Below are 57,671 nucleotides of genomic sequence, written 5' to 3'. Positions count from 1 at the left end.
TATATATTTTAACTTTAGGATAATGGAAGCAAACTTTATCATAAAGATTTGCTCTCAATGACGCATAATCGTCAAAATTAGCAGGGGCGGGAATGTTCCTATCTTTAAAATATACAAGGCGATAATCTTTAGGGTGCTTTTTTTGTAATTTTAATATTTGTTTTAAAACTGTTAAGGAATGAGAAGTTAGAATTATTTGTAAATTTAATTTATTTTTATCGCTCAATATTTTTAGAAGGGTAAATAATTTTATTACAGCACTTGCATGTAGTGAAGCATCTATTTCATCAATACATAAAATTCCACCAATATAATTTTTGCCGTTTTGAAGTTTCAGATTATAAAAGTCTATGAGACTAGAAATTATAGCGCTAAGGTTGTCTTCACCTACAGATATAGTTTCATTCGTTGTATTATTAAGATGCATTTTAAGATAAGATTTTTTTGTAACCCCTTTTGTTACGAATACCATTCCATTATTTTCGGAATCTATTGATCCTGGAAGAACGGCATTATAGAATTTAAAATACATTTTATTAAGTTTATTTTTAATTATTTTTGAATTTCTGTTTATTCTGCTATACTTATTTTTTAATGTTGCACCGTGTTCGCCTATCGGATAAAGTCTAGATAAACTTAAATATATTGTAGGTATTGGTACGCGTTGATCTTTTCCAATATCTAGCTTTTCTTTTAGTTCCCTACCAGCTTCTTCTACTTTAACTTTACTGCCTCTTGGTACGCCAGTACGAGGAATTGGTCTGATACCACGTCCAGATTCCGTATCATCTTTAAATCCTATTCTTTTAGTGAATGTTTGACCTTTATAATCAAAATCAACTAACATCCTATAGTTTTTAAAATCTTCTTTCGGTGATATTTTAAAAAACTCATTAAATTCAGGATGAAAATTTGTGCCATTTAATCGTTTTTCTTTTGTCCCAGTTGTTGAAGCAATTAGAGATAGTAGGCTTGATTTTCCAACTCCATTAACACCAGATATAACGGTTATTCTAGAACCAAGTTTGAAATCACAATCATATTTATTTTCTGATTTTTTAAATTTTCTAAAATAATCAATACAAAATTTATTTATAAATCCCATGTCTTTTCCCCTTTATTACAAATCTTCATCAAAAATGATTACCTAACTTTACTGATATTTTAATACCTATTTGTTTAAAAAGTGGTGCATGTCTCTGATTAAAGGACACAAATAATATGTCTTTTAATCATTATCTAAGAAGCATAACTCAGATGTTAATCTTAACACTTGAACTATTTAAATATTAGTTAAGAAACATTAAAAAAGAAAAATATTTATCAAACTTAGTAGAAATAAAATAATTTATATCATTATCATTTATATAGGGTTATCACCAATGACATACATAATGATATTTTGATTACTCATATAATTACCTCATTATTTAAAATAATGAAACTAAAAATTTGAATAAAAATAAATTTTAAATGCAGTTATCGTTAAAAAACCATATTAAGCTAATTTTTTACATAGAGAATTATTAAAGCTCATTTTACATAATATTTATATATTAAGTTATTGAATCAAAAAAACACTTTTTATAAAAAGCATATTTTTAGATTTTGGTTAATCGAATATTATTTTATTAATATTAAATTTGCTTTTTCTTTGTTCGAAAATAGGATTCTATCATCTATCCAAAATTAATTTTATCACATTTTTTTCAACTTAAAAGTATACATATTATTAATTAATACATAACTATCCTAATATATCTATAAAATGTAAGCAAATATTACTTCATTTTTGTTCATTCAAATTTAAAATATTTATTAATATTAAAAATTATTCATTTTATAGCTATATTATCTTATATAAATAGTTGAATTGCTTTAACCGATTAATAAGGTCGTTAGAAAATAAGTTTTGTAGTTGCTAATCAAAAAAGTATTTATTTATACTGATTCCATTCACTAACATTTAAAAAGTAACTACTAAGCTATTAAATGGAATAAATCTACTACTTCCAATTTTTTTAGAGAGAAAGTGTCCTGAATGGAGTTATGATCCTTCAAATAACACATTAAAAGTGGGTGCCGGTAAAATTAAGGATGCAGACAATGGTGCGGGCGCATTTGCAGACCCAGATATTTTAAAAAACGTAAAGAAGATTCAATTTGACCAACATTTAAAACTAGTAGGAGACTTTGGCTATTGGTTTCGATTTGTAAAGGATGAGCGTTTAATAAATCTCACAGAGATTAGTGGTCTGAGTAACATTGATACTTCAGAAGTAACTAGTATGAAAGGGATGTTTTATGCCAGTAAAATTAAGTCTCTGGATTTATCAAGCTGGGACACTTCTGCAGTTACTGATATGAGTTACATGTTTAATGGCTGTGCAAATCTTACTAAAATTGATGGAGTCAAAAATCTTAATACCAGTTCTGTAACGTCAATGAAAAATATGTTTCATGGTGATTATAGTTTAACTGAACTTGATTTAAGTCATTTCAATACTGAAAAAGTGACAGACATGGGAGATATGCTTAGTTATTTGATCAGCCTCAACTACTTGGATTTGAGTTCGTTTGATACTACCCAAAATCCCAATATAAAAAATATGCTGGCAAATGATTTGACTCTACCAGTGGGGACTATAGTGAACGGTAAGGTTGTATACCAATACGCACCAGGTATAACTACTTTAGTTTTAGGATCAAAAACAAAATTAAGTACCGATGTGGCTTTGGGGCAACCAAATCCTGAAAAAACACCGAATAAAGAGAGCTTTATCAACAAATGGCGATTAATCAATAATAATAACGAACCTCAACTAACTACTGCTGAATTAATTCAAAAAAGTCAAGATGGATCTCTCAAGCCGGGCACTTATACTTGGAAAAAACTAGTAACACCACCAGATGATGCCGACAATAATTATCTTGCTCCTAATCCCGTTCTGGTTGAGCCGACAAATCCAGTGGAAAATAATGATGAAAATAAGGACAAAGACGAAAACAATAATAACGGTTCAAGCACTGAAAAAACTGTAGTGTTGATGCACAATGCTTATCTTTATGACAATACTGGTAATCGTGCAAACCAAATTATTTTAAAAATTGGTTCGAAACTAATGACCTGTGGTAAAACGACTATCAGCGGACGCAATTTTTACGTTCTAAATGATAAGGACAATAGCAACATAAAATATACATTGCTGCCGGTAATGTTGATCCTTTAGTCCGTAAATTAAAACATAGTGCCTATATTTATAATCAGTATGGTGATCGCAAGAATAAGAAAGTTTTGAAAAAAGGATCAACTGTAAAAACATATGGTGATCCCGTCAAAATTAAGAATAAAAAATATTACATTGTAGATAAAAATAGATTTGTTAAGAAAGCAAACTTTTAAGATAATCAAAAAGCATAATTCACTTCTAAGAATTATGCTTTTTCTGTGTTCGTTAAATTACATTTTAATTGATTTTGAAAATTTCATTGTCAATTGTGACATTATCTTTAGAAAAGAAGGTTAATTGGTCATTCTTTTTGTCTAAAGCAATGACCATTACTGTTGGATCATAGCCCTCTTTTTTGATAGCTTCAAAATCAACTTGAACTAGAGGATCACCTTTTTTGACTTCTTGTCCCTCTTTAGTAAGAACTTTGAAGTGCTTTCCTTTAAGGTTAACAGTATTTATGCCAATGTGAATTAGATATTCATTACCAAGAGGGGTGGTAATTCCAATGGCATGACCTGTTTTATATGCAACTGTGATCTTTCCATTTACTGGTGAAACTATCAAATCACTGATTGGAATAATTCCAACTCCTGAACCCAAAGATTCAGAAGAAAAGACTTCATCATTCACTTGATCTAGAGCAACGACTTTACCATCAACAGGTGCACTGACAACTTCTTCAGAATTATCAATATTGTTACTAGTTATTGTATTTCCTGTGCTATTTTCTAAATTGCTTTTGGTCACAGGCTGATCGATTTTGACAAATAGGTAAGTAAAAACAAAAGCTAATACAAAGCCTAAAACCCCAGTTATAATCGCATTAACGAAATTGCCCGGCTTACCAATAAAGTTTACGATAGTGAAAATACCAGGAGAGCCAAAAGAATAGCGAACAACTTTGGTAATTCCAGCATAAAAACCGGCAATTCCACCCGCCGCCATGACAGCATATAGAGCACGCTTGTATTTTAAGGTGACACCATAAAGTGCAGGTTCGGTAATACCAGAAAGGGCAGTAATTCCTGCAGACGTTGCAATTTGTCTGTTTCTAGGAGTTTTGTCTTTTACCGCAATTGCAAAAGAACAGCCAGCTTGAGCTATATTTGAAGCAAGCATACCGGGTCCTTGCACGTTTTCACTTCTTGCTGCACTGGCAAATCCCAGAGAGGCTAGAGGTGTCAGAGCCACATGCATACCTACCATAACCAGAAGTGGGGTGAAGGTGCCCATAAGAGTTGGCACTAGCCAAGGTACATATTTGTTAAGTGAGTTAACTAAAAGTGCTAATAAATCACCTAACCAAGATCCTATAGGTCCAATTAGAATTAAAGCAAGTGGCGCCATAATTAAGAATATAAGTAATGGCTTTAGCATGGTTTTGATAACATTTGGTGAAACTTTTTCTGCAAATTTTTCAACGTATGACTGAATCCAAATGCAGAGAATTATTGGAATTACAGTGCTGCTATATGAAGCCAAAGTAACAGGAATGCCGAAAAGTGCAACAGGCTTGCCTGCAGCTACCATAGCCGCCCAGTTTGGATGCAATAAAACACCAGCAATTGCAATGGACAAGAACTTATTGGTTTTAAAATATTCAGCAGCACTTACTGCCAGCATCACAGGTAAAAAGTAAAATACTGCATCGGCCATAAAACTCAAAATGGCGTAGCTTTGAGATTTTAGTGAGATTAAATTAAAAGTAGTTAAGATAGAAATAATAACTTTAAACATACCACCAGCTATTAAAGCAGTGATGATTGGAGCCATTATTCCCACTAGAACATTAATTAATCGCCTAAACCAGCCGACTTTATTTTTTTCGATTTTGTTAGACTCATCATTTTCACTTGAAATATGGTAATCTTTTTGAATTTGCCTAAAATATTCACCAACTTTTGCACCAATTATAACTTGTGACTCTTCTCCAGACTGGACCGCGCCTAAAATTTCTGGTTGTTCTCTTAAAAACTGATAGTTGAATTTCGTTTTATCTTTTAGATTAAAGCGAATGCGGGTGGCACAATGATACATACTTGAAATATTATTTGCCCCTCCAATATTTTCAACTATTAAATCAGTCACTTCTTTATTGCTTCTCATATACATTCTCCTTTAATACATCATTACTCTGTGAATATGAATAATAAGATAAGCTAATTCTTCCTTTGAAATTCTTTTGGTATATATCACTTCTAAAGTTTGCTTCAGTTTAAAAGCAATTTTACTTGCTTCGGGATATAAATCAGACACCTTTTCGAGTAAAGTAGGGTCATCCGCAAACATTTGATCATTTATATATCTTTCTGCAAAAAACTTTATGTGTGTCACAAAGCGATCGTAATTTATTCCCTCATACTTTAACTTTCCGTGACTAATAACTCGTAAAGTTTGTAAAATGTTATCAATCATTCTGGAAATTTCTAAGACATTACTGCTTTCATCTTTGCTTGATGCATTTATAATATGAAAAGCTATGTTTGCCGCTTCTTCTTGTGGCATCTTGATGCCTAAATTTTTTTCAATAATATTTAGTGAGAATATACCTATTTTAAACTCATCTTTAAAATAGGTTTTCATTTCTAAGTATATTCTATTTCCCAGAGTTAAATTTTGCTCTAATCTTTGAGTGGCAAAATATAAGTGATCTGAAAGTGAATAGAAAATACTTGCATCCAGCTTCTCATTTAAAAACTTCTCCGCAAATTCAACAATTTCTTCTGTTGTTTTAATAATATTTGCAGGTATTTTTTTCAAAGATTGAATTAGCTCATTTTGCTTACTATTGTCTACTGAAGTATAAATACGGCTTATTTTTTCATCGGGTATAACTTGATTGATTTTTGCATGATATCCTATTCCTTTCCCAAAAGCAATATACTCTGTACCATCTTGTTCAATAACAACAACATTAACGTTAAGTATTTTCTTTATCTTATTCATTTTTGTTTGCCACTAAAAAAGCAGACAAAAACAACAATAATAACTAAGATTTAAAACTAAATTTTAGTCATCAATGTAGTCTTGCCTGCATTACCAGTTACATACGCTATCATTAACAAGATAAATATAGCAGAAGTTTTTCAATTATGCAAGCGCTTTTATAAATTGTAAATTTTTAAAAACTAAGTTGCAAAAAGTAGGTCAATAAACTCTTTTTTTCGCCACTTGCTTTTGACTAGTTGCTTGATTTACCAATAGCAAAAACTTGCTTGCCGAGTACTTTGTTTAAAAACATCTGCATTTAGCAATTACGTTCATACTACATTCACTTATTTTTTAAACCACTTAGCTGAAAAAATCGACCTCTTACTCACATCTGATAGTCATTTGTTTTTAATTTTGCTATAATTACAAACTAAATAACTAAAGCTAAAGATGGGGTAAAAATATGAACAAAAAAGAGGTAAATGTCACACTAAAATGGGTTTTGAGCAATCTTAATCCCTGGATGATACTTTGTTTATTTATCTTTGGCGTTACCAGTTCTTTTGAAGGAGTACTAAATGGTTATATTTTAGGTTATATTCCCAGACTTAACGTCAAAGATGGTCACAGTTTGATCGTATTTGGCATAGCCGCAGTTTTATCATATTTAACCGTTTATGTTTCTCTTTTCTTATTTAGCCTGTTAATGCAAAAAGCAATTCAGACTTTAAATGAAAAGATAAAAGGCATTTATTTTAGGGCAAATTTTGCCAGTTCATTTAACAATCCTAACTTGGATTCATCTGAAGTTTTGAACAACATGACTAGTATTTCCAAACAGATAGAAGAAAAGTATTTTGAACCGCTTCTATTTCTTTTTCAAAGTTTGATGACAGTGATATCTTCTACAGTTGTAGTATTAATGACTAATCCGGTTTTAGGTCTGATTTATTTGGCTCTTTCCTTCATGTCGCTTCTTCCCAGTTATTTAGGAAAAGAAAAGATGAAAATTAAGACAGACATGTGGAGTCATTCTAATTCCAATTTTTTAGCGATTACGCGTGACTTATTTGCAGGGCGTTTTGAAATTACGAATTTTGGCGTTAAAAAACTATTTATGCAGAGATTTGATCATTCTTTGTACGATGAGGAACAAAGATATTACCAATTGAATGCTTTCCAATATGTTCTGCAATTTATTTCCTGGTTATTTGCCATATTAATAACTTTAACTCCGATTTTCATAGGTCTTTGGATGGCCAAAAACAACATTTTAGGGGTCACAGTAAGTACGATTCTTACCTTGACTCTTACTGCGGATCACGTGGTTGGTGGCTTTCGGCAACTGACTAATTTTGAAACTCAAATTCAAAGTACAGAAGGAATTAGAAAGATTTCTTGGACTGAAACAAAAACGGATCAAGAAATTGCCCAGCCAGTCGCTGGCAATAAACTGGTTGTTGAAAACCTGTCGGTTAAACGTGGTGACCGAGAAATTTTTAAAAACCTGTCTTTAAGCCTAAATGAAAACGAAAAAATGATTATTACTGGACCCTCGGGTGTTGGCAAATCGACTTTGCTAAATGCAATAGCAGGATACATTCCAATTGAAATGGGTGATGTGAAATTTGGCGGACACAAATTGAAATATTCAGATTTTGTGTTTATTTCACAGAATATCTGGTTATTTGCAGGAACGATTCGGGAAAATCTTTCTCTTTTGCAAAATTTCACAGACGAAGAATTAGTTGCTTCTTTGAAAAAGGTAGGTTTATACAAAGAGCTAGGCAGCAAGGCACTGGATTTTGAAATTAAGGAACAAGGCAAAAACCTTTCCGGTGGACAAGCGCAGAGACTGGCTGTTGCCAGAGGACTGCTGCGTCATAAGAAGATCTTTTTACTAGATGAAATTACCTCTAGCCTGGATCATCAAAATGCTGATGAAGTACACCGCTTAATTTACCAACTGCCTTCAATTGTTATTGAAGTGGCTCACAATTTTAACGAAAAAATAGCGCAAGAAAACAACGTCAAGATCTTTAACTTAGCACAAAATACAAAATAAAAATAACCCGCAAAATGCTTCATTTAAACACTTTACGGGTTTTCAATTTATATTATTGCTACTTTTTACATCCCAGCCTTAATCATTTTTTTCTCAGCCATAGTCTTGCGTAAAGAGAGCATAGCAGTATAGGTAGACAAAATGTAAACCTTTTTCGTTGGTAAGTTAGCAATATTGGCAATTACTTCCTCATTGTCGGTGCAGGTAACCATTTTACCCGGGTCAAAACCGGCAACTTCCAGACGAAAGCCCATGTCGTGCCAGCGTTCTCCACCTACCAGAATTCTTTTAATTTGCTTATGGTTGAGGTCTTCAAACTGACCATCCCAAATCCAGGAAGTGTCGATTCCGTCAGCGTGGTTGGCATTAAGCAAGGCTACTAATGAATAATCATCTTTTTCAGTGTTAAGCATGTGCAGCACTTCATCTAGACCAACCGGATTTTTAACTAAGATAAGGTCAATCTCTTTTCCTTCATATTTAATTAATTCTTGTCTGCCAAAAATCCGCTTGTTTTTTGCAAAAGCCTGAGCAATTTCTTCTTCGCTCAGGTCAAAATAGCGTGCCACAGAATAGGCAGCTAGAGCATTATAAATATTGTAAGTTCCGCCAATGTTAATGCTGTAGTCTTTTTTGCCCATTTGAAATTTGAGTTTATTTGGTGACTGCTCAATAATTTTGTTAACAGAATATGTTAATTCGGGTCTTTGATAGTTGCAGTTAGGACAGAAAAAATCTCCCAAGTTGGCATAAATTCGTTCATGATAATGTAAGATATGATCACACTTAGGGCATAAGATGCCATCGGTATTGACAGGAGCCTTGCCGTCATTTTGCGGCTCATCACTAAGCAGTTTAAAGCCATAAAAAATTTTAGGATTAGGTAAGTCGACTGAAGAAAAGATACTGGCATCACCATTGGCAATAATAGTCGCCTCAGGTGCCAGTTTGATTCCTTCAACAATTTTATCGTATGTAGTGTAGATTTCACCATAGCGATCCATTTGGTCGCGAAAAATATTGGTTAAAACAAAAACGCTGGGATGAAGCAGTTCCGTCACCATTTTGACATTTGCTTCGTCAACTTCTAACACTGCAATTGGTCTTGAAGATTTTTTCTTTTTGTGTGCTAAAAAGGCCGTCACAATTCCTTGTTGCATGTTGGAACCCGATGGATTGGTCAAAACGTCGCCATATTTTTCTCTTAGTGCAGCCACGATCAAAGCTGTAGTCATGGTCTTGCCATTTGTACCGGTAACAACTACAGTTTCATATCCTTCAGCTAGTGTTTTTAAAATTTCAGGATCCAGGTCCATTGCCAACTTGCCGGGAAAACTGGTACCGCCTTTTAAAACATTATGTAAAAACCAGTAACTTGATTTACCCGCGCTTTTTGCTATTACAGACTTAAAACTCATATTCTTCCCTCGCTTTAAAATCACTATCAACTATAGCATAGCCACAAATTGAAAACGAGTTTTTAACCATTTAACTACACATATTTTATTTTTACATTATACTAGATTAGTTAGGTGAATTTAAATGAAACAAAGGAGCAAAAATGGCACAATTATTTTTTGAGTATGGCACGATGAGCAGTGGCAAAACTTTAGAGATACTAAAGGATGCTCATAACTATGAAGCTCAAGGTCGTAAAATCGCTTTGTTAACCAGTAAGATCGATGATCGTAGCGGAGTTGGAACTGTGGCCTCAAGAATTGGACTTCACAGAAAGGCAGTTCCGATTGACCATGATTTTGATATTTTTGCTTATATAAAAAAGTTGAATGAGCAGGAAAAAGCACGTGGAGATGGTGCGATTGCCTGCGTGTTTGTTGATGAAGCTCAGTTTTTGGAACGTCATCATGTCGTAGAATGCGCACAAATAGTGGACGATTTGGGTATTCCGGTAATGACATTTGGCTTAAAAAACGACTTCCAAAATAATTTATTTGAAGGAACCAAGAATTTATTAATTTTTGCTGATAAAATAAAAGAGATCAAAACGATTTGCCACTACTGCGGTAGAAAGGCTACAATGAATCAGCGGATACACAATGGTAAACCGGTTTATGAAGGCGAACAGGTTCAAATTGGCGGGGATGAAAGTTATTACCCGGTTTGTCGGTTTCATTATTTTCACCCGGAGCAAGAAAGATAGGAAGGGATTAGAACAACATGGATAAGATTATGGCACAGCTTGAAAGTCTTGTTGCTCATTATGATGAATTACAAGAAATGATGGCTGACCCAGAAGTTATCAATGATACTAAAAGGTACATGGAGGTTTCTAAAGAAGAGGCAGATTTGCGAGATGTAGTTGAAAAATATCGTAAATACAAGGCTGATAAAAAAGAAATCTCCGATAATAAGGATATTATTGCTAATGAAAATGATTCTGATTTGGTAGAAATGGCTAAAGAAGAAAATGAAGATTTAGAGCAGGATATTGACAAACTGGAAGATGAAATCAAGATTTTAATGCTGCCAAAGGATCCTAATGATGACAAAGATATCATTATGGAAATCAGGGGAGCAGCTGGTGGGGATGAAGCTTCCTTATTTGCCGGTGATTTGCTCAGAATGTATGAAAAATATGCAGAAAGACAAAACTGGCAGGTTTCTATTGTCGACAGTGAACCAACCGAAGTTGGCGGTTACAAACGGGTTGCCATTATGATTACTGGCAATAAGGTTTATTCAAAACTTAAATATGAAAACGGAGCGCACCGCGTACAACGTGTTCCTGTAACTGAATCTCAAGGTCGTGTTCATACTTCAACGGCAACTGTTGCCGTAATGCCCGAATATGAGCAGGTTGACCTTGATTTAGATCCCAAAGATATTAGAGTTGATGTCTACCGTTCTAGTGGTGCCGGCGGTCAGCATATTAACAAAACATCGAGTGCTGTGCGTATGACGCACTTGCCGACAGGAATCGTTGTCGCAATGCAGGATCAACGTAGTCAGCAGCAAAACCGGGAAAAAGCGATGCAGATTTTAAAATCTCGTGTCTATGATTATTATGAAAGTCAAAATCGGGATCAATATGATGCTAAACGCAAAAATGCTGTCGGGACCGGTGATAGATCAGAGCGCATCAGAACTTATAACTACCCGCAAAACCGTGTGACTGATCATCGTATCGGCTTGACGCTTAATAAACTTGACAGGGTAATGAATGGTGAACTTGACGAAATAATTGATGCTTTGATTTTGTATAACCAAACTAAGCAATTAGAGGAGCTGGCTGAACAAAATGTCTAAGATTGACACTTTAAAGAGTCTGAGAATCTGGGCTGCGGAAACGGCACCAGAAGAAAGGCCGGAAGACATCGCTTTTTTGTTGGCTGAAAGATTGCAGCTGAGTCCAAGTGAGTTCCAGTTAAAACAAGATATGGAACTAACGCCGCAGCAGGTTAAACAGGCACAAAATGATGTGCGCAAGCTGGCTAAAGGAATATCACCTCAGTATATTTTGGGTTATTCCTGGTTTTTTGGCTACAAGATTTTAGTAAAACGCGGCGTCTTAATACCCCGCTTTGAAACAGAAGAATTGGTTGAATGGACTCTGCAGGATCTAGATAATGGTGACAAGGTGCTTGATTTAGGTACTGGTTCTGGATGCATTACTGTAGCCCTAGCTAAAGAAGCTGCCAAAAAGCAAATTACGAATCTTGATTTATACGCTTCTGATGTCACCGATGCTGCCTTAAGAACAAGTGAAGAAAACTTTTTGATTCATAAAGTGGATGTAACAGTCCGCAAAGCCAATATCTTAATCGGACTGGAAAAATTCGATAAAATAATTTCTAATCCACCCTATATTAAGGAAACAGAAAAAGACGTGATGGACCAAAATGTTCTGCAAAATGAACCAAAAGAAGCGCTTTTTGGTGGTAAAAACGGCATTGAATTTTATCAGAAATTTGTTAAACAGGTGCGCGATCACTTAAATAGTGGCGGAGAATTTTTCCTGGAGTTTGGCTTTAGCGAAAAAGACCAGCTGGCTGAATTATTTGCTCAAGAATTGCCTGATTTTAACATTGAATTTAAAAAAGATTTAGCCGGGAAACCGCGTATGGTTAAGGGAAAGTGGAATAAATGATGGAAACAAAAATTTTTTCACAGGATCAAATAGATGATGCAGTAAAGTTGCTTGCTGAAGGGGAGTTAGTTGCTTTTCCCACTGAAACCGTTTATGGCTTAGGTGCGATTGCTACAAATGAGCAAGCCGTTAAAAATGTATACGCAGCTAAAGGTCGTCCCAGTGACAATCCCTTAATTGTGACAGTCTCTGATGCTCAAATGATGTCTAAATATGCCAAAGAAGTTACGGAACGTGCTCAAAAATTAATTAAAAAATTTTGGCCTGGTCCGCTAACTCTCTTGCTATATGTTAAACCTGACAGTTTGCCTAAAGCTGTCACCGGTGGTCTTGACACCGTGGCTTTTCGTTGCCCTCATGATGCTCTGACTCATGAATTGATCAGTAAATTGGGTTATCCAATTGTCGGGCCTTCTGCAAACACATCAACTAAGCCCAGCCCAACTACTGCCCAGCATGTTTATCATGACTTAAAAGGTAAAATTGCAGGGATTATTGATGGCGGACCTACAGAAGTGGGGTTGGAATCAACAATTATTGACCTCTCTGTTCCAACTCCAGTCGTTTTACGTCCGGGTGCAATAACACCGGAAGAGTTGAGCAATGCCTTGGGAGAAAAAGTTTTAATTAACAGCGGCAAGGTTTCTGATAAGGATGTTCCAAAAGCTCCGGGAATGAAATATCGCCATTATGCTCCTAGTGCTCCTGTAGTCGTTGTAGATGATCCGCAGGATTTTGCAAATATTGAATTGACGAGTGCAACAGGCGTAATGGCTTTAAACGATGTGCTTAACAAAATCAACTTACCGGCAGTTAATAAATTTAATCTAGGCAAAAATTTAGCTGATGCCGATCATAACTTGTTCGGGGGTTTGCGTTACTTCGATGATAAGCCCGAAATTAAACAAATTTTTGTGCAGGGATTTAACGGCAGCGAAGATACCTTAGCCTACATGAATCGGCTTAATAAGGCTGCTGCAGGTCATCATTATATGGCAAAATAAAAATTTACTAGCAAAGGACTTTAAACCCTTTGTTTTTTTTATTAAAATACTCGTAAACGTAATTATGTTTATAGGAGGAAAAAGATGGGCAAATTTACGGTTTTGAATCATCCGTTAATTCAACACAAGTTAACAATTATTAGGCGTAAGGAGACAAGTTCCAACGAATTTCGGCGGATAGTCGGTGAAATCGGGGGACTGATGACTTATGAAATTACCAGAGATTTGCCGCTAAAAGATGTTGAAATTGAAACACCAATTGGCAAGACCACACAAAAAGAAATTGCCGGCAAAAAATTGACTATTGTGCCAATTTTACGTGCCGGTATTGGTATGCTTAATGGTGTTATGGAAATGATTCCTTCGGCTAAAGTTGGAGTAATTGGCATGTATCGGGATGAAGAAACACTTACGCCACATGAATATTTCTGTAAAATGCCAAAAGATGTTGCCGAACGCGAATGTTTGGTAGTTGATCCAATGCTTGCTACTGGTGGTTCTGCTAATATGGCGATTGGTGCGCTTAAAAAGCGTGGCGTCAAAGATATCAAACTGGCTGTACTGGTAGCTGCTCCTGAAGGTGTAAAGGCTATTCAAAAAGAAAATCCGGACGTTGATATCTATGCTGCCGCAGAAGACGAAAAATTGCTGCCAAATGGCTATATTACGCCAGGTTTGGGAGATGCAGGCGACAGATTATTTGGTACTAAATAACTGTTTTTAGGTAAATTAATTGCAAAATACGCTTACATTTTTCACAAAATTATTGAATGGTGTTAATATTGTATGAGTGTTCGATAATTTGGGCACGAGAAGGGAGGTCACGAAGAATTGGAGCAATCATTTGTTTTTAAATTTCTGGGTTTGACATTTGATCTTTCTGGGATCATCGGCTCAACTTTAATGGCAGCTGTAGTATTGTTTGTCTGCATTTGGTTATCACGAAAAGTTGAGATGAAACCGAATAAAAAGCAAAATATCATGGAATATTTGATAGACTTCACTGATGGTATTGTTAAAGACAATGTCAGTGATGTTGATGCGCGAAAGCACCTTTCGCTTTATGCTTTTGTTCTGTTCATCTACATTTGGTTCATGAACCAGTTGGGCCTCTTCCTAGAGGTTAAAGCGGGGGACAATATTTTTGTTAAATCTCCCACAGCAGATCCGGTGACGACAATGTCGTTTGCAATGATGACCTTGCTTCTTTCATTTACATTCGGAATGCAAAAATTCGGTACTGGTGGCTACTGGCGTAATTATGCTGAACCTGTTAGTTTCCTGTTTCCCATTAATATGATTGAAGAGGTCACTAACTTCTTGACATTATCTTTGCGTTTATATGGTAATATCTACGCAGGTGAAGTGTTATTAACTTTAATAGGTAATAGCTTTGCTCCTAGCTTTGGTGTTATCACTTTGGTTTTAGCAGCACCGTTAGCTATGATCTGGCAAGGATTCTCTGTCTTCATTGGCTCTATCCAGGCATATGTTTTCGTAACTTTATCCATGGTCTATGTCGGAAAAAAGGTTACAAAAGAATAATTTTTTGGAGGTTTAAACATGTCACAAGCTTTTAAATATATCTCAGCAGCTATCGTAGCTGGTATCGCTGCTTTAGCAGCTTCCTGGGGTAACGGTAAAGTTATTACTAAGACAGTTGAGAGCATGGCTCGTCAACCAGAAAGCGCTGGTAACTTAAGATCAACAATGTTCATTGGTGTTGGTCTGATTGAAGCCGTTCCTATTTTGGCGATTGTTGTTGCTTTCCTGATTCTCTTCGTTTAATTTTATTTAAAATAATTTAGGTAAAAGAGAGAAGGGCAGTAAATGACATTTCAAATTTTATTTGCAGCCTCAGCAGGTCACATTTACCTTGGAAATACTCTTTGGTATTTAATTGTTTTCGCAATTTTGCTTATTTTGGTTAAACATTATGCCTGGGGACCTGTTTCCGACATGATGGAAAAAAGACGACAAAAGGTAATTAGTGATCTTGATTCAGCTGCAGACAATCGCAAAAAGGCCGAGGTTTTGGCTAATGAGCGTGAAGCTGCCTTGAAGAACTCAAGACAAGAAGCAACGCAAATTCTGACTGACGCAAAGGCAAGTGCTGAGAAAACCAGTACGCAAATTGTGGCAGAAGCAAATGATAATGCGGCTTCTATTCATGAAAAAGCAAAAGCTGATGCTGCTCAGGCAAAGGCTGATGCCTTAGATGAAGCTCGTGCACAAGTTGCAGATATTTCTGTAACGATTGCGGAAAAAGTGATTTCTAAGAATTTATCTGCTGATGACCAAAAAGATTTGGTTGATCAATTTATTAAGGGGCTGAATAAATAATGGCCTTAAGTAAAGCAGAAATTGCTGCACGCTATGGTACTGCACTATTTGATTATGCAGAAGATATGGATGCCTTGGCTTCAGTTCATGCAGATTTGCAGGAACTGGCACAAGCCATCTCAGAATATCCGCAAATTTTGAAAGTTTTTAGCGATCCAATTTTTAACAGTGCTGAAAAAGCAAAGTCGCTTTCTGCGATTGAGCAGGGTCTGACTAAAGAAGTTCAGAATTTTTTGAATTTATTGTTAGACTATGATCATTTTTTGGAATTGCCTGATATTATAAATTGTTTCAATGATTTATATAATAAAAGTCAAAAAATTGAAACCGGCGTTGCTGTTTCAGCAGTGCCACTGGATCAGGAGCAATTACAAAAATTAGGTGCTGGTTACGCCCAAAAATATAATTTGCAAAAAGTCATTCTCACTAATGTGGTTGACCAAAATATTATTGGCGGTGTAATTTTAAAAGTTGGCGATTGCGTAATCGATGGGTCAGTCAAAAACAAACTGAAAAAGATTCGTGCGCAGTTAGTTAATAAAAATTAAAAGAGGTGAAACCATTGAGCATAAAAGCAGAAGAGATTAGCTCTTTAATCAAGCAGCAGCTTGAACACTATGATGACAAACTCGACATTAATGAAGTCGGCGTTGTTACTTACATAGGTGATGGTATCGCCCGGGCTCACGGATTGAACAATGTTTTGGCCAACGAGCTATTGGAATTTGACAATGGTTCTTATGGTATTGCACAAAACCTTGAATCAAATGATGTTGGTATCATTATTTTGGGCAATTTTGATGATATTCGTGAAGGTGACCAAGTCAAAAGAACCGGTGAAATTATGCGTGTGCCGGTTGGAGATGCACTAATTGGTCGCGTTGTAAACCCATTAGGTCAGCCAGTTGATGGACTTGGCGAAATTAAAACGTCAAAGACTCGTCCAATCGAGTCTTCGGCACCGGGTGTTATGGAACGCCAGTCAGTTAATCAGCCGCTGCAAACAGGTATCAAAGCCATTGATGCTTTGGTGCCAATCGGTCGAGGTCAACGTGAGTTAATTATTGGTGACCGTAAGACTGGTAAAACAAGTTTGGCAATTGATACAATTTTGAGTCAAAAAGGACAAGATGTTATTTGTATTTATGTCTTTATTGGTCAAAAGGAATCAACTGTCAGATCACAAGTAGAAACGTTAAAGCGCTTTGGCGCAATGGATTATACAATTGTAGTTGAAGCTGGTCCAAGTGAACCGGCACCAATGCTGTATATAGCACCATATGCCGGAACGGCTATGGGCGAAGAATTCATGTACAATGGCAAGGATGTTTTGGTAGTCTTCGATGACCTGTCAAAACAAGCCGTTGCTTACCGTGAACTTTCTTTGCTTCTCCGTCGTCCGCCTGGTCGTGAAGCTTATCCTGGTGATGTCTTCTATCTGCACTCTCGTTTACTAGAACGTAGTGCAAAATTGAGTGATAAACTTGGTGGCGGCTCAATGACTGCTATTCCGTTTATTCAAACTGAAGCAGGAGATATTTCGGCATATATTCCAACTAACGTAATTTCAATTACTGACGGACAAATTTTCCTGCAAAGTGATTTGTTCTTTGCTGGTACTCGTCCAGCTATTGATGCTGGTAACTCAGTTTCTCGTGTTGGTGGTAGTGCTCAAATTAAGGCTATGAAGAAAGTTGCTGGTACGCTTCGTACGGACTTGGCAGCTTACCATGAACTTGAAAGCTTTGCTCAATTTGGCAGCGATTTGGATCAGGCAACTCAAGCCAAACTGAATCGTGGACGAAGAGTCGTTGAAGTTTTGAAACAGCCTTTACATACGCCAATTGCGGTTGAAAAGCAAGTTGTCATTCTTTACGCTTTAACTCATGGCTATCTTGATTCTGTTCCAGTTGATGATATTGCCAAGTTTGAAAAAGAGTTATACGACAACTTCGATACTAATCACGCAGATTTACTAGAACATATTCGTAAGACTGGTGACCTGCCAGATGAAAAGAAATTGCAGGAAGCAATTTCTAAATTTGCGGATAGTTTTTCACCAAGTAATAAATAGGAGGTAGTTATATGCCTGCATCTTTACTTGCGTTGAAGAAAAAAATAGCTTCAGTTAAGCAAACTGGTAAAATTACCGAAGCCATGAGAATGGTTTCGGCATCGAAATTAAACCAAACAGAAAAACGGGATAAAGGTTACACGATTTATAATGATCATGTGCGACAAACTTTATCACGTTTGATGAGTGCCGAGGTAGTCAATCACTTGCGTAAAGAGCATGTAGCAATTGACGAAGACAGCATTGGCAAAATTGATTATGAAAACGTCTTTGGTTTAGGGATCGTTTCTGATATGGTTCAGGCACGTAAAAAGATCAATTCTACCGGTTATTTGGTTATTACCGGTGACCGTGGTCTAGTCGGATCATATAACAGTGCCGTCATTAAAAACATGATGGGTCTGTTTGAGGATTCAAAAGTTGAACATAAAGATGTTAAAGTCTTAGCCGTTGGTTCGGTTGGTGCAGATTTTTTCAAGAAAAACAATCTCAATGTTGTGTATGAAAATGACAGCATTAGTGATGTACCAACTTTCGATGAGGTTTTGCCTATTGTTTCAACTGCGATCAAAATGTATTTGAACGGAGTTTATGATGAGCTGTATGTTTGTTACACTCACCACATTAACTCATTATCATCTGCATTTCGGGTTGAAAAAATGTTGCCGATCGTTGACATTGATATTGGTGTCAAAGAAGCTGAAGCTCATAAAGACTTAGAATACGATATCGAACCTGATGTTAATGCCGTTTTAACGACACTAATTCCTCAATATGCCCGTTCTACAATTTACGGAGCTATTCTGGATGCAAAAACTGCAGAACATGCCAGTTCAATGACTGCAATGCAGAGTGCTACGGACAACGTTGATGATTTGGTTTCGAGTTTAACTACTAAATTAAACCGTGCAAGACAAGCAGAAATCACTACTGAAATTACTGAAATTGTCAGTGGTGCTAATGCTTTGAAATAATTAAGAAAAGGAGGTAGATGTTTTGAGTGAAGGTGAAGTTGTTCAAGTAATCGGCCCAGTTGTCGATGTCAGATTTCCGCTTGACAAAAATCTGCCTGATATTGACAATGCTTTGCGCGTCGTTAAGTCGGACGATGAATCTGTTGTTCTTGAAGTTACCTTGGAACTTGGCGATGGCGTTTTAAGAACGATAGCCATGGAATCTACCAATGGTCTTAGGCGCGGCATGAAAGTCGAAGACACAGGTGGACCTATTTCTGTACCTGTTGGTAATGATACTTTAGGTCGTGTCTTCAATGTTTTAGGTCAGCCTATTGATAATGGTCCTAAATTTGACAAAGATCATGCTCGTGACAGCATTCATAAGAATGCTCCTAAATATGATGAGTTAACTACAAGTCAAGAGATTCTTGAAACTGGTATTAAAGTTATTGATTTGCTTGAACCTTATGTTCGAGGCGGAAAAGTTGGATTGTTCGGTGGTGCCGGTGTTGGTAAGACCACGATCATTCAGGAACTAATCCACAACATTGCCCAAGAACATGGTGGTATTTCTGTCTTTACCGGTGTCGGTGAAAGAACACGTGAAGGTAATGACCTTTACTTTGAAATGAAAGCATCTGGCGTTTTAAGCAAGACAGCCATGGTCTTTGGTCAAATGAACGAGCCGCCTGGTGCCAGAATGCGAGTAGCATTGACTGGACTTACTTTAGCTGAATACTTCAGAGACGTTGAAGGTCAAGACGTGTTGCTCTTTATTGATAACATTTTCCGGTTTACTCAGGCTGGTTCCGAGGTTTCCGCTCTGTTAGGACGTATGCCTAGTGCCGTTGGTTATCAGCCAACTTTAGCTACTGAAATGGGACAGCTGCAGGAAAGAATTACTTCAACTAAGAAGGGTTCTATTACTTCGATTCAGGCGGTTTATGTGCCGGCCGATGACTATACTGACCCGGCTCCAGCTACTACTTTTGCTCACCTTGACGCTACCACCAACTTGGAACGTAGCTTAGTTGAGCAAGGTATTTACCCGGCCGTTGACCCGTTGCAGTCAACCTCCAGTGCTTTGGACCCTGAAATTGTTGGTCAAGAACATTATGAAGTGGCAACAAGGGTACAGCATATTTTGCAACGTTACCATGAATTGCAAGATATCATTTCAGTTTTGGGAATGGATGAATTGTCTGACGAGGAAAAGGTCATTGTTAGCCGTGCTCGTAAAGTACAGTTTTTCTTATCACAAAACTTCTTTGTGGCAGAGCAATTTACAGGTGTGCCTGGTTCTTATGTTCCAATTAAGGAAACAATTAAAGGCTTTAAGATGATTTTGGATGGTCACTTAGATGATCTTCCTGAAGACGCATTCCGTAGTGTAGGCCGAATTGAAGATGTTTTAAAGAAGGCTGAGCAAATGGGTGTAACTCCTAGTGATCCAGAAGCTAAAGCATTATTAGAAAAGTAAGGTGATGTCAAATGGCAGATCCAGAAAAACTTTTTATGGTAAATGTTGTAACTCCAGATGGACTGATTTTTTCTCACCACTCTAGTATTGTGGAAATGAGAGCAATTGACGGTCAACGTTCAGTGATGTACAATCACTTGCCAATATTGACTCCACTGGCAATTGGTGAGATTAAGGTCAAAAGAAGCCGCGAAATGAACAATATTGTCAATCACATTGCTGTTAGCGGTGGCTACTTTGAATTTTCTAATAATGTAGCTACGATTATTGCTGACAGTGCTGAACGAGCAGGCAATATTGATGTATCTCGGGCTAAAGCAGCTAGAGAACGTGCACAAAATGCACTGAAAAAAGCTCAAGCTGCTCACGACCAGCGATCACTTGAGAGGGCACAGGTTGCATTAAGAAGAGCCGTCAATCGAATAAGTGTTTACAATTCAGACAAATAGAACTAAAGTTTTAAGCGGATGCACTGCTTTGTGCGTCCGCTTTTATTGTGACTTAAGAAAAAGCGAGAAAGAATATGTTTCAACTTGGCGTTCACGCCCTAATTAGTATAGTAATTTATTTAATTACAATCGGTTTGTCCTTTCAAATTATGAAAAGCGTCCGTATTGAAAAAATAATTCGTAAAAACAGGATCTTCGAAGCACAGCTATTGTTGATTTTTGCTGCGATTGCTCTAGGTTTTCTTGTTGGTAATTTTTTCATCACATTAATTGATACTTCTTTGCAATTAAGTAATTTCTTTTAAGACTTGGTAAAGCGGATAAAGTCGCAAACAAACTTGAAATCTTTATGGTAAAATATACATTGAATATGATGGAGGATTATCGTGGCAAGAGATATAGGAATAGATTTAGGGACAGCAAATGTGCTCATCAATGTTTCCGGCAAGGGAATTGTCTTAAATGAGCCATCAGTTGTTGCCGTTAATACAAGTACAAATAAAGTAGTAGCTGTCGGAACAGAAGCATACAAGATGGTAGGGAGAACTCCGGGCAATATCCGCGTAATTCGTCCATTAAAAAATGGTGTTATTGCTGATTTTGATATTACCGAAGCAATGCTGTCATACTTTATTGAAAAGCTAAACGTCAAGGGCTTTATGTCCAAGCCAAATATTTTGATTTGTGCTCCTACAGGAGTAACATCAATTGAACAGAAAGCGATTATTCAGGCTGCTGAAAAATCTGGTGGTGGGAAAGTCTACCTTGATTTTGAGCCTAAAGTTGCTGCTGTTGGTGCCGGTCTTGATATTTTTAAACCTCAAGGCAACATCGTAATCGATATTGGCGGTGGTACTACTGATATTGCTGTTCTGTCAATGGGTGAAATTGTTACCAGTCAATCACTGCGCTATGCTGGTGATCATATGAACCAGGCTGTTGTTTCTTATATTAAAAATAAGCATAACTTGCTGATTGGTTCTCGTACCGCTGAACAAATTAAAATTGAAATTGGTAGTGCTTTTGAACCAGATAAGGATGAAACAATCACTGTTCGCGGACGTGATGTGGTTGATGGTCTGCCAAAACAGGCTACTGTGACTGCACCTGAAATTCAGGAAGCACTGCATGATGGTTTGATGACGATTATTGCGGCTACTAAAGAAGTTTTAGAAAAAACACCGCCTGAGCTTTCCGCGGATATTATTGATCGCGGCATCATGCTGACTGGTGGCGGGGCACTTTTGAGAAATATTGACAAGCTGATTTCATATTACCTTAAAGTGCCGGTACTTACAGCTGACCATCCACTTGAAGCGGTAGCACTTGGTACTGGAATTTTGCTTAAGAACATTGAGAAGCATCAGCGCCACTAATTTTTGGAGGCTCGATTTGCGTAAAATACTGATTTATTTAGTTAAAATCTACCAGAGATTTATTTCTCCGGCTTTACCAAAATCTTGCCGTTATTATCCAACTTGCTCAACTTACATGGTTGATGCATTAACCAAATTTGGGCCATTTTTAGGACTAATAATGGGGATTTGCCGGATATTGCGTTGCAATCCTTTTGTGCGCGGTGGAGTTGATCCCGTACCAGATAAATTTACTATTTTTCGAAATCCTCATCCAGAACGATATGAAGATGAAATTATAGCGAAAAAGTTTCATCCAAATATAAAGTAGGAGAATTTATGTCAAAAAAACCAGAAAATATTAACGTTGAAATAAATGAAATCAAGGGTAAAGAAAACCCTACCTGGGAAGTTGTAATTCCTCAGAAAAAATCTATTGGTGTAATTGAAAAAATTGCAGGTCGTTATCGGGCTACAACTGGCAAAACCAATAGCATCTTGTATGCAAAAAGCTTAGAAAGCAGCATTAATGATTTGCTTTCATACTTTGCTTTACATGAAAAGTAATAGGTTGTGATAATTAATGGTCAAAGTACAAAATAAAACCAATCTTTTTGATCGAATTGCTTGGAATATTGTTGTCCCTGTGCTGCTTTTAGCAGCAGTGGGCCTTTATTCCATTTATTTTGCGGCAGTTGATGATCCCAGTCACATGGGTAGCCCGGTAAAAGCTGTGGCAATGCAGGGACTTTGGTATATTATTTCAGTGGCCATCGTTGTTTTTGTGATTCAGTTTGATGCTGAGCAATTATATAGGATTGCGCCATATGTTTATGGGCTGGGTATCTTGCTCTTAATTGCGGTTTTGTTCTTTTACAATCGCAGCATTGCCGCAGATGCCGGTGCCAAAAGCTGGTTTAAGCTGGGGCCAATTTCTTTTCAGCCATCTGAGGTCATGAAACCCGCTTTTATACTGATGCTGGCACGGGTCGTGCGTGAGCATAATGACAAGTTTGCTCATACTATCAAAAATGATTGGGTTTTAATTGGCAAAATGCTGGCTTGGCTTTTACCGATTGCCATTCTGCTAAAACTGCAAAATGACTTCGGTACGATGCTGGTCTTTATTGCAATCGTAGGAGGCGTTGTATTAGTTTCCGGTATTTCTTGGAAAATAATTGCACCGATGTTTGCGGCAGTCTTTGTTCTGGGAGTCGTAGTCATTTACATGGTTACAACGCCTGGAGGACAATCAATTTTAAGTCACTTTTTCCAGCCATACCAGTTCAGACGTATAATGTCATGGCTGAATCCATCTACTGATACTTCTAAAGCCGCCTATCAATTGTGGCAAAGTATGCAGTCAATCGGTTCTGGACAAATTTTTGGCAATGGCTTTGGCAAACTGAGTGTTTACGTACCAGTACGAGGTTCTGACATGGTTTATTCAGTAATTGGTGAATCATTTGGCTTTGTTGGTAGTGTAGTCGTCATTCTGCTTTACTTGTACTTGATAGTGCAGATGGTACGCATCACATTCGATACAAAAAACGCATTTTATTCTTACGTCTCAACCGGTGTAATTATGATGATACTTTTCCATGTTTTTGAAAACATAGGCATGAGTATTGATCTTTTGCCGCTTACAGGTATTCCATTGCCTTTTATTTCCCAAGGTGGTTCAGCCCTGATTGGAAATATGATTGGTATTGGAATGATCTTGTCCATGAAGTTTCATAATAAAGACTACATGTTCAGCCAAGCGGGCGATTTCTAAAAATTTAATAGACACAAAAAAAGCATTTCAGAGATGAAATGCTTTTTTTCTACTTGGTTATGTTTTCGTTTGAACGACAGACTAAGACGTCACAATCAGCAGTTCTGGTAACATATTCTGTTACGCTTCCGATTAGTATGCGCTCAACAGCGTTCAGACCTGTAGCTCCTAATACGATTAAATCAATTTGGTGCTTTTTAGGAAACTGGTGGGCAATGATTGCCTTGGGAGCTCCAAATTCAATCGAATAGTGAACCTCCTTTACGCCAGCTTCCGTAGCTTGCTTGTAGTAATTCTGCAATTTTTCCTTAGCATCATTTGATACTTGCTCAACCATCTCTGAATCAAAGCTGGAGACATTTTGGAAAGATCTGGTATCAATGACATGCAGAATTTCCAACGCAGCATCATTCCGCTTAGCTGCGGCGATAGCTTTTTTAAAAGCTAAGTCGGCTTCCTTTGAGCCATCAACTGCGACTTGAATACGGTGATATTGTTTCATCATTTAAAACACCTCTCTTACCACTATTTTACCAAATTTCTGGTCAATTAATCACCCTTTTGATTAAGTATAAGACTAAAAATTAAAATAGTGATGCTGCTGAGAGCTAAGGTAATTAAATTCAGATACTTATTTGCCTGAAATACTAAAAATAAGCCTAGCAAAGTTTCTAAAACCAAGATGACTGCAGTCCAGGACATTATAGAGCTGAAATTAGAAATGTTTTTACTATTATAAATCAGAAAATGACTGTGGCGGTTATGCCATAAATAAAAGGCAGTCAAAAGTAATATTGCTAGATATATCGTGATAACAACTTTTATAGCCATAAAATCTCCAAACAAAAAACGGTCCGCAGACCGTTTCCTAATATTCTCAAGAAATCCGAGTCATCGAAACATAGCAAAACAATGCTTGTTGAACCCGCAGTGTTCAAAAAATGAGACGTATCGCAACGAATATGGATCCTATCGCAATAGATAGTCTTCCGATTCGAAAGTTATTTACTATCTCGCATGTCTTATGTTTGACCGGTCAACCTTATACAATTAAGCTATTCGATCGACTCAGATCAATTATTATAGTACTAAGCATCCTAAGTTTTGTCAAGATAGAAAACTAAATATCTGTTTTAGCAAAACTAAAATTTTTGTTTGTCTAAAATTTTAGGTATTTATTTAATGCTATTTTTTTACTAATTATTTTTTATAATCTATAAAATTATACAAATATATTACAAAAAGCTGTTTTTTTATTTCAGAGCTTTCAAAACAAAAATTAAATTTGTTATCAAACTTCAATGGTTAAATCAAGTTCGAATAATTTGTATGTTTTTAAATTGACAAACGAAAAAAATTTTATTTTTTTAAAAAACCTTTTTAAATAACATAATGACTGTCGCCGGAAAGTACTTTTATCTGTTTTTGGTCATTAAAAAAAACACAGTTATTGCTTTAAATATATTTTTTATACTAAAAATATGATTCATAAAAATAAATAAAAGTCAATTTTTTTTGCTCACATAATGTTATTTTTTTGTATATAAAGCCCTAAATTAATAAAATATTTAGCAATTATAACGTTTTTTAATTTTTAAAATTTACTAATTTTTAAGGTACAGTTATTTATAAATACCATATTTTTTTTAGATATTATATTGACAACCCGAATTTTCAAACCTAGAATAGTATTCGAACATACTAATCATACATACTTTTTAGGAAGGATAAATATGCTAGGAAAGAATAATTATAATGAAAGACTAAGAAAAATGGAGATGCAGGACAAGCAGGACCATTTCTCAATACGCAAATTGAGTATTGGTGCTGCTTCAGTTTTGTTAGGTTTTACCTTCTTTGGCTTAAATAGTCAAAGCGTAAAAGCTGATACTATAGATCCATCGCAAAATGTCACAGAGGAGTCGAATAGGGATAACTCCAATACTGAAACCAAAGAAAAAAGTACTAAAGATACAACCAAGGTTGATACCACTGTTTCTAAAAAGAAGACAGAGACTGACTTGTCAACTTTTTCAGGTTTGAGTTCATTCTTAAAAGACTCAAAGACTAGTGAGGTAAAAGATACTACAGCTAAGGACAAGGCTGATACTACCAAAGATAAAGCTGGTAAGGAAACTGCAGATAAAGATAAGCAGGAAACCACTACAGCTGATTCAACTGGAAATAGTGCGACAACACCTGCAACTGGCTCAGATGAAGGCAATCAAGATACCACTACTGATAAAACTCCAATTGACATAACTAGTTCAGATGATCAGAATTCTGACAACAGTAAGTTGCCAACTGATGTAACTGGTGACACTCCTAATTCAGATAAGGGTACTACTACTTCCGGTGAAGACACCACAACTGCTGATAAAACAGGATTAGATGGAAAAGCAATTCAGACAAAAGTTGACGATTATACACCTTTAATTGTTGGAAATGTTGCTCTAGTAACAACATGGCACCAATTTAAAACTGCGTTGACATTAAATAAAAAATATTTGCCTGAAGGCACTGTTATTAATGAAATTGATATTATGAATAATATTGTGTCTGATACTACAGGTACTGAAGATTATACTGACTTTACTTTCCAAGGTCGAAAATTATTAATTACTTCAGGCGGCACTGGAAGGCACATTATCGATTTTAAGGGGTCTCATCCTTATTTAACTGGAAATCAAAAGTTAGACCTGACCTATAAAAATTTAACCATTTGGAGTTCCGATTTTTATGGAGTTGCAAAGACTGATGGCTATAGTTTTACTACTTATCCAGATAACACAGATAATACTGCTAAAGTAACACTTGATGATATTGATTTCCATGGCTCTCAGGTTTTATATGTTGGTAGCCATAATGAAATTCATATTAAAAACACTGTTACTGTTGACCAGGTAAGAAATGCATACAAGAGCCCTGTAGATGGTTCACAAGCTAGGGGCGGCGGAGATAATCAGCAAATATTTGAATTCACTAGTGATTATAATTCGCTTTATTTTGATGAAGGTTGCAAGTTTGTCGGCAACACTCTAGACGGTACTGCTATTGAAATGAATGGTAGTAATGATAATGTTTACATTGCTAAAGGTGCAGATGTAACTTTAAACCCTCTTAAAAATAATGATGGCAATTTTGGTGCTAATAGCGGTGAACATGGTACTATATATGCTATTTGGATCAATGGTAAAGGTTCAGTAAATGTTAAAGGCCATTTAACAATTAATCTAGGACAAGCAGATTATGCTGGGAAGCTTGACAAAAAACAAGCTCAGGCTATTATCTTAAACAATGGTGATAGTCAATTTGTAATTGATAGCAATAATGATGGCACTGGTGGAACAGTAGACATTACAACTAATGGTGATATCTCAGGTAATAATAGTGGCTATTTAATAAAAGATCAGGGTAATTTTACTGTTAAACCAAATGGTGCCTTAAATATTACTGGTCAAGATATGGGTGATTATAAGGGTACGTTAGTTAATATCGGTAATAAGGCTGATATTGAAAATGGTGCTTTCAATATTCGATTGAATGGTGATAAATCTATCGGAGCCGGAACCGGAGCAGGTACAAACGATATAATTTTAGTTAATGTTGCAGGTAGTGGTAAATTAATTGTTAATAACCCTACTTCATTAGTACTAAACTGTTCTGCTAACAACTCTTCTGGCACTAGTATTATTGGCAATAATGCTATCACGATTACTAATGTGCGCCAGAAATTAAACTTTTTAGGTGATAAAGGTCTAACTTTACCCCCATTCCATATTTTAAAAGTTCATAAAGAGAAATCTATTAAGGTTGATGACCTTGTACTGCTCAATGGACAAGGTAGTGAAGATGGCAAATATATGTTTACAAACCAAACTTGGGAACAAATTAAAAAATTGCCTTACTTTAAAGATAAGCGTTTACAAAAAATATATGACTCTTTAGATGCAATTGCTAGATCCGGCATACCAGTAAACTATGATACAATTTTCAAAAATATTATTGAACAAGCTTTCGCCGATCCAACGAACATTGGGTATAATGACATTGCCTTTGGCCCGGCTAATACTTCTGGATTTTTAGATATCAAGCCTGAAAATGTAACTGCCACAGCAAATGTCGATGCTTCCGGCAAAAAAGATGGTTCTTGGACAATTTCTGGAATTGTAGATGGTTATAAGAATGAATATGATGGACCTGATTCAGACCCCAAAAACCCATTTAGACTGATTTTACCTCTTGGTACTAAAGCATATATCATGGCAGAGATAGATAATGGGAAAGGTACTATACCTTTAAGCTTAAATAATAATATCGCTGATCCTCCATATCAATATACGAAGAATGGGGATAATGATAAGGATAAAGATTTGCCAACGGAGTTTGCAGGTGAAGTTACTAAAGCTGAAAATGGAAATTATATATTTAAGGTTAATGTACCTGTAGATGTTGTTAAAAAGATTAATTCCAACACTAGAATTAAACTAACACCTACTGCTAACTTTATTGACTACAATCCATTGGATGTAGAGAGTAAAGAACGGCCAGTAATCGTAAGTATTTTAAAAATAGCACAGGATACTGCAGCTAAAAATATTAAATCGAAAATTGATGAAGCCACTGCTTTAGATAGTAAATTTCCTAAGTCAGATCCTAAATCAAAAGAACAAGTTGCTCTAGAAAATGCAATTAATAGCGCTAAAGAAGTAGCACAAACTGCATTGGAATCTGGTTACGATTCAGGGAAGTCAGTGTATGGTGCAGTAAACGTAGATGAAGTATCTAAACGTGAAGAAAATGCATTAAAAGCTTTAAACGATGCTATGGATCCAGCTCAGAAAGTAATTGATCAACTTCAAGCTGCTGAAGAAGCTAAAGATAAAGCACAACAGGCTATTAATACCGCTGCACAAGAGGCAATTACTCGCGTAAAGACTTCAGGCTTAAGTGATGCGGAACAAGCACAATACATTGATGCCATTAATAGCGCTGAAAGTACCGCTTTAGCAAATCCTTCGAATGACAAGAATTCAATTTACAATCCTGCGAATACGCCAACCGACATTACAAACATCAAAAATGCATTTAATGACAAAGTTAATAAAGAAGCAGCAAAAGCCGAAGTTGCTGGTTATACTGAAAATGGAAAGAAAGCTTTAGGCATTTCTTCACCTGATGATGTTATTGATCCAGCTTTAAGTAAAGATCTGGATAATATTGACCATGCTACTGACGTAGCTACGGCTGAAAAGAATGCTAAGGATGATATATTAGGCAAACTAAAGGCTTCAGCTAAAGCTAAAGTTGAAAATGATGCTAAAGCTGCCAAAAAAGATGGTCTTGGAGTTGATTCTGATCCTGACATTGATAAAGCAGTTAGTGATGCTGAGACTGCTATAGAAGGTCACACTGATTTTAATGATATCAAGAATGATATGACTAATGGTCAGACCAACGTCCTAACCGCATATAAGACCGCTGCTAAGAAACAGCTTACTGATATGGCTAAGACCGATAAAGATGCACTTGGTGTAGATTCTGACTCTAATATTGACCAAGCTGTTGATAATGCAAGCAGTCTAATTGGTCAGTCAAGTTCCATTAAAATGGTTACCGACAACTTAAGTGATGGTAAGACAAAAATAGGGAACAATTTCAAGGAATCTGCTAAGAAGCAAGTTCAAGATTATGCCGATAAAGCTAAGAGCAACCTCGGTGTTGACACAGATACTGGTATTGATGCTGCTGCTAAGAAGGCTGAAGATGCTATAGCTGGTCACACCGCAGCAAGTGACATTGGTACTGATATTACTAACGGTAAGAATGATATTTTAGCTGCCTACAAAGACTCGGCAAAGAAGCAACTTGATCAAGCTGAAAAAGATGTTGAAAGTAAACTTGAAAAAGTTAAGGGCTTGACTGCTAATGATATTGAAAAAGCTAAGCAAGCGGCTAAGGATTTACTAGTTAATGACAACAAGACTGGTTACAAGGACCAGATTGATGATCCTAAGACTAACACTCTTGAAGATGTCAATACTGCCACTAAAGATGGTATCGACGCTTTAAACAACTTACTGATAAATAAGTCTTCACTTGGTAACAAGAACGATGCTATCAATGCTATTAATCAAGCAAGAGACAATGCTATCAAAGAGATTAATGATAAAACCAAATATCCTAACTTATCTGATGAGGATAGAAACTCATTAATTAACACTATTAAAGACGATGCTACTGAGGGTGTTGACAATGTCAATAAAGATACTGACCCTGCTAAGATCACATCTGATAAACAGGCAGCAATTGACAAGATTAATAGTGTTAAGGCCACTGCTTCAAGCAAAGATTTAGCAGGTCTCAATAAGGAGAAGAGTTCTCAACTTAAAGCATTGCAAGATGCAGCTACAAATGCTAAGGATGCTATTGATAAGATTGATGACAAGTACCTCAGCCCAAGTAACAAGCAATACTACAAAGATTTGATTGATAAACATGCTGCATCAGCAACTAATGCTATTAACTCAGCAAGTAACAAAGATGCTATGGATACTGCTGAAAAAGACGGTGAAAGCAACATCAATGGTGATCTTGTTTCAGGCCAAGTTACTGCTGCTAAAGCGCAAGCAATTGCAGAATTGAATCAGGCAAAAAGTGATGACAAGGGAATTGTTAATGATGCTCATAAGAATGGTACACTTGGTGACGACGACTGGGAGAAAGCTCTTGATGCTATTGACAATGCATACACTACTGCAATAACTGCTGTATCTAATGACCATACTCCAGCAGACGTTGTTACTGACAAGAACACTGGTATCAATGCTATGAATGCAGTTGCTGATGGTATTTCTCAAGATAAAGACAAAGCTGACTTAGCAAAAACTAAGAATAAAGCGATCGCAGATTTGGAAGATCAAGCTCAAGCTCTGCATGATCATATTCAAGCAGATCCTAACTTGTCTAACACTGAAAAGAATAACTACTTTGACCAGATTTCTTCTACTTTAAATAATGCTAAACAAGCTGTTAGCGCTGCTGATAAGAATACTGTTAACTCAGCTCACAATGCAGGTATTGAAGACTTAAACGACATTAGAAATAATGCTGACTTGCAATCTGCTAGAGATAAAGCTCTAACTGACTTACAACATGAATTCAATACAGATAATGCAGCTATTGACGGCTTAGGCAATATCAGTACCGCTGGTAAGGCAGGTATTAAAACTGATCTGCAAAATGCATATAACGATGCTGTCAAGAAGGTTAAAGACCCAACCTCTAATACAGTTGCTAAGATTAATTCTCAAAGTGATGCCGGGATTACCAATATGGAGAATATCCTGGGCAAAGCAAAGGGCTTAGACAAGACAATATCAGACGATAAGCAAAAGTTAAATGACTATGCTCAAAAAGCAATTGACCGTATCAATAGTTCAACTATGTCAGATGCTGACAAGGGTGCAGCCACTACCAATATTCAAAAAGCTCGTGATGATGCTCAAGCATTAGTTGGCCAGCAACTTACAGTTGAAGATGCTAATAAAGCTGAAAAAGACGGTGAGACCAGTATCTTACAAACTGAAGCTAAGGCCAATAAAGCTGATATGGACAAAGCCAAAGGAGAAGCAAAGGCCAAAATTGATGGTGCCAGAGACAAAGCTTTACAGAACTTAAAGGATGCATATAATACTTTAACTGACGATGAAAAGAAGCAAGCTCAGGCTGCATATGATAAGGCTGTTAAAGATATTCCAGCACTTGCTGAACAAGCTGAGTCTGCTATTGATAATGCCTATGATAAAGGTGCTATCAGTGACTTAACCAACGATGCCATCAATTCAATTAACTCAGCTGGTGACACGGCTAACGTAGCAATAACCAAAGTTGTCGCTGTTCAAGCTGTTAAGGATGCCGCTCAAGCCGCTAAGGATAAATTGACCAACAAGAGAGACAAAGACGGTGTTGATGATGTTGCTAACTTGGGAATTGCGGATATTAATTCTGCCACTACCAGTTCAACAGTACTTGACATCAAAGATAATGCTCTTAACAGCATTAAGAACATCAAAGATTCTGGTACTGGTGATGCAAGTGCTGATGACGCTCTTTGGGATAAAAAGAATGCTGCTAATAAGGAACTTGCTCAAGAACTTGCTGATATTGACTCTGCTATTGACAAGCTGACTGACTTAACTGACAAACAAAAACAGCAATTTAAAGATCAGGCGCAAGCTGCTCACGATAGGGCTCATATCAGAATTGAAGGTGCTACTGAAGATCAAATCAATTCTGAAAAAGTCACTGGCAAGAATAATATTGATAAAGCCCTGGCAGATGCCAATTTACAAGTTGCTAAGAATGTTGCTAAAGCTGATGTTGACAAGACTGCCGATAACGCAATTGATCAAGTTAATAAAGACAATACTATTAATAAAGATGATAAACAAAATATCATCGATAATATCAACAAAGATCGTGACAAGACTAAGGACAAGATTGATCACGCTGAAACGCCTGACGATATCAACAATGCTAAGAACAATGGTAAAGATGATATCAATAAAGAAATCAATCATCACGGTGATAATGGTGACGGTACTGATACAGATCAGATAGCTAAAGACAAGCAAGTTGCTAAAAATAACATTCAAACTGCTGCCGATAAAATCAACGATCGTATAGATAAAGATGAAAAAGACGGTAAGTTAAATCACGATCAAGCCAACGATCTTAAAGATAAAGTATCAGGTGCTGTTGATGCTGCTAACGGAGCTATTTCACAAGCTGAAGATCCAGCTACCATCAACCAAGCTCAAAATGATGGTAATAATGCCCTAAATGAAATCAGTTCAGATGTAGATAAAACGGAAGCTGTAAACAATGCTTTAGGCAAACTGTCGGATGCAGTTAATAAGGCTAACGAAAATGCTGACGAACTAAGCAAGAATGATGAAGAGCTTGCTAAACAAATGAAGGACGCAATTGAAAAAGAGCGTGCTAAAGCAGCTCAAAACATTCAAAATGCTCAAAATGATGCTAAAGATCCAATAAAAGCAATTGGAAATGCTGCCCAAGACGGGGTCAACGCTATTACCAGTCTGACTGATGATTACGGCAACAAGGTTGATCACATCAAGACTTTGAAGGATGCTGCTAATAAAGCTAAGGATGACCTTAACAAGTTTAAGACAGATGAAAAAGGCAACACTGTACTTGATGAAAATGAACTTGCTCAAGGTGAAGCTGATATCGACAATGCAGTTCAAAAAGGAATCAGTAATATTTATCAAGCATCTGCTAACGATGATCTAGATAAAATTGAAAAGGATGCCGAACAAGCTGTTGAATTAGCTGAATTACCAACTCAACTCCTTGCAGAAAAGAACAAACAGATTGCTGCTATCAACCAGTATGCTGCTGATGCTGACAAGACAATTGATGGTTTGGCTCAAACTGCTCAAAATAAGGATGGTCTACCAGCTGACACTATCACAGAACTTAAGGCGCAAGTTGAAGCTGCAAAGAAAAAGGCTATTTCTAAGATTAATGGTGTTACCTTAGCAGAGGGCGCAAGCCAAGATGACTTTGACAAAGACAAAACTAAGGTTGAAAATGCTGAAAAGGGTGTTCCTGAAGATGGCGAAACAGTCGACTTTGGTGAAGCTGGAATTGACAAAGTTAAGAAACTTGCTCAACAAAAAGCCGATATTGTTAAGGCTAAGAATGGCGCAATTGCCAGACTTGAACAGGAACACGAAAAAGAAATCAACGCCATTGAAAATTCTGGTATGTCTGATGCCGATCAAAAGCCTTTGAAAGATCAAGTCCAAAAGCTCGTTGATCAAGCTAAGGATCAGATTATTAATATCTCTGACACAGATGATAAGGGTGAAGTTAAGACTCCTGAACAGGTAACTTCTGAAGCAAATACAATTATTCAGAATACTGTTGATGGTTTCGATGAAAATGGTAATAAAGTAACTGGAATCAAAGATATTGTTGATCAGGCTAAACTTGAGGGTGCTAAGACCTCAGCTGAGACCATACTTAATGATAAACGTGCTCAAGCTCATGATATTATTAAGGGTTCACAGTTAACTGCAGACCAAAAGCAAAAAGCCAATGAAGCAATTGACGATGCCTTTAATACCGAAAAGTCTGCTATTGATGGTAAGACTAACATTAAGGATGTTCCAACTAATAAGGACGAGATTGGTAAAGCAATCGAAGCTATCTGCACTAAACCTAGTGAATGGTTCGATGATGAACAAAAGAATGCTTTATCAGGTAAAGACGATGTAGCTGGTTTACAAGCTGGTCTTGATAAATTAACCGCTGGACAAAAGGCTGATCCTGATTACAAAGACTACCTTAACGATATTAATAATGCTATTGCAGCAATTAATAAAGCTGAGAACATTAAGGATGCAAGTTCAGCTTACGACAAGGGTATGACTTCTCTTAACAAGCTGAATGCTCTTCAAGAAATTAAGAACGAAGCTAATAAAGCTAAGACTGATATTGATAATAGTGATAAGTTGGATGACAATACCAAGGATCGTCTAAAGGGTGACGTTGATAAGGTTGTTGAAGACACAAAGGACAAGATCAACCAGATCGATTCTTCTAATGGTACTGCCGCATCTAACAAAGATAAGATTGATCAGATTAAAAATGATGCTCAGAATGATATCAATGTTGTCATTAATGATGCCAATGCTGAAAGCAATTCAGATGTTTCTCATGCTAACAGCGAAATTTCCAAGAACCACAGTGATGCAGTAGACACCATTCACAATGAGTTTGGTGATGATAGCAAGACGCCTAAGACAGATGATGCTTACGAAAAGAACAAGCATGTTCATAGTTCAACTGGTGATGGAATCAACTCTGATAAGACCAACGCTGATAAGGAAATTTCTAAAGGCGCGATTGACGATGCAAGTGACATTGCTAAAGACAAAGTCGACCATCTGAAACATGAGGATGGTAGTGATTACACTGATGCTGATAAGAATAAGATTAAGCAACAGATTGATAAAGACGCTACGGATGCCAAGAATAAGATTGATAAAGCTGATAATGTAACTGACATTGATAATATTCGTGATAACGGTATTCACCAAATCCACCAAGATTGCTCTGACACTTCTACAATCGATAAGATTCTTCATGGTGACAACAACAATAATAACAATAATGGTAATAACGGTGGTGGCGGAGTAGTTGCTCCAGTTCAACCAGTAAATCCTGCCAAGAACCCAACTACTAACCCTTCTAACCCTTCTAACCCTTCTAACACGAATAAGGATGACGGTACGATTGACCACTCTTCAGATGTAACTTTGATGCACAACGCATATCTTTATGATGAAACTGGCAAACGTGCTAACAAGATTACTCTTGGAGCCAGCTCAGTCTTGACTACTTACGGCATTAAGACCATTAACGGTAAGGACTATTACGTCCTTGTTGATAAAGGTGCTAACAACAAGAAATATTATGTTGCTGTCGGTAATGTTGTTGCGGCTACTCGCAAACTGAAGCATAACGCATATATTTACAATCAATTTGGCAAACGGGTAAAGAATTCTGGCGTTTACAAGAAAGGCAAACTGATTAAGACCTTCGGTGCAGCTGTCAAGATTCGTGGCAAAAAGTACTTCATCATTGCCAAGAACCGTTTCGTTAAAGCTGCCAACTTTGCTAAAGGTGTTGTAGCTGCAGGTACTGCAAAGGCTGAAGTAGTTCCAACCAGTGCAGTTACTGAAAAGCCACAAGTTACTGTAGAAAAGACTTTAATGCACAATGCTTACCTCTATGATAAGAATGGTACTCGTGCTAATAAGCTGATCTTCCAGGCAGGCTCTAAAGTCGGAACTGTTGGCAAGAAGACAGTCAACGGCAAGGTTTGTTACGAACTTCCAGATGGTATGTTTATTGCAGCCGGCAATATTGATGCCAAGAAGTTGAAGTTAAAGCACAATGCCTATGTATACAACCAATACGGCCATCGTGCAAACAAGAAAGTATTGAAGAAGCGTAAGTCAGTTAAGACTTATGGTAATTCAGTCAAGATAAACGGCAAGAGATATTTCATTATTTCAAAAGGACGTTTTGTTAAAAAAGCTAACTTTTAAATTGAAATAACTTAAATAAAGTGTCGCGAATTGTTAAAAACAACAATTCGCGGCACTTTTTTTGCGCTTTTTTTTCTTTACTTATAAGCAGATAGTATATAAATATAATTTTATATAGTATTTTTTCAAAATGATAAATTTAATTTAATAAATCAAGCTAGTAAAGGGCTTACAAAAATATCCAAATATAGTAAATAGTATTTAAATTTACGTATAGTATATATAAATATATGAAAATATAAAATAGCAGGCGCACTTCTTATATACATGAAAATTTAAAATATTTTAGTTTTTTTATAAATTATTAATGTTATTTTATATAAATTAAACTCCATTATTAATAGTAAGGTTAAGATATCTTAAAGTTATTTAAAAAAAATAAAGTTTTATTTTTTATCTATATGTTATTTAAGGTTAGTTTATAATAAATACTATATTGACAATTATAATACCCAGCATTAAAATATTGCTATAAATAGTATTTTTGAGAAAGGATTATTTTATGCTAGGTAAAAATAATAAGAGAGAAAGAGTACGTAAAATGGAAATGCAGGCAAAGCAAGACCACTTCTCAATTCGTAAATTGACAATTGGTGCTGCTTCTGTCTTGCTCGGTTTTACTTTCTTTGGCTTGAATAGTCAGACCGCTAAGGCTGATACTGTTGATCCTGCAAAGGAAGAAATTAATACTAAAACTAATGAGTCTCAGACTGAGCTTGATCAAACAGCAGATAAAGATAAAGCCCAAACTCCAAGTGAAAACAAGCAAAGTAACTCAACGAAAAAGGATGCAGACTTAACCACATTTTCTGGCCTGAGTTCTTTTTTAAAGAGTACTGATACTGAGAAATCAACCACTGCAGGAAAAGATTCTACAGATAAAACTGAGGATTCCAAGGCTGATGATCCAAAAGATAAGGACGAGGATAATACTGTTGACGATAGTTCCAAAACCCCTGATCAGGATCAAAGTAATGCTAAGGATCCATCTAAAACTGATGATGACACTAATCAGGATACTTCAGAAACAAATGATTCTGAAAAAACTGATTCTCAGGATCCTGAATTAGTTGATAAAGATGAAAAAAGGGATGCTACCGGTACAATTGCTGAGGTAAAAAATTGGGATAATTTTAAAACTGCACTCTTAAATGCAAATGTGAGCGAAATTCGTATCATGAATGATATTGCTCCCACAACTAATGGAGGACACGCATCTATTGGTAGAGTTCCTGGAAGAACGTTGCGAATCATATCCGATGGGGATACGCGACATTTAATTGATTTTAAAGGATACCACCCTGAAATTATTCAGCGTAATTCCTTTGACGTAACTTTTGAAAATGTTGCAATGAAAAGCGCAGACTATTATGGCGTATTTGATACTGGTGGGCTAAATAGTAGTCAAAATGCCAACATTACCTTTAAAAATACGAAATTTGAAGGTTCCCAGTTAATTTATTCTGGTCGGAACACTCACATCTTCTTTCGTGGTGATAATGAAATAAGAACGATTAAAACACCTTATTATGATGGTGGACCATCTGACAATAACAACCAGCAACTATTTCAGTTCACTGGTCAAAATTGTAGTGTTGAATTTGTAGACGGTACATTCACAGGCTCTACTTTTGGCGGCAGCATGATTGAAATGGAAAGCGATAATGACGTTGTTACAGTTCGTCAAGGTGCCACTGTTAATTTGACGCCCTTATTAGAGTATGACGGTTCTCATGGTTCAAATGGTGAATGGGGGAGACCATTTACTGTTATTGCTATTACCGGTAGTGGCACCGTAAACGTTGCGGGTACATTGAATATTAATATGGGCGATAACTCAAAGGCAAATCCATATAAGGGAACTCGCAATGACAATAAATGTAGAGCGATATATCTACGGAATTCTAACTCTAGTTTCAATATTGAAACCAATGGTACAGTAAATATTACTACTAACGGTAACATCAGTGACGCAAATGGTGGTGGCTACCTTATTTATGATGGTGGTAATTTTAACATTAAACCTAAGGGTACTTTAAATGTCACTGGTCAGGACATGGGTGACTATAGTGGAACTTTAGTCTTGGTTAAGGGCAAAGCTGATGTTGAAAACGGTGCTTTTAATATTGTTCTCGATGGTTCCACTAACATTGATAACCGGCCAAGCGCGGGAAAAGGCGCTATTACGTTAGTAGATGTTCAGGGTGGTACTTTAATTGTCAATAACCCCACCTCTCTAATTTTGAATGCGTCGGCTAACAAGAATCCAGATACCAGTATCGTTGGTGAAAATAATATTACTATAACAAATGTACGGCAACAATTCGATCTTACTAATTTAAACATTGGACTTGGCAAACTTACTTTACCGCCATTCCACGTTTTAAATGTTAGAAAACAAAGAAAAGGCACCATTCTTGTAGACAAACTTGAGCTATTGAATGGTAAAACGACGCTAACTGAAGATCTATTGGATCAATTAAAAGTCAAAATAGCATCTGCTGGTATTAATTATGAAAAGTTACCAAATGATGTGAAAGAATCTTTAGAAGAAACTTCAGCCAGCAATAAAACTTTTGACGATCTTTTTATTGATATTATTCAAAGAGCATTCAACAATAGCGAAAACTTTGGTTACAATAATATTGCCTTTATTCCTGCCAACCCAAGTGGTTTTATGGACATTGACACTAGCAAGGTCACTATCACGAGGAATGACGACGGTTCAAACACTATTACGGGCGCTGCAGGTAGTGTAATAAATTATGACCCTAAAGTAGATGGTCTGGAAGACTCTCAAAATAAGTTCGGTTTGGTTATGCCGATAGCTACCAAGGCTTATATTGTTGCCAATATTGTTGATGATAAAAATAAGAAAACTATCTGGGCAGATGATTCTATAGCAAATCCATACCAGAATACGGTTGACAATGCCAAAAATGACACTCATAACCCTTCACTAAACCCTCTGCCAACTAAGTACGCTGCTGTTGTCAATGACGATGGTTCATTTAGCTTTACTATTCCGGCGGATAAAACTATCAATTACAATAAAAATTATGGTATTGAGTTGTCACCTAGTGCTAACTTCATTGGATATGATCCGACTGATACCAGTAAGCCTGTCAAAATAACTTTGGATATTCTGACATTGAGTGATGCTCGCGATCAAGCAGCTAAGACTATTAATGATGCGATTAACAAGGCTAAAAATGATAAGCCTAATAATTTGACGGATGAGCAAAATAAAGCATTTAATGATGCGATGACCCAAGCTGCTGCTGCAGCTTCAAAGACCATCAATAGTGCTAACAAGGACACATCTGTTTACTCCTCTGATGCAAATACGATTACGATTGTAAACAAGCGTCGGGATGATGCTTTAAAGATTATTGATGATGCAATTAAAGCTGCTAATGGTTCAGCTCAAATTGAAACTAATAAAACTAATGCCATTAATGATTTGAATAATGAGGCAAGTAAACAATCTGGATACTATCCTTCACAAACTCAGGCAATTAATCAAGCGCGAGATAAAGCAATTGACCAGGTTAAGGCTGCACAAAATAACAATGATGTTGCTAGTGCTAGAGACGAGGGAATAAAGGCAATTGATAAGGTTGCTCTTGACTATAAGGCTTCTGTCAAATCTGATCTTAATAAGCAGATTGAACAGGTAAAAACCGATATAGCAGAAACTGCAAAAGATTCTAACTTAAGCGACACTGAAAAATCTGAGATTAATGGTTTAACGGATAGACTTAAGCGTCCAGAAGCAATTGCTGCTGAACAAGGTGACATTGATAAAGATTCTGATGAAACTTCAGTCAAAGGTCACCAAAAAGAAGCTCAGGATACGATTGATGCTCTTAAGAACACTATCAGTGCAATTAAAAAATTGCAAGATGCTGCTAAAGATGAAATTTCTAAGCACAGTGACAAAACGACTGATATTCAAAATTCTTTAAATGATGCTGTACATAAAGTCATCAATGGTGATGATCCTGACGGCTCAAAGGGTCTTGAAGCGATCAAACAGGTATATGCGGATCAGGAAGCTGCCAATATTAATAAAGCAGCTGAAGCAGCCAAAAAGAGAGTGCAGAAATCAGGACTTGCAGCAGCAGATCAAGCAGAGTACTTAAATGCAATCGATAATGCTGCTAAAATTGCTACTGCTAAACCTGGTGACCCAGGCTATGATGCAAGTAAATCTATTTACGGTACGTCAGATGGAACGGCTATAAAGCAAAGAGAAGCTATAGCACAGACAGCTTTTGATAAAGCTGCAGCAAAGGCTGAAGTTGCAGGTTTTGCTGTTACTAACCAAAATGATCTATCAGTTAACTCAAATAGCGATATTGCAAAAGCAATTAGTGATGGGTTGGCAAATATTGATAAGGCAGCTGACTCTAATGCAGTAGCAGCTGCAGAAGATACTGCCAAAAAGAATGTGCTTAAAGCAATTTCTAAGCAAAAATTAGCTGATGTTGAAGCTGACGTCGAAAATCAAATCAGCAACATTTCTGGCTTGACCGCTCAAAATATTGACGATGCCAAAAAGCAGGCCCAGAAGATTTTAAGCAATAATGCCGATCCACTGGGATATACTCAAAGGGTTGATCAGGCTGACTCACTTACAACAATTGATGGAGCCAGAAATGACGGTATTACAGCTCTGAACAATCTGTTGACTAAGCAACAAGAGTTAGGTAAGCGTAACACTCAGGTAAGTGACGCTGTTGCACAAATTAGGCAAAAGCAACAAGATGCTGAAAAAGCTATTAATGATATAACAGGCTTAAGTAGCGAAGATAAAAAGGGATACCTTGATCAAATTAAGAAGGTTGCTGACGACAGTATTAAGGGTTTAAGCAATATTGACACTGCAAAGATTGATGATGCTGTAACAACAGCCAAAGGTAAAATTGACAGTATAGTTGCTGATGCTCAGAATAAGGGCGATAGTGTAATCAAAGATGCACGTGCAAAAGCATCACAAGCAATTGACGATGCGGCAAAGGCTGCCAAGCAAAAGATTGAAAGCATACCTGACAGTCAACTTAGTCAATCAAACAAGAAGCACTATGAAGATTTGATTGATCAAGATGCGCAAGCCGCTAAAGATAAAATTGCGGCTGCTCAAGATGAAGACACTGTCAAATCAGCTGCTCAAGATGGTGCAAACAATATTACCAGGGACTTAAACGACGCACAGGTTTCTGCTGCACGCGCTAAAGCAATTTCTGACTTGCAAACTGCAAAGAATGAAGCCAGAAAGACCATCTCTGCAGCACATGATAGTGGCTCACTTAAAGACAAGGACTGGGAAGATAAATTAAACCAGATTGACAGTGCATATGACCAAGCTGTTCAAGCAGTAACAGGCGACCTTAATGTTTCAGATATTAATGATGATGCTGATAAAGGCAAAAAGAGTATTCAAAGCATTGTTGACAGTATCTCGGATGACGAAGCAACAAAAGCTTTAGTAGCAAAGCGTGATGATGCTATTAAGAAATTAAGACAGGCTCGCGATAATGCTAATACCCAAATAACTACTGATCCTAATTTAAGTGTTACCGAAAAGAACGATTACTATAACCAAATCTCAAATGCCTTTAATACTGCTCAATCGGCTATTCAGTCAGCAGGTAAAGAAGACGATATCGATGACGCTCTTACAAATGGCACGAGGAAACTGACTGAGATTCAGGAAGCTGCAAACTTGCAATCTGCTAAAGATCAAGCTCTAAATGACTTGCTTGCGGAAAGAAGCAAAATTAGAGAACAAATTGGCAATATGGATCAAGTTACGAGTGATAATAAGAATCAGTTACGTAATAAAGTTGAAGAACAATACAATCAAGCAGTCAAGAATATTAATTCTGCAAGTACATCTTCTATTCAACAAGTTACTCAAGCAACTCAACAAGGCAAAGCAGCTATTGATGATGTAATCAGCGATACGAACATTAATAAAGTTATTAACAAACAAAAACTTGATGAGTATGCTCAAAAAGCTATAGATCGCATTAGCAATGCAACAGATATTGCTCAAACAGTAAAGGACTCCACTATTGCTGGAATCAAAACTGCTCTTGATGAAGCAAAGGCCAATGTCGATAATGCAGAAGATATCCCAGCTTCTAATCTTGCAGAACAAAATGGTGAACTCGCAATAGATGCGGCAGAAGCAAAAGGTAATGGTCTTCAAGGCTATAAGCAAAGTGCCATTGATCAAATTTCTAATGCTGCAAATGATGCTACTTCCCGTTTAACTGAAATTTATAATGGACTTAGTGAAAGTGAGCAAAAAACTGTTAAGGAAGCATTTGATAACGCTGTCAATACTATTCAGCAAAGTTCAAACGATGCAATTGATAATATTAGGAAGGCAACTAATAGAGACCAGGTAGAAAAAACTACTAAAGATGCAATAGCTGCTATTAACAAGGCAGAAACAAGTGCTGACCTCGCTGCTGCAAGAGTTACCGCAATAACTGCTATTAAAGAAGCGGGGGCTAACGCAAATACCCAACTTACAAACCAAAAAGATAAGGATGCAGTAAAAGCTGTTACCGATCTTGGAGAGAAAGATATAAACGTGGCCAGTGATATTGCAACAGTTAATAAGATTAAAGGCAACACTATCCAAAGCATACAAAATATCCGTGATAATGCTTCTGCTTCTAATGCAGATGAAATAAGAGATAATCGTAATAAAGCAATTGATGAACTTGACCAGGCACTCAATGGCGGCGGAAATTATGTTGGAGTCACTAATCAAATTGACAGCTTAACTGATCTAAGTACTGAAGAAAAGAATAAGTTTAAGAACCAAGCTCAAGAAGCGCATGATCGTGCTGTAGCCAAGGTTGATGGTGCCGCTGCTGACCAAATAGATACAGAAAAGAATACTGGGTTAGTCGACATTAACAAGGCATTATCAGATGCGAAATTGCAAGCAGCAAAAAACAAGGCTAAGTCTGACTTGGACCAAGCAGCATCTGATGCTGGTAAAAATGATCCAATTGATAAAGATGCTATTAACAACGAACGTGATAAGGCTAAAGACAAAGTTGATCAATCAGATAGTATTGACAAAGTTAATAAAGCCAAAGAAGATGGCCAAAATGCTATAAAAGGTATAGAACAGACAGGCAAGGATACTCAACTTGCAAATGATAAAGCTGCAGCTAAAAATGATCTGAAAAACGCTGCAGACAAACTGCAACAACGGATTGATCAAGATTTAGCTGATAAGAAACTGGGTCAAGACCAATATGATAAGCTAAAAGACAAAATTGATAAGGCTCGTTCAGATGGTGAAACTAGAATAAACTCGGCCACCGATAAAGGTAGTTTGTCTAATGCCCAGAATCAGAACAAAAATGATCTAAGTCAAATCGGCGCTGAAATTGGTAAAGAAGAATCACTGACAAATGCCTTAACTCAGTTGCAAGATGCCGTCAATAAGGCTTCTGCTGCAGCAGACGAGATCGTCAAAGATAATCCGGATCTGGCTACTCAAATGAGAGATCAGATCAAAGCTGAACGCGATAAAGCTGCGCAAAACATTCAAAGTGCTAAAAATGATGAAAATGATCCTAACAATGCTATGAATCAGGCTGCACAAAATGGGGTTGCAGCAATTACTGGCTTAACTGATCGCTTTAAGGAAAAGAATGAAGCTATTAACAAGTTGAAGCAGTATGCTCAAACTGCAAAGAACGGCTTGCAGAGTGATCATCTTGATGCTAATGAAATTAGCCAAGGCGAAAAAGATATCAATAACGCTCTGCAAGGCGCTATCAGCAACATATATGGCGCCAAAGACAGTGACAATTTAGATAATATTGAGCAGGCTGGAAAAAATGCCATTGATCAAGCTAAGTTGCCAAGCGATTTGTTAGCTGAAAAGAACAAGCAGATTGCTGCTATTGATGATTATGTTAAAGGTAAAGGTGATATCAGTTCAGTTGCCTCTAGTTTAAATAATGAGCAAAAGGCTGATTTGCAAAAGCAACTTGATGAAGTTGTGCAAAGTACCAAAGATAAAATTGGCAAAGTTACCTTACCTGAGAATGCAACTGCATCTGACTTGGAGGCAGCAAAGAATAAGCTGTCGAATATCGAAAAAGGTGTGCCAGAAAATAATGAGCCAATTAACTTCGGTGAAGCCGGTGTAGATAAGATCTACGATATAGCTAAGAATAAACAGGATATCTACCAAGCTAAGCAAGATGCTATCAAAGAGCTGCAAAATATTAAGGATGAAGCTGATAAAAAGATTGAAGGTTCTGGTTTATCGGCAGCTGATCAAGATACGGAAAAGAAAAAAGTACAGGATATCTTTGACAAGAGTAAGACAGAAATAAATGATATTCCTGTCAAAGGAGAGGATGGTACTACCGATAGAACAGCTGATGAAGTCAAAAACGATGCTCAAGCTATAATTGATAAGGCCAAGAACGGGTATAAAGATCCTTCAACTGGAAAAGATGTCCCTGGCATTTCAAATATTACTGATCAAGCAGATCTTGCCGGAGCTAAAACCAAGGCAGAAGGTTATCTGAAAGACAAGCAAAATCAGGCTCATGATATTATTAATAAGTCGCAGTTAACTGATTCTGAAAAGAAGGAAGCTATTAAGGCTATTGATGATGCTTATGATGCTGAAAAAGCAAAAATTGAAGCTATCAAAGATGTTGAGAATGTTCCAAAAGATAAAGATCACGTTGGAACCAACATTGATCAGATTTGGCAAAATTCTTCTGAATGGGTTGTTAAAGATAAGCATGATGCTGTAAATGGCACTAATGGTTTGCAAAATGAATATGACAAATTAACTAGTGAGCAAAAAGCTAATCCAGATTATAAGGATCATATTAAAGATATAACTGATGCTCTGGCCAACATCAATAAAGCTGACAATATTCCGGATATCAGTTCTGCCTACGATAAAGGCATTACAGCTTTGAATAAACTTAAAGCTAAGGAAGAAATTAAAACTGCTGCTGACAAGGCAAAAACTGAGATTAAGAATAATAAAGATTTAGATGACACAAAGAAGCAAGAACTTATTGATAATGTTGATAAGCACGTTACAGATAGTAACACAGCAGTTGATCAAGTTAATGCACCTAGTGATGATCCTGCTGGTAAGAAGACTAATATTGATAAGGTAGTTGACACAGCTAAAGACGATATCCAAGTTGAGATTAATAAGGCAAATCAAATCAGCAAAGACAAGGCTGATGAGGAGATTGCTGATAAAGCAAAAGAGGCTATCGATAAGATTCATAAAGAATTTGGTGAAGATGCTGATACTTCTTCAATCCAAAATGCTTTTGACAAAAACAAACACACTGAAGGCAATTCTTATGATGAGATTCAAAAGAATAAACTTGAAGCGGAAAAGGAAATTGCCAAAGGTGCCGTTGATGATGCTGCTAAGAACGCCAAAAAGGATGTTGACAATAATAAGGGCAAACACCAAGATGGCACTGACTTAACTGACGGAGAAAAACAAAAAGTTAAGGATGAGATCGACCGTCAAAAAGATAATTCCAAAGATAAAATTGATCAATCAAATAGCAGTGATGATATAGACAAGCATCGTGATGAAGGGATAGATACTATTCATCAAGACAGTTCTGATCCGTCAACAATCGACAAGGTTATTCAAAGCGGAAATAATAACGGTGGTGGTTCAGGTACTGGAGGAGGTTCTGCAGTAACTCCTGTAACTGATCCAAATAAGAAGCCTGACGACAATGCTAACAGCAATAAAGACGATGGCAATGATAAAGGTTCGGATGTTGATTTAACCAACTCTTCTGCAGTCGAATTGTTGCATAATGCATACTTGTACGACGAAACTGGCAAGCGGGCTAACCAGATTACTTTAGGTGTTGGTTCAATCCTTACTATCTATGGTACTAAGACGATAAATGGTAAAGAATACTACATCTTAGTTGATCAAGGTGCCAAGAACAAGAAGTACTATGTTGCTGTGGGCAATGCACAGGCTACTAAGCAAAAGTTGACTCACAATGCGTATATCTATAATCAACTTGGTAAGCGGGTTAAGAAGTCAGGCGTTTACAAGAAGGGGCAGACGCTGAATACTTACGGCGATGCCGTTAAGATCCGCGGTAAGAAATACTTTATTATTGGCAAGAATCGCTTTGTAAAAGCAGCAAACGTTAAGTTGATAACTGCTTCAAAATCAGCAAGTGAAGAAGTTGCGCAAGCAGATACCAACAGTAGTGAACAACCTGTTGTAACTGTTGCTAAGAGCTTAAAGCATAATGCTTATCTCTATAATGAAAGCGGCAGGCGTGCAAATAAGCTGATCTTTAATGCAGGCTCAGTAGTTGAAACTACCGGCAAGAAGAAGATCAATGGTCAGACATACTATGCCTTGCCTGATGGACTTTACATAGCCAGTGGCAATATTGATGCCAAGAAATTAAAGCTGAAACATAATGCTTATATTTACAATAAGTATGGTCATCGCTTAGGCAAAAAAGTGCTGAAGAAGCGTAAGTCAGTTAAAACTTATGGTAATTCAGTCAAAATTGGTCATAAAAAGTACTACACATTAAGTAAAGGGAGGTTCGTAAAGAAAGCAAACTTTTAAATAATCAGAGCTTTAAAACATACAGCTTAAATATCACGAAAGAAGTGTCACATTTGTGGCACTTCTTTTGTATTTTCGGATCAAAGATAATAAAAGTCTTAATAAGTATTACAATTAGTTATTTTTAAAGGGGATGTGTTTTCTTCTTTTTCTGCAAATCAAATTAAAAAGCGTATAAGTTTAAACAGATAAAAATGATATAAACAAGTCGAAGAAATGATGTTTACCTAATTAATCGTGTTAAATAAATCACAAACATATTCATGTATACACAGTAAAACAGTAATTTGTATATTATATATAAATATTATTTTTAAAATTAAATTGAATTTATAGATAATATATAAAGTGTGAATTAAAAAATGCAATTATTGTTATTTTAATCATAAATATGTCTATAAAACAGTATTTAATCCCAAAATATAGTTATTTAATAAACATGTTTTTTAAATTTTATTACATATTTAAGTGCATAATAATGTTACTAAATTGACAGTAAAAATAACAGGACTTACAATTAATATGTAATCATAATTTTGAGGAAGGATTATTATGCTAGGTAAAAATAACAATAAGGAAAGAATACGTAAAATGGAAATGCAGGCAAAGCAAGACCACTTTTCAATTCGTAAATTGACAATTGGGGCTGCTTCTGTCTTGCTTGGTTTTACATTCTTTGGCTTAAACAATCAAACAGTTAAAGCTGATACAGTTGATCCGGCAAATGAAGAAGTAAATTCTCAAAAAAATGAGAATGAAACAACTAAAACGGAACAAACTGAGGGTACTGCCAAAACTGCAACTACAGAAAAGCAGTCAAGTCAAGATAATACAAAGCACGATTTAAGCACTTTTTCTGGCTTAAGTTCGTTTTTAAGAGATAGTGGCAGTGACTCAAAAGCTAGTCACAGTTTATTAACTGGTCAGGAAAAATCAGAAAAGACAACCTCTGAGCCAACAAATAGCTCGGACCAACAGTCTAGTCAGGATCAACAAACCAATGATGTTTCATCTCCTAAAGGAGATACAACAAAGCCTGTTGATTCAACTGCTGTAGTAGATGAAGATCCAAATGCTGCTGAAAACACAGAAATAAATACCAGGGATGCTGGTGTAGCACAGGTCCATACCTTTACTGAACTTATAACTGCATTTCAGAATGAATCTATTTCAGAAATTGACGTCATGAACGATATTACTGACGGACCAGAGAATGGATCACAAGCATACTACTTCTATGGCAGGAAAATGTTGATTAAATCCGCTGGCAACGGTAATACCAGATTTAAAGTGGACTTGAAAGGTAATCACCTTCAACTTAATGGCGGAAGTACTAATGATTTAGATATAACGTATGACAACCTTGATTTATGGAGTGCTGATATCTGGGGCGTCATCATGACTGATGATTACAACAAGGACGGGCATTTTTCAAAAGTAACGTTTAATAATGTTAATTTCCATGGTTCGCAGATGGTTCACTGTGGTAACAATACTAAAATTTACTTTACAGGAACTAACTATGGTGAAGTGACTCATACACCATATCCTGGCATTACAATATCAAGTGGTGATGTTCAACAACTATTTGAATTTACAGGTTCAAACAACTCAATTGATTTTAGCGGTACTTTTACCGGTAAAACTGTCGGTGGTAACGTATTAGAAATGGCTGGGAGCAACAATGTTGTTAATATTGCCAAGGACGCTAAGGTTACACTTGCTCCGCGAATCTATTTTCCTAATAATAACTTAGGCTCTAATGCTGCTGAGCACACGGGACTTCCTTTAGCCATCGCCATGCTAGGTAATAATGAAGCCGTGAATGTTAATGGTGAATTAAACATTATAGTTGGTAGTGATCACTATAATGGTACAAATGATAATGATCAGTCTAGTGCAATTCTTATCAATGATGGTAACTCTGTCTTCAATATTAATAGCGATGCGAAAGTAAATATTACCACTAATGGTGATATAGCCAATAACTGGTGGAATAGAAACCTGATTTATGATGGTGGTAACTTTAACATTTTGCCACGAGGCTCGTTAAATATTAACGGTTCAAATATGGGCGACTATTCTGGTACCTTAGTTCTTATTAAGGGTACGGCCAATATTGAGAACGGTGGTTTCAATATTGTTCTTGGTCAGCCAGATCCCAGTGGCAAATATGTAAACGGTGGTACTGGTCAAATACTATTAGTAGACGTCCAGGGTGGGAAATTACTTGTTAATAATCCTACTTCATTAATCTTGAATGCTCAGGGAAATACCAATCCTAATACCAGTATTATCGGCACAATGCCAATTACCTTAACAAATGTGCGACAACAATTTGATTTGAGTTCGACACAAAGTGGGGTAGGTAAAGTAACATTGCCACCGTTTCACGTTTTAACTGTTAGGAAAACTGATAGTACGATAGCGGTTGATAATATTGAATTGCTTAATGGTCAAGAAAAGTTAACTGCAGATAAATTAGCAGAAATTAAGGCCGAAGCGGCTAAAGCTAATATTTCACTTGATAAATTGCCGACAGACGTCCAAACTTCATTGGCTGATGGTATTAAGAACGGCTGGACTTACGATCAAATTTTTTCGGACATTATTCAAAAGGCATTTAATAATAGCAATAATTTTGGCTATAACAACATTAGTTTCATTCCAGCCAATCCGAGCGGTTTCTTGGATATTGATCCCGGTAAGGTTCAGATAACTAGAAACGCTGATGGTTCACAAACAATTTCCGGTGAACCAGGCAGCGTAATTAATTATAATTCTGCTGTTGATGGTCCGGATTCAGATCCAGAAAATTTGAAAAACCCATTTAGTTTGATTCTCCCAGTTGCCACTAAAGCATATATTATGGCTAATTTAATTGATAGTATGGGAGTAAAAACTGCGTGGACACCAAAGGATCAAAATGGCAAGAATTTAATTGACAACCCATATTCGCAAACAAAAGACACCATAAGAGATTCAAGCAACAGTTCTTTGAACCCTTTACCAACACAATTTGCAACAATTGTAAATGACGATGGTTCATTTAGTTTTACTATTCCAGCCGATCAAACGATTAAGTTTGATAAAGGCTACTCTGTAGAATTGACTCCAAATGCAAACTTTGTTAGCTATGATCCGTCTAGTTTAGCTGCCGGACGTCGCCCAATAATTAAAAATTTGGATATTCTAACTTTATCAGATGCTCAAGATCAGGCTGCTAAGGCAATAACTGATGCAATTAGTGATGCGAAAATTCATAGACCTAACAATCTATCTGAAGCTCAAGTTAAAGACTTTAATGATCAATTAGATAAAGTTGCGGTCGCTGCATCTAAAACAATTGATACCGATAACGAAAAAACTTCGGTTTATGCTTCAAGTGCAAATACTTTAACAGAGGTCAACAATCGTAAGAATGCTGCTCTTGATGCAATTAAGAATATCGTAAATCAGGCGCAAAATTCTTCAACGATTGAGGCATCTCGTAATAATGCAATTACAAATTTAAATAATGAAGCCACATTGCAGTCAAAGAGATTCCCTACAATGGTAGATGCAATTAATGCTGCACGTGATAAAGCAATTAATACTATTAAAAGTATTCAAGCTGATAAAGATATTACTGAAGCAATGAAGAATGGCATCAATGCGATTGATCAAGCTGCTTATGGTTATAAGAAGAGTATTGAAACTGATCTTAAGCAAAAAATTGATCAAGTTTATGTTGACGCTTACAAGCTAGCAAGCGATCCTAACTTGAGTAAAGAAGAGAAGACCGAAGTAACTAATTTACCTACTCGACTGGCTCGTGCTCAGGCTATCGCTCAACCAGAAGGCGATATTGAAAAAGATTTTGACCAAGTATCAGTAGATGGGCACCAAAAAGAAGCTCAAGATATAATTGATAAAGTTAACAAAACAATTCAGGCACTGAAAGACTTACAGGCTGTTGCTCAAGATGAAATTAACAACCATGCCGATAAGACTGCAGAAATAAGGGATTCTTATAATCAAGCAGTTCACAATATTATCACTGGTGATGATCCCGATGGTTCCAAGGGTAAGGAGTCGATTAAGGATATAAATGCTGACCAAGAAGCAAGTAAAATTAATGCTGCAGCGGCTGCTGCCAAACAGCGAGTACAGAATTCAGGCATTAGCTTAGATCAACAGACTCCTTTACTGGACGCAATTGATCAAGCAGCAGAAGTTGCAACTGCAAAACCAGGGAGTTCTATGTATGATGAGCAAAAGTCAATTTACGGCACTTCTGATAACAATGCAATCCAACAAAGAGAAGCAGCAGCACAAACTATTTTTGATCAAAATGCTGCAAAAGCTGAAATTATAGGATATGCAAATGCTAATGAAAATTCGTTAGGCATTCCTTCAAACTCTGAAATAGAAAAAACAGTAACTGATGGTTTGACTAATATTGATAAAGCAAGCGATTCTGCTGCTGTTTCGACAACTGAAGAGTCAACTAAGCGGTCAATTTTAAGACAGCTTTCTAAGATTAAACTTGCTAAAGTAGAAAGCGATATTGAGACCCAACTGCGTAGTTTGCCTGGCTTATCTGCAAATGATATTGACGATAGCGTTGTAGCTGCGCAGAAGTTGCTCAATAATTCAACTACTCCTCTTGGTTATAACCAGCGCATTGACCAAGCAGATAGTTTAACCGCAATCGACTCAGCACGAAATGATGGTATCGATGCCTTAAACAACTTACTGGCTTCAGCTAAAGCTAATGGTGAGCGTAACAATTCTTTGGCTGATGCTATCAAACAGATCAGACAAGAGCAAACTAATGCTAATTCAAGAATTGATCAAACAAGCAATCTAACTGATGAACAAAAGAAAGCATATCATGATCAAATCAGTAAAGTAGTTAATGATAGTATAGATACTTTAAACAAGGTTAATAGTTCAAAAATTGCTGAGACAGTAACTAATGCCAAAAATAGTATTGAGAATATCGTAAGCGATGCTCAAGGCACTGCCAATAAGGAGGTAGAAGAAGCTAGAACCAATGCAGCTCAAGACATTGATACAGCTGTTAATGATGCAAAAGCTAAAATTGAAAGCATTGATGATAGTCAACTCAGTCCTTCAAATAAGAAGTATTATGAAGATCAAATCGATCAAGATGCCCAAGCTGCAAAGGCAAAAATTGCTTCGGCTCAAAATGTTGCTGATATCACTTCGGCAAAGCAAGATGGTCAAAACAGTATTCTTAAAGATTTAGGTGCTGCTCAAATCACAGCCACTAAGGCGCAGGCAATTAGTAAACTGCAACAGGCCAAAGCTAATGCTAAGGATGTTCTTGCAAATGCCCAGAAAAATGAACAACTTGATTCTGCAACAGTTCAAGCCAAACGGGATCAGATTGATGCAGGGTATGATCAAGCAATCCAGGCTATCACTAATGACCATACAGTAACTGATATTAATGATGATGCTCAAAAAGGAATTGATGCTATTAATTCCGTTATTAATTCTCTTTCATCAGATATCAACGCCCAAGCCTTAGAAAAACAGCGTCAAACTGCAATTGGAAAATTAAAAGATGCGCGCGATTCTGCAAACAGTCAGATCACTAATGATCCTAATTTGGGCGTAACAGAAAAGAATGACTACTATAACCAGATTACAAATGCCTTCAATCAAGCTCAAACTGCTATTCAAAGTGCAGGTAAAGATGATATAGATGCAGTATTAACTAAGGGTATAAATGATTTAACAACCATTCAAGCTGCAGCGAACCTGCAATCTGCAAAAGACCAGGCTTTAGCAGCTCTAATGAATGAGCGCAATAAAGTTAAAGAGCAAATTGGCAATATGGATCAAATTACCAGCGCCAACAAAGATGACTTGCGTGCAAAAGTAGATGCTACATATGATATTGGTGTTAATGGCATTAATAATAAAAATACCACTACTAATGAGCAGCTTAATGAGATTGTCCAGAATGGTAAGTCACTAATTGACAATGTGATTAGTGACGTAAATGTTAATAAAATCCTTAATAAGCAAAAACTTGACGATTATGCTCAAAAAGCGATTGAGCGAATTAATAATTCGTCAGATATTACTAATGACGCCAAGACCACAACCATTAGTAACATTACATCTGCCCGTGATAATGCAAAATCAGCAATTGATTCAACAGCTGCAATCTCTGATGCTAATACAGCAGAAAAAAAGGGCGAATCAGCTATTGATGCTGCAGAAGCTGCAGGTAATGGTTTCAATACATCTAAAACTGATACTAGAAATAATATTGCCAATGCTGCTACCAGTGCCAAGAATCGCTTAAACGACATTTATAGCAAATTATCTGAAGATCAAAGAAAAGCAGTAGATGATAAATTTAATGATGCAATTAGTCAGCTTGAGTCAATCCCAACGGATTCAAATAGTAAAATTGACGCAGCTACAAATAAAGATCAACTAACTGGGATTTATCAAGATGCAATAAATAAAATTAATAGCATTGAATCTGCTGCCAAGTTGGCTAGTGACAAAGTGGTTGCTACGGAATTGATTAAAAACACGGCACTTGCAGCTCGTGATAAACTACATGATTCACGAGACCAAAATGCAGTTTTCGAAGTGGCTGATTTAGGCATTAAAGATATTGACGCTGCCAATGATAGCGATACAGTTGAAAAAATCAAAAATAATACCTTACAGGGAATTAGTAATGTAGTTACTAATGCAAGTAAGAGTGATGCTGACGATATTCGCAACCAAAGAGATCAAGCAATTAAAGAACTTGATAAAGCTCTTGGAAAAGGCTCAACTGATACCGGTGTTCTACCAGAAATAAATGGTTTAACTGGTCTAACCACTGATCAGCTAGCTAAGTTTAAACAGCAAGCACAAGATGCTTATGATCATGCGGTTGCAAGCGTTAATGGCGCTCTATCAGAAAATATTGATACAGAAAAGAATACAGGTCTAAGCAATATTTACCAAGCATTGTCTGATGCTAAACTGCAAGCGGCTAAAAATAAGGCAAAATCCGCTTTAGATGATAAAGCCCAAGCTTCAATTGCTAAAGACGCTAATGATAAATCTACAATTGAAAGCGAGCGGGATAAGGCAAAAGAGAATATTGATAAAGCTAAAAATGAAGATGATGTGCAAAAGGCTCAAGATGAAGGTAATAAAGCAATTGAAGCAATTGTTGATACAGCTAATGATGAGAACATTACTAACGCTAAGACTTCTGCTAAAAATGATTTTGATAATTCAACTAATAAATTACAACAGCAAATTGATCAAGACTTGGCTGATAAAAAATTAGGTCAAGACCAATATAATGATTTGAAAAATAAAATTGATCAAATTCGTCAGTCTGGTGAAACTAGAATAAACTCTGCTACCAATCAGGATCAATTATCTGATGCTAAAGATCAGAATAATGCTGATTTGAATAAAGTTAATAATGAAATTATTAAGGCTGAATCTGTTAATAATGCATTGACTAAGTTGCAAGATGCAGTTAATAAGGCAAACGAAGCTGCAGATAAGATTGCTAAAGATAATCCTAATCTTGCGGATCAGATGAGAGATCGCATTAAGTCAGAGCGAGATAAAGCTGCCCAAAATATTCAAGCCGCTCAAAACAATTCAACTGATGCAAATAGTGCGATGAATCAAGCAGCACAAGCTGGTAGTGATGCAATTACTGGTTTAACTCAGAGATTCGAAGAAAAGAACAAGCAAATTAATACTCTGAAAGAATATGCTGAAACTGCTAAGGCAAAATTACCTGGTTCAGGTCTTGATCCAACTGAAATAAGTCAAAATGAAGCTGCAATAAATGACGCAATGCAAAAAGGTGTTAGCGACTTGTATGGTGCTGATGATAATGCAGACTTAGGTAAAGTTGAAAAAGCTGGTGAAGCTGCGATAGACCAAGCCGGTATTCCAGCTAATTTACTAAGTGAAAAGAATAAACAAATTGCTGCTATTGATAAGTATGTCAAAGATAAGGGCAGTATTAGCCAAGTTGCCAGCGATTTAACTGATCAGCAAAAGGTTGACCTGCAAGATCAGCTTAATCAGTTAGTTCAAAAAACTAAGGATGAAATTAGTAAAGTTGCTTTACCAAGCAGTCCGACAACAACAGATCTGGAAAATGCTAAAAAGAAATTACAAAATATTGAAAAGGGGCTCGATAGCGAGGGACACTCAATCAATTTAGGTGAAACTGGAATTGACCAGCTATACCAAACAGCCCAAAATAAAGAAGAAATCTATCAAATTAAGCAAAATGCTATTAATAATCTTCTTGAGCAAAAAGCAGAAGCTGATAAAAAGCTTGAAGATTCTGGTTTAGTAAACTCCGATTTACAAAAGCAAAAACAGAAGATTCAAGATATTTACGATCAAAGCAAGGAAAAGATTAACGCAGTTCCAACAACAGATAAGAATGGAAATGATCGTTCTACTGATGACGTCAAAAAGGACGTTGATCAAATTGTCAACAATGCAACCCAAGGATATTCTGATAGCGATTCTGGCAGTCACGTTCCTGGATTTACTGATGTTGAAAAAGATACTGATCTTGCTGCTGCCAAAGCAAAGGCAGAGGATATTTTACAAAGAAAATATTCAACAACTCACAACATTATTGGCTCATCTCAACTAACTGCTGATCAAAAGAAAACATTAAACAAGATAGTTGATGATTTATATGCAACTGAAAAAGCAAGTATAGAACAACAAACTGATATCAACAAAATTCCGACTGACGAAAATCAAATTGGTACTAAGCTAACTGATACTTATCAAAATACTTCTGAGTGGTTTGATTATAATCAATCTAATGCCTTAAATGGTTCTGGAAATGAAATAACAGGTCTAGAAGCTGGATACAATGGCTTAACTGAAGCACAAAAAGCCAATCCTGATTATCAAAGGAATATTCAAGCTATACGTGAGGCAATAGATGCAATTAAGCATTCTACAAACATTGAATCTACAACCCAATCGTATAGCAACGGAATCAATGCTTATAATGAGCTGATGTCCAGAGAAAAAGTTAATGATATGTTCAATAAGGCAAAGGACACGCTTAATAATATAGATAGCTTACTTCCTCAGGATAGAGATCATTTCAAAAATAGACTTGATGGCATACATGGAAGTATAGATAGTGTGCTTACTCAAGATGCTCAAGCTGATGCATCTTACGAAAATATTGCCAATCAAATGAACCATGATATTGATATGGCAAGGCAAGCAATTGATCAGTTAATGCAGCAAGCATTATATGCAGTTAAGAGTTCTGCCAATAGGGATATTGAGTCTGAATACAAAGGCGCGGTTGCCCAGAACCAGAAATATTTTGGTGAGTCTGCATCGATTCATTCAACTGATAGTCAGCATGACAAATTTAAAGATATCTCTGGTAATTCTTATGATGAAGTTCTGAATAATAGACTAACTGGAATACGGGAAATTGCCAAAGCGGCTGTTTCTGATGCTGCTACTAATGCCAAGAAGAAAATTGATAATAACAGAGTCAAACATGAAAATGGTGATAACTATACTGACGATGAAAAAGCTGCCATTAAAACTGAAATTGATCGTATTTTAGCTGATGCTCAAACGAAGATTAATCAAAACGATAATCTAACTGATATTGACGGCAAGCGTGACGATGGTATTGATGCGATTAATAAGGCCTCATCAGATTCAACTGTCATTGATAAAATTATTAAAGATAGTGCTAACAACAATAACAACAGCAATAACGATAATTCTATTGGTGGTGGAGACAATTCTAATTCGGATGGTAATGGCAGTACTTCATCTAATCCTGCTGACTCAGCTAAGCAACCAACCAATGATAAAGAAAATGGAGCTAATGGAACTCCAAATGATTTAGGTGAAAGCACTAATGTGACTTTAATGCATAATGCCTATCTATATGATGATTCTGGAAAACGGGCTAACAAAGTTACACTTGGTGCCGGCTCAATTCTTTCAACACACGGTACGGTTACTATTGCAGGACGTGAATACTATGTACTAGTTGACACACATGATAATAACAAGAAGTATTATGTTGCTGCAACAAATGGTCAGGCCACTAAGCAAAAATTGACTCACAATGCGTATGTTTATAACCAGCTTGGCAAGCGGGTTAAGAAAACAGGAGTTTACAAGAAGGGTCAACTGCTTAATACATTCGGAGGAATCGTTAAGATTCGCGGTAAAAGATACTTCACTATCGCGAAGAACCGCTATGTCAAAGCAGGAAATGTAAAATTAGTAACTGCTATGGGATCAGCGAGTGAAGAAGTCGCCGCAGAAACTATTAATACTGCAGTTCAACCTGTTGTAACTACGACTAAGAAATTAATGCATAATGCTTATCTATATGATGAAAATGGCAAGCGTGCTAACAAGTTAATTATCAACTCGGGTTCAGAAATTGAAACAGTAGATAAGAAGACTATTGGCGGTAAAACCTATTATGCTTTAGCAGATGGTTTGTTTGTGGATAGTGGCAACATTGACGCTAAGAGATTAAAGCTGAAACATAACGCTTATATATACAATAAGTATGGTAATCGTTTAGGTAAAAAAGTTTTGCGAAAACATAAAGCTGTTAAGACTTATGGTAATCCTATTAAAATTGGTCATAAGAAATTTTATGTAATAACAAATGGTAAATATATAAAGAAGGCAAACTTTTAAGTTGTTAATCTTTTAATACAGACTAACTAATTGCTAAACGATAAAACACCTCAAATTTGTTCTAAATTTGAGGTGTTTTTGCTTCCAGATTTTTAATTAAGAAATTAGGCTTGTTAGCTACTTTAAAAATGAATTATAAAACACAAAAAAGTTAACAGTGACAATATTAGCGTTTGTTACCAAGGTCGATCATTATCTCGAACTGACGGTAAAGCAGTAAAATTTACTTTCTAAAAAGACATATTTGTATTCAAACATTTTTTAAATAACAAATTAAAATTTATAAAATTATTAGAATTAATTTACTTAATATTTATTAATGTTATTTAATATATGGAAACACACTAGATAAATTTGTATCACAAATGTAATAAAAA

Annotated in this window: 31 protein-coding genes and 1 pseudogene (1 of these 32 running past the window's edge); 25 read left to right on the top strand and 7 right to left on the bottom strand. The window is 36.4% G+C overall.

Annotation, left to right across the window (positions count from 1 at the left end; translation table 11 throughout):
- On the bottom strand, positions 1-1,105 hold the 5' portion of the coding sequence (locus LACWKB10_RS08550) for an AAA family ATPase (RefSeq protein ID WP_052060370.1). Its footprint begins 686 nt before the window's first position; the window shows 1,105 of its 1,791 coding nt (coding positions 1-1,105); its start codon is at positions 1,103-1,105; its stop codon lies beyond the left edge, outside the window.
- A 970-nt stretch (positions 1,106-2,075) separates the two neighbouring features.
- Between LACWKB10_RS08550 and LACWKB10_RS09920 the strand changes: the two genes are divergently transcribed.
- Both LACWKB10_RS09920 and LACWKB10_RS10410 read left to right on the top strand, forming a co-directional pair.
- Positions 2,076-3,230 (top strand): BspA family leucine-rich repeat surface protein, encoded by a 1,155-nt coding sequence (locus LACWKB10_RS09920; RefSeq protein ID WP_052060369.1) that lies wholly within the window; start codon positions 2,076-2,078, stop codon positions 3,228-3,230.
- Positions 3,197-3,403, top strand: a complete 207-nt coding sequence (locus tag LACWKB10_RS10410; protein WP_081945377.1) for an SLAP domain-containing protein — start codon at positions 3,197-3,199, stop codon at positions 3,401-3,403. The genes LACWKB10_RS09920 and LACWKB10_RS10410 overlap by 34 nt, the downstream gene beginning before the upstream one ends.
- Positions 3,404-3,467: 64 nt before the next feature.
- Here the strand turns inward: LACWKB10_RS10410 and LACWKB10_RS08540 are convergent, their stop codons facing one another.
- Both LACWKB10_RS08540 and LACWKB10_RS08535 read right to left on the bottom strand, forming a co-directional pair.
- Positions 3,468-5,339 carry a beta-glucoside-specific PTS transporter subunit IIABC gene (locus LACWKB10_RS08540; RefSeq protein ID WP_034981222.1) on the bottom strand — a complete coding sequence of 624 codons (1,872 nt, stop codon included), beginning with the start codon at positions 5,337-5,339 and terminating at the stop codon, positions 3,468-3,470.
- Between the two features lie 12 nt (positions 5,340-5,351).
- Positions 5,352-6,179, bottom strand: coding sequence for a PRD domain-containing protein (locus LACWKB10_RS08535; RefSeq protein ID WP_034981220.1), 828 nt, complete (start codon positions 6,177-6,179; stop codon positions 5,352-5,354).
- A 448-nt stretch (positions 6,180-6,627) separates the two neighbouring features.
- Here LACWKB10_RS08535 and LACWKB10_RS08530 point away from each other — a divergent pair, with 448 nt between their 5' ends.
- Positions 6,628-8,229, top strand: coding sequence for an ABC transporter ATP-binding protein (locus LACWKB10_RS08530; protein ID WP_034981218.1), 1,602 nt, complete (start codon positions 6,628-6,630; stop codon positions 8,227-8,229).
- Between the two features lie 65 nt (positions 8,230-8,294).
- On the opposite strand, the gene LACWKB10_RS08525 is transcribed toward LACWKB10_RS08530, so the two are convergent.
- Positions 8,295-9,647 (bottom strand): Mur ligase family protein, encoded by a 1,353-nt coding sequence (locus LACWKB10_RS08525; protein ID WP_034981216.1) that lies wholly within the window; start codon positions 9,645-9,647, stop codon positions 8,295-8,297.
- A gap of 143 nt (positions 9,648-9,790) precedes the next feature.
- Between LACWKB10_RS08525 and LACWKB10_RS08520 the strand changes: the two genes are divergently transcribed.
- The 18 genes from LACWKB10_RS08520 to LACWKB10_RS08435 all read left to right on the top strand — a co-directional run bounded on the left by LACWKB10_RS08520 (position 9,791) and on the right by LACWKB10_RS08435 (position 23,775).
- Positions 9,791-10,390 (top strand): thymidine kinase, encoded by a 600-nt coding sequence (locus tag LACWKB10_RS08520; RefSeq protein ID WP_034981214.1) that lies wholly within the window; start codon positions 9,791-9,793, stop codon positions 10,388-10,390.
- 17 nt (positions 10,391-10,407) lie between these two features.
- Positions 10,408-11,496 (top strand): peptide chain release factor 1, encoded by a 1,089-nt coding sequence (gene prfA / locus LACWKB10_RS08515; RefSeq protein ID WP_034981210.1) that lies wholly within the window; start codon positions 10,408-10,410, stop codon positions 11,494-11,496.
- Positions 11,489-12,337 carry a peptide chain release factor N(5)-glutamine methyltransferase gene (prmC, locus tag LACWKB10_RS08510; protein WP_034981207.1) on the top strand — a complete coding sequence of 283 codons (849 nt, stop codon included), beginning with the start codon at positions 11,489-11,491 and terminating at the stop codon, positions 12,335-12,337. The genes prfA and prmC overlap by 8 nt, the downstream gene beginning before the upstream one ends.
- A complete protein-coding gene (locus LACWKB10_RS08505) occupies positions 12,337-13,341 on the top strand; it encodes an L-threonylcarbamoyladenylate synthase (protein ID WP_034981239.1) in 1,005 nt (334 codons plus the stop codon). The genes prmC and LACWKB10_RS08505 overlap by 1 nt, the downstream gene beginning before the upstream one ends.
- A gap of 84 nt (positions 13,342-13,425) precedes the next feature.
- Positions 13,426-14,055, top strand: coding sequence for a uracil phosphoribosyltransferase (gene upp / locus LACWKB10_RS08500; RefSeq protein ID WP_034981204.1), 630 nt, complete (start codon positions 13,426-13,428; stop codon positions 14,053-14,055).
- A 117-nt stretch (positions 14,056-14,172) separates the two neighbouring features.
- A complete protein-coding gene (gene atpB / locus LACWKB10_RS08495) occupies positions 14,173-14,886 on the top strand; it encodes a F0F1 ATP synthase subunit A (protein ID WP_034981202.1) in 714 nt (237 codons plus the stop codon).
- An 18-nt stretch (positions 14,887-14,904) separates the two neighbouring features.
- Positions 14,905-15,129 carry a F0F1 ATP synthase subunit C gene (atpE, locus tag LACWKB10_RS08490; RefSeq protein ID WP_034981200.1) on the top strand — a complete coding sequence of 75 codons (225 nt, stop codon included), beginning with the start codon at positions 14,905-14,907 and terminating at the stop codon, positions 15,127-15,129.
- A gap of 42 nt (positions 15,130-15,171) precedes the next feature.
- A complete protein-coding gene (gene atpF, locus LACWKB10_RS08485; protein ID WP_034981197.1) occupies positions 15,172-15,684 on the top strand; it encodes a F0F1 ATP synthase subunit B in 513 nt (170 codons plus the stop codon).
- Positions 15,684-16,232 (top strand): ATP synthase F1 subunit delta, encoded by a 549-nt coding sequence (atpH, locus tag LACWKB10_RS08480; protein WP_034981195.1) that lies wholly within the window; start codon positions 15,684-15,686, stop codon positions 16,230-16,232. The genes atpF and atpH overlap by 1 nt, the downstream gene beginning before the upstream one ends.
- A 14-nt stretch (positions 16,233-16,246) precedes the next feature.
- The gene (gene atpA, locus LACWKB10_RS08475) at positions 16,247-17,758 is read left to right on the top strand and encodes a F0F1 ATP synthase subunit alpha (protein WP_034981193.1); all 1,512 of its coding nucleotides are present in this window, start codon (positions 16,247-16,249) and stop codon (positions 17,756-17,758) included.
- Between the two features lie 11 nt (positions 17,759-17,769).
- The gene (locus tag LACWKB10_RS08470; RefSeq protein ID WP_034981191.1) at positions 17,770-18,732 is read left to right on the top strand and encodes a F0F1 ATP synthase subunit gamma; all 963 of its coding nucleotides are present in this window, start codon (positions 17,770-17,772) and stop codon (positions 18,730-18,732) included.
- 22 nt (positions 18,733-18,754) lie between these two features.
- Complete coding sequence (gene atpD, locus LACWKB10_RS08465; RefSeq protein ID WP_034981189.1) at positions 18,755-20,194, top strand: F0F1 ATP synthase subunit beta; 1,440 nt, start codon at positions 18,755-18,757, stop codon at positions 20,192-20,194.
- An 11-nt stretch (positions 20,195-20,205) separates the two neighbouring features.
- A complete protein-coding gene (locus LACWKB10_RS08460) occupies positions 20,206-20,643 on the top strand; it encodes a F0F1 ATP synthase subunit epsilon (RefSeq protein ID WP_034981186.1) in 438 nt (145 codons plus the stop codon).
- Positions 20,644-20,717: 74 nt separating this feature from the next.
- Positions 20,718-20,948, top strand: coding sequence for a DUF1146 family protein (locus tag LACWKB10_RS08455; RefSeq protein ID WP_034981184.1), 231 nt, complete (start codon positions 20,718-20,720; stop codon positions 20,946-20,948).
- 81 nt (positions 20,949-21,029) lie between these two features.
- A complete protein-coding gene (locus LACWKB10_RS08450; protein ID WP_034981181.1) occupies positions 21,030-22,019 on the top strand; it encodes a rod shape-determining protein in 990 nt (329 codons plus the stop codon).
- 16 nt (positions 22,020-22,035) lie between these two features.
- Positions 22,036-22,329 (top strand): membrane protein insertion efficiency factor YidD, encoded by a 294-nt coding sequence (gene yidD, locus LACWKB10_RS08445; protein WP_034981179.1) that lies wholly within the window; start codon positions 22,036-22,038, stop codon positions 22,327-22,329.
- 8 nt (positions 22,330-22,337) lie between these two features.
- Positions 22,338-22,565: a DUF2969 domain-containing protein gene (locus LACWKB10_RS08440; RefSeq protein ID WP_034981177.1), complete on the top strand. Its 228-nt coding sequence runs from the start codon at positions 22,338-22,340 to the stop codon at positions 22,563-22,565.
- Positions 22,566-22,581: 16 nt separating this feature from the next.
- Positions 22,582-23,775: an FtsW/RodA/SpoVE family cell cycle protein gene (locus tag LACWKB10_RS08435; RefSeq protein WP_034981174.1), complete on the top strand. Its 1,194-nt coding sequence runs from the start codon at positions 22,582-22,584 to the stop codon at positions 23,773-23,775.
- Positions 23,776-23,824: 49 nt separating this feature from the next.
- Here LACWKB10_RS08435 and LACWKB10_RS08430 read toward each other — a convergent pair whose 3' ends face one another.
- Entirely contained in the window at positions 23,825-24,280 is a 456-nt protein-coding gene (locus tag LACWKB10_RS08430; RefSeq protein ID WP_034981171.1) for a universal stress protein, read from the bottom strand.
- 44 nt (positions 24,281-24,324) lie between these two features.
- Complete coding sequence (locus tag LACWKB10_RS08425; protein ID WP_034981168.1) at positions 24,325-24,606, bottom strand: hypothetical protein; 282 nt, start codon at positions 24,604-24,606, stop codon at positions 24,325-24,327.
- A gap of 902 nt (positions 24,607-25,508) precedes the next feature.
- On the opposite strand from LACWKB10_RS08425, the pseudogene LACWKB10_RS10405 reads away from it, so the two are divergent.
- Positions 25,509-30,101, top strand: a pseudogene (locus tag LACWKB10_RS10405) (YSIRK-type signal peptide-containing protein); the annotation flags it as partial.
- A gap of 56 nt (positions 30,102-30,157) precedes the next feature.
- Here the strand turns inward: LACWKB10_RS10405 and LACWKB10_RS10400 are convergent.
- Entirely contained in the window at positions 30,158-30,223 is a 66-nt protein-coding gene (locus LACWKB10_RS10400; protein WP_369792495.1) for a variable surface lipoprotein, read from the bottom strand.
- A 100-nt stretch (positions 30,224-30,323) separates the two neighbouring features.
- On the opposite strand from LACWKB10_RS10400, the gene LACWKB10_RS10395 reads away from it, so the two are divergent.
- The 3 genes from LACWKB10_RS10395 (at position 30,324) to LACWKB10_RS08410 (ending at position 57,294) form a co-directional block, all read left to right on the top strand.
- The gene (locus LACWKB10_RS10395; protein WP_369792494.1) at positions 30,324-35,921 is read left to right on the top strand and encodes an SLAP domain-containing protein; all 5,598 of its coding nucleotides are present in this window, start codon (positions 30,324-30,326) and stop codon (positions 35,919-35,921) included.
- Positions 35,922-36,423: 502 nt separating this feature from the next.
- Entirely contained in the window at positions 36,424-46,569 is a 10,146-nt protein-coding gene (locus LACWKB10_RS08415; protein WP_034981164.1) for an SLAP domain-containing protein, read from the top strand.
- 552 nt (positions 46,570-47,121) lie between these two features.
- Positions 47,122-57,294 (top strand): SLAP domain-containing protein, encoded by a 10,173-nt coding sequence (locus tag LACWKB10_RS08410; RefSeq protein ID WP_034981162.1) that lies wholly within the window; start codon positions 47,122-47,124, stop codon positions 57,292-57,294.
- Positions 57,295-57,671 lie beyond the last annotated feature (377 nt).

Source organism: Lactobacillus sp. wkB10, from assembly GCF_000760615.1.
Taxonomy (GTDB): Bacteria; Bacillota; Bacilli; order Lactobacillales; family Lactobacillaceae; genus Lactobacillus; species Lactobacillus huangpiensis.
The sequence above is the reverse complement of the archived record's forward strand: the minus strand, read 5'-3'. Positions and strand labels throughout refer to the sequence as shown.

Bases quoted from the DNA above. Each gene is read 5' to 3' on its own strand.
- LACWKB10_RS08530 (WP_034981218.1), top strand. From the start codon at position 6,628: ATGAACAAAAAAGAGGTAAATGTCACACTAAAATGGGTTTTGAGCAAT.
- atpF (WP_034981197.1), top strand. From the start codon at position 15,172: ATGACATTTCAAATTTTATTTGCAGCCTCAGCAGGTCACATTTACCTT.
- LACWKB10_RS08460 (WP_034981186.1), top strand. From the start codon at position 20,206: ATGGCAGATCCAGAAAAACTTTTTATGGTAAATGTTGTAACTCCAGAT.
- LACWKB10_RS08425 (WP_034981168.1), bottom strand. From the start codon at position 24,606: ATGGCTATAAAAGTTGTTATCACGATATATCTAGCAATATTACTTTTG.
- LACWKB10_RS08415 (WP_034981164.1), top strand. From the start codon at position 36,424: ATGCTAGGTAAAAATAATAAGAGAGAAAGAGTACGTAAAATGGAAATG.
- LACWKB10_RS08540 (WP_034981222.1), bottom strand. From the start codon at position 5,339: ATGAGAAGCAATAAAGAAGTGACTGATTTAATAGTTGAAAATATTGGA.
- LACWKB10_RS08435 (WP_034981174.1), top strand. From the start codon at position 22,582: ATGGTCAAAGTACAAAATAAAACCAATCTTTTTGATCGAATTGCTTGG.
- prmC (WP_034981207.1), top strand. From the start codon at position 11,489: ATGTCTAAGATTGACACTTTAAAGAGTCTGAGAATCTGGGCTGCGGAA.
- upp (WP_034981204.1), top strand. From the start codon at position 13,426: ATGGGCAAATTTACGGTTTTGAATCATCCGTTAATTCAACACAAGTTA.
- LACWKB10_RS08505 (WP_034981239.1), top strand. From the start codon at position 12,337: ATGGAAACAAAAATTTTTTCACAGGATCAAATAGATGATGCAGTAAAG.
- prfA (WP_034981210.1), top strand. From the start codon at position 10,408: ATGGATAAGATTATGGCACAGCTTGAAAGTCTTGTTGCTCATTATGAT.
- LACWKB10_RS08440 (WP_034981177.1), top strand. From the start codon at position 22,338: ATGTCAAAAAAACCAGAAAATATTAACGTTGAAATAAATGAAATCAAG.
- LACWKB10_RS08535 (WP_034981220.1), bottom strand. From the start codon at position 6,179: ATGAATAAGATAAAGAAAATACTTAACGTTAATGTTGTTGTTATTGAA.
- LACWKB10_RS08470 (WP_034981191.1), top strand. From the start codon at position 17,770: ATGCCTGCATCTTTACTTGCGTTGAAGAAAAAAATAGCTTCAGTTAAG.
- LACWKB10_RS10395 (WP_369792494.1), top strand. From the start codon at position 30,324: ATGGATACTGCTGAAAAAGACGGTGAAAGCAACATCAATGGTGATCTT.
- atpH (WP_034981195.1), top strand. From the start codon at position 15,684: ATGGCCTTAAGTAAAGCAGAAATTGCTGCACGCTATGGTACTGCACTA.
- atpE (WP_034981200.1), top strand. From the start codon at position 14,905: ATGTCACAAGCTTTTAAATATATCTCAGCAGCTATCGTAGCTGGTATC.
- LACWKB10_RS08455 (WP_034981184.1), top strand. From the start codon at position 20,718: ATGTTTCAACTTGGCGTTCACGCCCTAATTAGTATAGTAATTTATTTA.
- LACWKB10_RS08410 (WP_034981162.1), top strand. From the start codon at position 47,122: ATGCTAGGTAAAAATAACAATAAGGAAAGAATACGTAAAATGGAAATG.
- LACWKB10_RS08520 (WP_034981214.1), top strand. From the start codon at position 9,791: ATGGCACAATTATTTTTTGAGTATGGCACGATGAGCAGTGGCAAAACT.
- LACWKB10_RS08430 (WP_034981171.1), bottom strand. From the start codon at position 24,280: ATGATGAAACAATATCACCGTATTCAAGTCGCAGTTGATGGCTCAAAG.
- LACWKB10_RS08525 (WP_034981216.1), bottom strand. From the start codon at position 9,647: ATGAGTTTTAAGTCTGTAATAGCAAAAAGCGCGGGTAAATCAAGTTAC.